The organism is Blastopirellula marina (assembly GCF_002967765.1).
In the GTDB taxonomy this organism is placed as follows: domain Bacteria; phylum Planctomycetota; class Planctomycetia; order Pirellulales; family Pirellulaceae; genus Bremerella; species Bremerella marina_A.
This window is the reverse complement of sequence record NZ_PUHY01000005.1, coordinates 345,330-403,000: the sequence shown is the minus strand read 5'-3', so window position 1 is coordinate 403,000 and position 57,671 is coordinate 345,330. Positions and strand designations below refer to the sequence as shown.

Here is a 57,671-nt window from a genome sequence, read left to right as displayed (position 1 = left end):
CGATAGACGTACGCGTGCGGACGATCCTTGTCGGCCTCCTGACCATCGCTATCAGCGTAGCGGGCGACATCCAACCAATGCCGCCCCCAACGTTCGCCATAGCGCGGAGAGGCCAGAAGCTGATCGACCAGATGCGCGACTGCTTCGTCTGGATCGGCCTTGTATGCGGTGAGAAACTCTGCCGTTTGCTGCGGTGTCGGTGGTAGCCCGATCAAATCGAAATACAACCGGCGGACCAACGTGCGGGCAGCGGCGGGCTTCGAAGGATGTAGACCTGCCTCGTTCAACCGGGCGAAAACAAATCGATCGATCGGCCCCTTCGACCACGAATCGTTGGCGAGAGATGGTGGCGGTTCAACAGACTTCAAACGCTGGAAGGCCCAATGCTTCTTCGCGCGATCCAGCTTCGGGTCGATCACGTCGGCGTCGGCAGGCCAGGTGGCACCTTGATCGATCCAGGTACGAAGTAGCGTGATCTGTTCTTTGGTGAGAGGCGAATTCCCTTCGGGCGGCATCAAGCGACCTTCTTCCGCGCCTGATACCAATTGAAGAAGTAAGCTCTCTTGGCTCTTGCCGGGCAGAATCACCTCGCCGCTGTCACCTCCCTCCATCGCTCGGGCGTGGATGCCGAGATTTAAGCTCCCTTCTTCCGTGCTACCGGCGTGACACTCGTAACAGTTGTCGCGCAGGATCGGTTGGATATCGCGGACAAAGTCAACCTTCTCGATAGGGACCTTCTTCGGCTGGGAATCTTGGGCCGAGGTAGCTTGGGTGAAAGCGACCACGCCAAACAAGCCAAATATGAGGGCAAAAATTGGAAGACGACGATCGAACGGAAACGTCATGGGGCATGACCTTCGTGCTTACAGTCGGACGGGAGGCTCCAAGGGAATATCGCATCGTCATCACGCGATGTTCGATCGCGGATGGCGGGTAACAACCTTGGTGGGCAGTGGGTGCCTCTGAAGCAGCTCCGAGTGATGAGTCAGTGGGGCGGGAGCCAACGGCTGGATTTCAGGGCAAATATGACTATTCAGCATACGCGATTTGCGCAGGAGATCCAATTCGCAAATGCGCATTCTGATTTCGATTTTCCCTCGGTCCGATTTTGAGCGTTCGCCCCCAGTATCCGCTCAGGCAGCATGTTTGCTCGTCCCGGGTGGAACGCACAAGCACCACAATTGCAACCTTAACGCTAAGCATTCACGTCCTACCGGGGGCACCGTCAACCCACCTCTGAAGAGCTATTCGTTACAGATGGTCCTCGGAACAGTGCGGAAGGGGGTTTCCCGCAGGGTCGCCGGCAGAAAACGAACATCTGACAGAATTCTGACCTAAGCTTCCCCTGAATTATCGCTAGGCGCAAGCCGCGCAAACTGATTGGCGTTTGATTGAGAAGACGAGGCCACCGTGATTGCAGATACCCCAACAACGGAATCCGAAGCCCAAGTTTCGACTGAGGAAGCCTCGATTACGGTTCCTGCGGCGGCCTGGGAAGATCTTCAGAGGCGTTTGGCCTCGCTCGAAAATAGCCAACAGGCCAACACGGCCGACCCGAATCGCTTGAACCTGGTGGTGTTTGAATCGCACCGCGATCGTTTGCTGGCCGCTTTCGTGATGGCAACCGGAGCAGCAGCCGTGGGGATGGAAGTCACTATGTTCTTCACCTTTTGGGGAACAGCCACGCTACGCAAACGGGCATTCATCGGTGGAAAGAAGTCGCTCGTCGAACGTGCGTTCGGTTGGATGCTCCCGGCGAAGAATTCGACCAAGCTCTCGCGGATGGATATGTGCGGCATGGGACGCATGTTGATGGATCGCGAGATGAAAAAGAAGAACATCGCCGACCTCGATAAGTTGATCGAAACGGCCGCAGATCTCGGCGTCAAAATCCAGGTTTGCGAGATGTCGATGCAGCTGATGGGGATCAAGCGGGAAGAACTGATCGACTATCCGCAGCTCGATTACTGTGGTGTCGCTTGTTTCGCCGAGAACGCCGCGAACGCCAATACAACCTTGTTTATTTAAATCCAAATCAGGTTTCAGGATGATTGCTACCGCTTCGCTCTCGGTTGCCACATATCTCGAGCCTAACACTGGGCGATCCAATTTACCGAGTGCGTGGGAACGTTTGGTATGAGTACGTCTCAACTACCTTACAATCAATCGAATACTCCGCCGGAAGCTAATTCGACTTCGCTCCCGGTCGAGCCACTTCTTGAGCGGGTGGATAGTCTGTTAGGGACGCTGGCCGATGCCTTCGACGAACGGTCGCCTCAAGAAGAATTGTTAGCTACGCTGCAACAGTCCTTGGTTGAGATGCGTGAGACGGTTCTCGAGCAGAGCCAGAAGATCACGCAGATGCAGGCTCAGTCCGACGCGATGGCCCGAGCGCAAGCGGATGCCATCGTGCACTCCGTTGAAATCATTGACGAACTAGAACAAACCCGTCAGCATCTGTCCGACGCCCGGTTGGCTGCGGAACAAGCGGCAGGCGATACACGGCGACTGGCCGATACCATTTTCGAACGGACCCACGACGGCGTGCTGGTGTTCGACAATCAGCAGTGTATCGCGTGTAACGATAATTCGCTTCGATTGCTAGGCTATCAGCGAGAAGCAATGCTAGGAGGCTGGCCCGCTGCGTTCGAAACCGCTGTGCACGAAGACAACTCGTCAGCTCACCAAGACCTGTGCGCGATGTACGCCAAGGCGGCTGATCACACGGTCGAGATGATCGAGATCAAACTCGAACGTGCCAATGGTGAACGCTTTTGGGCGGAGATCACCATGAGCTTCTTCGAGATGCAAGACTCGGGACATGTGTTGGTGGTCGTGCGTGATATCTCATCACGAAAGAACTTCGAGACCGAACTTCGCCGGCATCGCGATTTCCTCGACAATATCATCAATGCGGTCCCAGACCAGCTTTCGGTGAAGTGCTCCGATCACAAGTTGGTGGTCGCCAATGAAGCGTTCTGCAATGCCCATGGTTTTCGCCGGGAAGAAGTGGTGGGGCAAGACATTTCCGCGCGACTGGCGCATGGATTGGGCGAGCAACTTCGCGAGATTGAATCGCGATTGCTTTCGACTGGCATCTCGCCGCCCACCGAACACTTGTTGATTCAGCCCGATGGGTCGCATTCGATTGTTTCTGTGAAGCGATCGATCTTCCAAGACGAAGCGTCAGGCGATCAATACATTGTTGAGGCTTCGCGCGATATTACCGAAGATCGCCTTCGCGAAGATCGCTTACGACTGTTGGCCAGCGTGTTTAATGGGGCCTCGGAAGGGGTCGCCATCTTGTCGTTGACCGGCATGGTACACGAAGCCAATCCAGCATTTACGCAAGTGGTGCACGCAGGAGAATCGCCGGTCGGCAAAGCTTTCACCGAGACATTGACGATCGAAGTGGAAGACTTCGACAACATCTTGCAAAGGGTCGCCGCCGGGGAAACCTGGTCAGGCAAAGCAACCCATCGCAATGACGATCTACAGGAGCGGTCGTACTGGCTATCGCTCAGCCCTTCAACCGAAACCGATCAAGGTGCGCGGCGTATCATCGCTTTGGTGTCGGACATTACCGAACGAGAAAAGGCCCAGGCCAAGCTTCGCCATCAAGCGATGTACGACACACTGACCGGTCTGCCAAATCGCCGCTACTATCGCGAGCGACTACAAGAGCTGATCGAAGCTTACACGACCAGCAACGAGCGAATCGCGATCTGCTTCCTCGACCTCGACGACTTCAAACATGTGAACGATTCAGCTGGTCACTCGACCGGAGATATGCTGCTGAAATTGGCTAGTAAGCGTTTGCAAGCTGCTGTCGGTTCGCATGCGTTTGTGGCTCGGTTTGGAGGGGACGAATTCGCAATCCTGCTGACCGGCAACGATGCTCAGCCACAGGAAGTCGATCGCATCTTAGAGGAACTGCTCGTTTCGTTTCGCGAACCATTCTATCTGGAGAGTACCGAAGCGGTCATCGGCTTGAGCCTCGGCACGACGCATTTCCCCAAAGATGGTACCGATGCAGACATACTGATGAGCAATGCGGACATCGCAATGTACGCAGCAAAGTCGGCCGGCAAGAACCGGATGCGATCGTTCACGCCTGGGTTGCAAGATGTCGTTCAACTGCGACACCACGTGCAATCGAAGCTGCGTCGCGCGATGGCTGACGGCGAGATCCAACTCAACTATCAACCGAAGGTCGACAGCATCACCCGCCTACCGGTGGGCAGCGAGGCCTTAGTTCGTTGGCAGACTAGCACCGGCGAGTTCATCCCGCCTTGCAACTTCATTCCGGTGGCGGAACAAACTGGCTTGATCTTACCACTTGGCGAAATCGTGTTCGAGCAAGCGGTCTTACAAGCATGCCAGTGGAACGGTCAAGGCAATTCGCCCCTGATCGCGATCAACATCTCGGCGCATCAACTACGCCATCCGCGTTTCGTCGAACAGGTGTTGGCTACCTTGGAACGAACCAACAGTCAGGCCGATTGGTTCGAGTTGGAAATCACCGAATACGCGGTGATGGAAGACGTGAGCTACGCCGTGTCGGTGATCAATCAGCTGAAACAACTGGGCTTCCGCGTAGCGATCGATGACTTTGGTACCGGCTATTCCTCGCTCAGTTATTTGAAGAGTTTCCCAATCGACACGCTGAAGATCGACTTGTCGTTCGTGCGTGATGTGATCTGGGATTCCCAGTCGCGAGCCATTGTTCGCTCCATTGCCGCCTTAGGGAAAGGACTTGGCTTGAACGTGGTTGCAGAAGGGGTCGAATGCGAGGAGCAAGCTGACATCCTTACCGAAGCAGGCTGCGATCAATTGCAGGGCTACTACTTCGGCAAGCCAATGAACGCGGCCGCTTACGAGCAATGGCTCGGCACTTACCGTCCCATCCGGTAACGCGTCGTCTTGAGGCAACATGCTAGAAGGTGATCGACGTTCCATTGACGGCCAGTTCGATGATCGTGGCGAATCCGCCCACTTCAGTGCCAGGTAACTTCTCGCTGGTCGGCATGTCTTCGGGACTGCCGATGCTGCATGTGCGATGGCAAACCGAGCACAGGATGATCCGTCCGCCGTCTTCTTGGAATTGTTGGATCAAATCGGTCAAAGGTGGAAATGCCTGGACCGTAATCCCTGCGGCGCTACCGCGGTAACCCCACACAGCCCCGTCGCTTGTCAGAAACACACTGGCCGAATAGCCCATCGCTAACGCCGAGAGTCCACACGAGAACGCCAATGTTGCGTTCTTGCCGTTGTCCGATTTTCCGACCGTGAGGATCACGACTACGTTCTGCGCAGCGTCTGACATCTTATATCCTTTGCCCCTGAAGGATTGATTTATCCCAACACAATGATCGCGCGTTGGATTCCGTCTTCTTCCTCGAAACTCTCGATGGTGTGCCCCATCCGCCGGGCCCAGGCTTCCACGTCAGGACGAAACGCCAAATCGGTGGCGGTCACTTCAATCGTCTGCCCAGAAGAATGAGCGCGGGAAGCCCGAGTCAGCTCGACAATCGGCATCGGGCAATTCATACCTTCGCAGTTCAGTTGAAAATCCGCCATGCAACCGTTCCCTTCCGCACCAACTCCCTAACCCGTCAGGTCGACCATTGTGCCCAATATGTGTCTCGGCTTGCAGAGCAAAGACACTGGGCGACTGTTAACTATCTATCGTCTCGGCCAAGCGTCGTGAAAAGAAAATAGGGTGAATTCTCAGGCGATGCCGACCTGGTTTGCCAGAGAACAAGCAATTATCGGAACAAATTGAAATCCCTGGCATTGGATCGTTCGTCTCAGGTTTTGTCCCAACCATCAAACGACCAGGGAGTTCACCCATGATTCGTCCAATAACCACTTCGCTCGTTCTATTTCTTATGTGTAGCAGCACCCTTTTCGCCACCAGCCCACCGGTGCCAGCCAAATCGATCGAGCCGATCGAGACGTGGCGTGGGGTTCAGCGGACCGCTAACCGTCACCGAGAGTTGATTCCTCCCTCGCGGGCTATCATCGACCGCGACGCCTGGGCGAACTTGTGGCAGGCGTGGCGTCCGACGGAAGAAGTACCAGAGATCGACTTCGATAAGCACATCGTCCTGGTGGCAAGCGTCTCAGGTCCTAACTCGCTCGGTATCGCTCGACTGGAGCTCGATGCCAAGGGGGATGTCCGTATGATGCTGAACTGCACCCAAACATTTGGCCCCGGCTTTGGCTACCTTTTGATCCAGATCGATCGAGAAGGAGTGAAATCGGCCAATCGAATTGCGCTGGATGCAACCGAGTATCCAAAATCTTCCCCGCGATCGGAAAGACGTACGAACATCGGTTTGCCATCCTTCCGTTGAAAGTTGACAAGCCATTCTTCAATGAACGCTTTGTTGTAAGAAACGCGAGGGGCCTCGTTCCACTTCGCTTTCAATGGGCCCTTCGCGTACCGCGGACGAAGACTTAGATCTCCCATCGCAGCGCAATCCGTCCGCAAGCAAGCTGACACCTTGCGGACCTAGAGAAGAGTACAGAAAAGTAGAAAGCTTAGCAGAGACACCTCTTGTCGGAGGTTTGCTCCCCTGCTGACGAAGCGTCGGCAGCGGAGCTGGGCTCGGGTGCTGAGGGATTTGGACCAGGAAAAGGCCAGTCCCCTAGTCAATTCCGCTTGGTTACTTCACCGAAGCCGCCGTGGTGCTGGCGGTCGTGGTTGGGGTGATCTCTTTCACATCGAAGTCGTACGTGAACTTGTCGTAGTACAAATTCGTGTTGCCCACCTCGTATTCCCCCCGCTGGAAGTCGATCGTATCGGATGGCGGAGCAAGCTTGGCCGGCGTGTGCTTTTGCGAGTGATCGCTGTTGGCGGCCATACGGTATGGTTCGAGGCCGCCAAAATAGAAGTCAGCCACTTCCTGCCGCTCGCTATCGCTAAGGTAGTTCATCGATTGCAGAGCCGTGATCCCGTAGCAGACGTCCACCGGAACCCAGCCGTACGGGGCCAGGTAAATCTCGGACCAGTCGTGAATGTTGAGCCGCCCCGGGAATAAATTCCAGCCAGACTGCCACCGTGCCGGAATCCCATTCACGCGACACAAAGCAATGTAAAGCATCGCTTCCTGACCACAATCACCGTAGCGATTCGCTCGGCAGTAGTCACTCAAGTTGCGAATCGTCGAATACTCGATCGCCAGGCTGTACTGGATGTTGACCGAGATCCAATCGTAAATCTTCTTGGCAATGATCGCCTTATTGGTCTCGTCGCCGACGATTTCTTTCGATAAGGCGATCAGCTCGGGTGTGAACTCGATATGCGGCCCCTCTTGCACGAAGCGAGCGATCTCGGCATCGGCCCCATCAAACGGCGTTACGGCCTTCGGATCGATCTCAAAGCGGATTGCGTCGTGCTGAAAGGTGAAGTGCAGCTTGAACTTGGTCGGCTCGCCGGCGGTCGCTTTCTGCTCGAAATAGGCCGAGCGCAGCGGGCTATCGGCCGGAGCGATTTCGACTGGCTGTGGCGAACTGGAGATCAACTGAAAGCCACGCTGAAAAGGAAAGCTGCGTGGGATCGGCAACCAGGCCTTGATCGTGCTGCCAGCGGGCACAGCGTCGGCGTAGACGGTTCCGGTGAATTCGATATCAAACTGCTTGGTCATCACATAGGGTGACTTCGCCGCTTTGGTGGCGGCCCGAATCTGCCGCGTCAGGTTCAGCCGCAACCGTTGAACGTCCGCTTCGTCAGCAGGAATTTTGCGGCGATGTTCCAGCTTTGGATCGCGATAGAAGAGATTCCGCACGCTCGATCCCATGTACAGCCGTTTGCCGTCGATGTCGCGGTAATCGAACCGACCTTCATCGACCCAGGTGGCAAACTCGTCCGAGGTAGCATCCTTCACGCCTGCCAAGATCTTTTCCTGCAGCTGGTCGCGGGTCAGAGCAAAGTCGCGACGAATTCGGAACAGGCGATCCTTTTCGTAGATCAACTCGTAACGTTCTTCGGACGAAAGATCGGACTGAGCCAGCGCTGCGTCGAGAACCGCTTCGGCCTGTTGAAAGTCGCCGGTCAGTTCCAACTGCTGAGCCTTATCCAACGGCGCCTCCTCGGCAAAACAAGTCTGCCATGTCGTCAGCATGCCAAGGGTAACCAACGCAATCCGAAACCAGGCAAAGGCCATGAGCAAGCTCTCCCAGGGGAAGTCAGAGGGGGTCAGTCGCAGCAGCATGATGGGGAGCGGGGATAGCCGCAGTCTACCTGAGCAACAAACGCCAGAAAACTCTCGATTGCGCAGAATTGTGTCGGTTTCGCGCCGGGGGTGGTGATTGGGTACTGAGACCGGGGGATTGAGCGATCCATTTCGAGGACTCGCCTACCTGGCGGAATGAATTCACCCAATTACGAAGCATTCGCATCGACCCGCGATCTGCTCATTGGTTGTCCGACAACTGCTGAGACCACTCTCGTCGTTTCCTATGAAACCCGTCAATCACGGTTGCAATTGCGAGGACTCCTCGATCAGGCGGAGGGTACTTTTACCTTCGGCGGAACGTTCTCCGACGTCGTCGATGTTATCTTGCAGCACCAGGAGTCTGGTTCGACGATCGGAGTGCGGAATCGCGTAGATGTCCATCACGATGGGGTTGCCAACAATACTCGCATGGAGCGTGATGCCAGACAGTTGTTTGCTGCCGAAGGGCAGAGGAGACGCCTTTTCCACGGTGCAGTTCTCTTCGCCAAACTCGCTCACCAGATTTTCGGAAAACGCTTCTGGTGTAAGCGGATCCTCCATCACAAAATACATGATCTTGAAATCGTTTCCGGACAAGGTCCAGTTCTTATACGTTTCATCACCCAGATCGGCCTCGAAGGTAAACGCGCGCGGATATTTGAAGGAGATTCCCTGGTAAGGAAACACGCGATGTGGTTCCGCTGTTAACGTGATCTCGGGATCAGTAAACGTCCCTTCAAGTTGAACCGCTTTCCCTTCCTGAATTGCGATCTCCTGATCCCCCATCTTCAACACGTACTTCACCGGCGGTTCTTTCGACTCGTTCGCCAGGGCAGCTTTGTCCTGCGCCGAGTTGAAGTTCGATCGACCGCAAGCAACGGCAATCAGCACCGTAAACAACGGAATCAAGATGAGTTTTCTTAGCATGGTCGTTTAGGCCTGATGGTGAAGATCATGAGCAGACGGAACACGGTTTCATAGTGGTGGCAATCTTACGCGACTGCAAGGGAACATACAGATTCTTTGAGCTTCCCAAATCTTCGTAATACTTTACAAACTCGGCGTCCTAAGCCTTTTGATACATCAGCGTATTGCGGAAAGCCAATCGTCGAGAAGTTGTTCAAGCGATTCGTATTCATCATAATCACCCGTCTCGGAGTCAAATTCGTAAATGCGTCCCGAACGAGAATCTACTGCATAGTAGCCGATCCCGGCCTGGTACATAAACGGAACAGATGTTCTTGGAAACTTACAGCCAATCGACTCGACTTCCCTTATGAGTTGGCCGAGAGTAAACGTCATTGTCACGCCGCCCTTGACGCGAGGCACAGAGGACGAGGCAAACTTGAACGTACTCGAAAACAAGTCGGCACCATCAAAGCGAGAGTATACGCTACCTAGAGCTCTTAGCTGTTGAATCCCAGCTTCGTCATTGCAACACCAAAGCGTCGAGTGATCGCCGTTATCATGAAATACCTCTATTCGATCAGCTAGGGTTTCCACCCTTCCAGGACAGTTACGAAGTATCCAATCGAGAATATCCATTGGTCATTTATCTTCAATCAAGTACTTGCACTTCGATAATCCGTCACGAAAGCTTTAATAGAATCTGGCGTTCCCTAAGTCGGATGCAGAGCCCCCTCCTCGTCTGACTAACGGATGCATCATGGCAATATTACGTTGCTACTGCACAGAGCGAGAAGCAACGCACACATCACATTGAATCGTGTTATTTAGGCCGCCTCACTCCAAAACATTCTGACCGGTAAGACAAGGCCCCGTTGGCAATGGTCCTTACGATGATCAAACGCTCGTAGTCGAACAGATCGAAGTTTAACGATAGACTGCTTCACTGTCACCTTGCCAGCAGGAGAGTTTACGCGTGAAACCATTTCACCTCTCATTTCTGGACAACTAGATTTCGTTCTCAGCCACTGTACGATAGGACGGTGAAAAGTAATACCATTCAAACGTAACACGGCATATCTCATGAAATACGACGATGCGAGTTGGCATTACGGCGGAGAAGGGTTTCCAGAGGACTCACCGGAAGAATATGGTGGTGTCCATATCGGATTGTTTCTCCGTTTCTGTTTTGTTATAGGTTGGGCAGGCGAATTGCATACGTCGGAAGAGCCAGAAGAGGTGGAGGATGTGATTTCAGGAAAGACGTCCGGAACGGACTTTCTTTTTAAGAATTGCGACGGCAAATTGACCGACGAAGATTTTAACGACGAGGGTAATTCGTTCGCTTCCGCATACTATGGCGACGATGGCAACTACCTTGCAGATCTCGATGCCAGCTTCGGCCGTCTTATCTATAACTCGCCTGAGTCGGGATTTGATTTCAATGCCTATTCCAAGATGATCGAGTCCCGGATTGCCAGCGGAACACTCACCAACTAAGCAGAAGCGTTGGAAGCAAAGTGTTCGATAATTCTACGAATGCGTGACACACTGTGAAATCACAACTTTGCAAAACGCCGGAGGGACGCGAGCGGCTTGAGGGGTGGTATGCTCGCTTTTTGGCGAAGGTCGACCGCCCGGTAGAAGCCATTTCGGTGCCGACTCGGTTTGGTGAAAACCACGTTTTGATCACCGGACCGGAAGATGGCCCGCCGCTTGTGGTGCTGCATGCGATGCGGACCGGAGCCGCGTTTCTTCTGGCCGAGCTTCAGCCGCTGTTAAGTCGTTATCGCGTCTACGCGCCCGATCTGCCTGGGCAATCGATTCGAGGCTTGGACGTACGTCTGCCGTTCAAAGGGGATGCGTGGCGCGGTTGGATTGGCGACGTTTTCGACGGACTGCGTCTCGACAAGGCCAACTTGTTCGGCGTCAGTTGGGGAGCCTATGTCGCTCGCGTGGCCGCCTCGAGCATGCCCTCACGTGTCGAGCGATTGGCCCTGTTAGTGCCGGCCGGAATCGCCAACGGTTCGCACTTAACCGGTCTGATGAAAATGGCCTTTCCGATGCTTCGCTATCAGTTTCGACCGACGCAAAAGAATCTCCGTCAATTGCTGGCGCCAATCGTTTCGACCTGGGATGACAATTGGGGCGGGTACATCGAGTGCTCGCTGAAAGATTTGAAGATGGACCCGCGCATTCCGCCTGTTGCCACCGTCGCCGAGTTGAAGCAGCTAACAATGCCCGTCCTGGCGATCACCGGGGAGGATGACATTTCGTTCCCTGGCCAGTTGATCGCGCGACGACTGAAAGCAGAAGTCCCTCAAGCCGAGGTGGAAGTCTTGCCGCAGTGCAAACATTGCCCGCCAACCACGCCTGAGTTTCGTGAATGGATCGCAAACCGACTCATGAACTTCTTTGGATGATGTGATGACCAGTATGGTCGCTATGCCGCGCCGCACCGTGCGTTCGGGAGCTCTCAAGACGGCGATCTTAATTTGGTGTCGTCGGGTCGCGGAATGCTTTTCACGTGCGTCCAGAAGTCGTTGTCCATGTCATCGCAAAACTGTTTCAGCAAACGCCGCATGTAAAACATCTTAGCGGCCAGTAACGCTTCGGTTTCCGCTCGTTGGTCCAGGTAACGGGGATGCAGCAGCATGTGGGCGAATGTCTCGGCCTTGTCTTCTTCGATCCCGGTCGTGGCATACTTGCTCAGAAAGCCCGCAACCTTATCTGTCAGGTGAGACATGGTTCGATCCCCTTGAGCATTCCGCCCACCGGTTCCGTACTGAAACGAATCGGGCAACAAGCGGGCCCAGGCATCGTCCTGATAGATGCGTCCGTCATCGTGGACGTCGATCATGTGGAACAACTCATGATGGATCACTAGCTGCTTGTAAGAGGTCGTCGCCCACGAGACGACATCGTAATACATCGTCTCGTTTTCCCAACTCGGAATCGCACTCCGCTTCTGCCCAGCAAAATGGAGATCGCAGCACAACACAATGCGCCGCACCTTCGCCTTTTCGACCAGTTTCGGCGGGTAGAGCTTAATCTCTGGCAGGAACACTTTCAGATAGTTATCTAACTGCTTCTGCGAAACGGCCTGGCCACGAATCTTACCGTACCGACAGTCTTCCTCCAGCAAACCACGGGCGACTTGCAGGTCGAAAGTATAGGCGTCGCGTAGTTCGACCAGGTCGAGTTGCTCCAGCTCGTCACTCCACGCCAGCGAACTGCTTGCGAGTAGCATCAGAATGACCGCGGGGACGATCTGTCGGGAGCCAAGAAGTGCCATCTCAAATGCCTCCGAGGACAAAGCGGGCGGCCATGCAAGTCGGGCCATCGGTTATCGGGTAGATGCAGGCATCATCGGCCCAAAATCCCCACAACCTGCGGCATAAACGTATTTTTAGCAACGTGAGAACCGTTTCCCGGTATGATTCGTCTAATTAGCAACCATCCCTAGAAACTCCATGGAGATTGCCAATGATCCTCCGAATATCTGTAACACTGGCGGTTTTCGCTATCTTAATCTGCCCAACACTTGCCGCCGATCCGCCGTCCGAAGAAAAACCGCCCCAGGTCTGGTCGGGTAAGCAGCAAGACGAATCGTTGCTGAAAAAGTTTACCCCAAAAACCGAGTTTATCGCCGATGCTGACGCCTGGGAGAAGCTATGGAAAGCATGGCGACCAGGGGAAGAACTACCCAAGATCGATTTCTCCAAATCGCTTGTCCTGGTCGGCACGGCATATGGACCCAATCGGGCGAACATGCGGCCCATGACCGACGACGATGGGAATTTGAAATTCGTCGTCTTCAGCACGAAGATCGGCGGGCCAGGGTTTGGGTATACATTGATGGTCGTCGATCGCGACGGAATCAAGACCGTCAACGGACATGCAGTGCCGGCCGTAGACGAAGACAGTTCGCCCGCCAAGGTCGCTGACTCCATCAAGGTGACCGTTGTCGGCACGCTTCGCACCGGACTAGTTGCTATCGGCGGTGAGACAACCGGAACCACCATTACTTCGAATGGAGTTACCTGGGAACTCGACTTCGGCAAACATACCGAGATGCGCGATCAGGCTGAAAAGCTAGATGGCAATCAGGTAGTTGTTACCGGAACGCTCCAGCGCCGCGCGGGGGTCGAAGTGGCAGAACGCTGGATCGTGACGGTCAGCAAATTGAAGCGGGCAGGGGAGGAGAACACATCCGCCGTCCCCGCCACAAACGATTCGTTGATGGCAAGTGTCGCTCAACCAGGAACCGAGATTCGATTCCTCACGGAGGACGCAACAACCGTGATCGACATCACGAGTGAGTCAGGCCTCGGTAAATTATCGATCGATCGGAAGTCCAAGGATTGGCCAAAACAAATTCATGTGCGGCTACATCTTCACGGGCTCGAATCGTTTCAGGCAGCGAGAAATGACGGCGTGTTCGAGTGGTCGATTGCTAGTGGCGGCGACCACGGCCAACGTATGACCTGGCGTTCCGGTCGCGAACACTCGAAGCTGGTACCATCAAGCTCGTCTTATACCGAAGTAAAAATGGTCGGAGGCGATTCCATCCCTTTAAAAAACGGATACTTTGAAGTCCCCTTGCCAGAAGCACTTTTTGCCACGAACCCAGACCAAATCAGCCTCCGATGGATTGATTTTTACCGGAATTAGCCGCTTCGAAAAAAGTCGGCCCCGCAAGCCTAGCCTGGGCAGCAATTGGCCAGACCCGCGGGGCGACGAAGCCTTCTAGATGGTGACGCGATCGACTTACATCAGGGTCGACGAGAACCCCAACGAGCGAGTCAGCGTGAGGTAAAGGGCGATCTTCACACCCATCTCTAGTCCAACGTCTTGTGTTTGGTAACCGAGTTGCGAGGCGATGTTGCCGAACTCGTTGACAAACTGTTGCGCGGAGGTGCTGTCCATTCCCAACGCATATTGGGCATATGCTTGCACGATCGTTTCCACGTTGTTGATCGACGTAAGCGGATCGGTTGTGGTATCCTCCTCGTCCGAGTCATCGGCGTAGGGATCATCACTTGACTGCCCGTCCTCCTGACCAAAGTCGGGCGGAACGGTATCAGGCAGCGGGATATATTCAGGTGGTGTTGTCGTGTACTGGGGCGGCGTGGTTGTGTATTCAGCCGGGGTCGTGACGTATTCTGGTGGCGGATCGGTTCGACTAAGTTCCTGGGCTGATGCGGAATACGCGATTCCCAACAACAATACGATCGCGTGTATGGTAACGATGGATGGCATAACCGTGTTCTCCTTTTGATACACGTAGTCATGTCGACGAGACGAAGCTTGGTTGTTGGGGCGTCTTGCCTCGTATCTCTCGGGTTGGGTCTACCGCGGACTCCCCCGCGACTCAAAATGGGCTTGGCCAGAGTCATCGCAAACGACGTGCGCAAAGTCGAAGAAAAATCGCATTCCCGCTTTGTCACATACAAAGTTGGAAATCTACGAACTTTAGGTACAGATCGATCCCCTAATCTAAAAGCCGACTCACCAACACATGGTCGCAAGCAATACACGCTGGAGCGAATCGAGTCATTCGCGTCAGAAGGCGATACCATGCATGGCTAAACCGACCAGACCTCGGATAGGTAACTGCACACAGTACAAAGAAAGCCCACGCGGGCGTGGGCCCATGTTTTCGTTCAATCGTGAAATGCTAACCGATTATCGGCGTGCAAGGCGTCGATAAATGGTCGCATAGAAAGCCTCGCAAGGCAGAGGCTCTTCCCCCGAAATTGCAAGCAAATCCGAGAGCTCGGTCGATCCAAGCTTGGTGACTTCGTCCGCTGAGATTTGCTGGTCGCGGTTCGCGTCGAGATCCGCAAACTCCAAGCAGTAGCCCAACGCGAGAACGCGACGACCGGTTTGTTGCAGAACTTGTTGCTTGATTTCTTCTTCCGTGATCGCGCCATCCTGATCGGTATCTTCACGGTTGAACATCATCCGTGTGCGGCGATCAAAGCCATCTTCATCCAGCGTTGCCGGATCGTCGGATTCGACTTGGGCGGCGAACTCGGATTTGCTGATCGCGCCATCTTGATCTTTGTCGAGCGTCATTCGCGCTTGGGTCAGGCGTTCGACTTCCTGGGACAAAGCCAATTTGATCTCCGGCAGTTCAATCACCCGATCACGATTTTGATCAAACGAGACCAACAACGCCGCGTCTTCGGATGTGGTCGCAGTCGGAGCACCACGATTACCACCTCGCTGTCCTCCTGGTCCCTGTCCACCTCCTCCATGGCCTCCGCCGCCATGGTTGTGGCCACCACCGGCGGACATTGAAGCACGCATCTCTTCAAAGGCTGCTTGGAACTCCTCTAGGCTGACTTCGCCATCTTCCGCGTACTTCGACCCGGTCAGACGAGCATTGATCTCGTCTCCCTTCAGCAAGCCATCGCCGTCTTGATCAAACGATTTGAATCGTTCCACGGGATCGAAACCGCCACGACCACCTCGCCCACTTGTGGGTGACGCCGCCTGTCCTTGTGAAGCTTCTCCTCCGCGACCACGACGTCCACCTCGCGATTGCCCGCCTGCTTCCGATCCACTGGCATCGCGCGACATGCCTCGCCCACCGCGATTACCTTGTCCTCTTCCTCGACCAGTAGAGACCGACGATTCCGAGTTCGACTGCGCACCGAAGCCGAGTGGTCGGACCGCACGAATCACGTTCAACAAGGGAACCTTGCCGTCGTTGTCGTCGTCGATCGCCGTCAAGCTTTTCTCGAGCAAAGCGGACATGCCGTCGAGTGTTGGCTGTTCAGCTTCCGCCGCAATTGCCGGCGCGGACCAGCTTAATCCGAGGAAAAGGGTAAAAAGGTAAGCATTTCGCATCCGAGGAATCCTGTTGGCCTGAAGTGTGAGTGGAGTTGTGTTACGAGCGTTTTTGTGACGGAACCGACGCGACCTCATCGACGTCCGCTTCAGCTTCGACTTGAGCCGCTGGCGGGCGTCCACCTTGCGGTCGACCACCACCGCCGCCCCCTCGACCACGCCCTGAAGTCGCCAAGCTATCGTGCATGCCAACCATCAAAAGTGTGGCGCAGATAACGCTTGCCACCAGGAAGCCACCACCCCACAAACGGGTTCGCTTGATCTGCCACCACATCAAGATGCCAGACACGCCCCAGAAGACCATCGAAAGGAACATCAAATCGACCATCAACGCCCAGAACCAGCGAACATTCCAATGAGGCGAATACATGCGGGCTAAGTGCAACCGTTGCAGAAAGCTCTTCGTTTCGATCTCTGGCTTAGCATCTTCCCGCAGCGCGGTAACGCTTCCGTTACCCAAGTTGCACGTCACGATGCACGGGACTCCATCCACTTCGGCGGAGAAGGTTAGGTTGGCCGATCGTCGCCCTGGAGAAGCGGTGCCTGAGGGAAGCCCCAGGTCGGTGAGTACTTGTGGGGTGACCTCTTGTGCTTTGGTCATCGCATTTTCAGGAACGATAACCGAAGCCACATTCTGCAGCGGATTGGAAGGGAGCTCGTCGGCGACCACTTCGGTTTCGCTTTCGTTACGGAACGTCGTGCGGACTTGCCCCGATCCGCTGACAGGATCAATTTCAACATCATGTTGCGCACCGTCAGCCGAGACGGAGAAGCGGAGATAGCTGGAATATTCGGCAGCACGAGCATCGGTCAGCTTGATCTCCGGACCGTCGACCAAGAAAGACTCGATATTCAGTTCGTCGACAATCTTCGATGCAATCGCGTTGGGCTGGGGCAGGGAAGCCAGCTGTCCATCGGCCACATCGGAAGCCTGAAACGTAGTGACTTGATCGCCGGTAAAGTAGCCAGGATGATTGAAGAACCAACCGGTGAATCCATAAAGCAAAACCCACGGCAACATGAAGATGCCGGAGTAAAGGTGCACGCGACGGATTAGCTTTAAACATTCATTCGATGCCTTCGACAACCAGCTTTTTGGCTTGGGAGTCGGTTTCCCCGTTTGGCCGCGCTTCACGCGAGCTGCCGCAAGGATCGAAGCCGTATCCCCTGCCGATGTTGATGAATCGGCAGGTGCCGCAGGAACTTCCGTCGTTGACATCTATCGGTCCTGTTTGGAAAAAGAGAATACCCATCAGGCGACGATCTCTTCGTATCGCTTGAGGCTCTCGAATATTGCTTAATACTCGCCGACGACCTGGCCGTCGTTGCGGGCGAACAAGCGACGCTGGGTCGCGGCATTGATCGTATCTGGCAGGAAGTGAACGCTTCCGTCAACGAAGGCAGTCATCGCCCCGCCGGGGTGATTGCTGCGTGGTCCCATGACGATGTAGGCTCGAATCGACATGTCGGGGAAGCTGCTGTTTGGCGTGATGTAGCCGTTGATCGCACCGCCGCCGCTGCCAAAGCCGCGGATCCAAGCCGTACCCCGTTGACCATCCCAGCCGGTGACTTGCCCCAAGAAGCCCGACAAGTCATTGGCATCGTAGTAAGCACGCATCGCCTGCATGTCCGAGATATTACGGCCACTGCCTCCCGCGATGTACTTTTGCATGCTTCGCGGATCTGGCGTACTAGTCGCTTCGTAGCCTGGCCCCATCAAGGTTTCCGCAAAGGCAACGGTATTGGAGGTTCCGTCAGTAACATCACGGAACTTGACCTTGGCTCCGGCCCACGAGATTCCGTCGGTCGGATCGCCGAAACTGACGTATTCGCCAGAGCCACTTCCTACGTTCACGCAGTAGTTGATGCCGGCATAATCAAAGGGACCACCGCGGGCTGTCTCAACTGTCTTCACGGCAGGCGAATCGTCGCTGGGGCAGTTGAAGAATTCGACCGGCGTTTTTGCAGGCAAAACGTGCTCGGGACTAACACCGTTACGGGGATGCCCCAGCGGGATATCAAAGTCGATCAGGTCTTGCAGATTTGCTTGCTCGCAGAATGGGAGTAGCTGCGCTTGGACAGAAAACGAATAGCTAATCGATTCCCCGATCGGCGGAAACTGCCGCATGGCACTCTCGTAATTGTGCATCGAGAGAACGATTTGCTTCAAATTGTTCGAGCACGACATCCGCCGAGCGGCTTCACGTGCTTGCTGCACTGCCGGCAGCAAAAGGGCAATCAGAACGCCAATGATGGCGATAACAACCAGCAATTCAACAAGGGTAAACCCACGGCGACCGCGCATCGCTTGGTAGTCTCCAGCTTTAGAAAAATAGGTTCAGGGAACTCGAACGATCTAAAGCTGGCTGGTCCGGGGGAGGGTTTAGCTGGCGGCTGTATCGAGAATGATTCTCAATACCATAAAACAACCTTTCTCGATTCGTCAACCACCAATGGGTGATTAGGTTCAAAAAAATTATTCCACATCGCGTCTCAGACTAAAACTAATTCGGATCCGCTGTCGTTAACCAACGAACAGTTTTCTCGGTACCTAATTTGACTCTTGGTTCCCGAGCGCGTGATAATGCGGCTCTGACGTTGAATCGTTTCCTGCCCCGAACTCTCCGAATCGAAAGGCTCATATTTATGAAAGCCCGTTTCCTCCTTTCTGGTGTCGCCTTACTTGCAGTCATGGCGCTTACGGTGGTCGCTGCCGAGATCGATCTGACTGACGTTAAATGCGTCATGAACCCCAAGGCACCTGCCAAGGCAGAAAAGTCGGTTGACTACAAAGGTGGTGAAGTCTTCTTCTGCTGCGATAACTGCCCTAAGGCTTTCGCTAAGAAGATTGAAGGTAAAGACAAGTTGGTCATGGCCAAAGCCAACCAGCAGCTAGTTGCTACCGAACAAGCCAAGCAAGCCAAGTGCCCATTCACGGGTGGCCCGCTGAAGACCGAACTGACAGTCAACGGCGCGAAGATCCAGTTCTGCTGCAACAACTGCAAAGGCAAGGCAGAGAAGCTGGAAGGTGATGAGCAACTGACCAAGCTGTTCGGCGAAGAAGCTTGGGAAAAGGCTGAATTCGAAGTTGCCGACGCGAAAAAGTAAGCAGTGTGGTAGCACCGAGATTCATTGGTGCCAAACGCTTTTGAACCCTGACCGATCACATCTCGGTCGGGGTTATTTTTTGTCCTTTCTAATCTGCTACTGACAGAAATGCTTAATGAATCGCCATTCTTGACCGTTGCCTTGTTGGAGGAAGTGTTCTCGGAATTCGTATGGCCAGAGCCGTATGTTCTGAAGGACGATGGGCCAGATGGCGTTCAAGTCGCTTTCCCCAAGACCAACTTCTATTTTCACGAGTGTCCTGAAGGAGAAGTCATTGTCCAATTCTCACCGCGAGATACGCTGGGAGAAAATGGCCTACATTTAGGACACGCCTTGCTGGTATTCGTCCCGTTAGCCGAGCGCCGCACACGGCCAATCTCGCCAGGCCTGATTACGAATGAGTCGCCTTTTCCCTCGCCGCAAAAGACTCGGGATGGTATTCATAATGCATGTATTAACATTCTGACTCATTGTCGGCATGTCATCGGTGGAGATTACTCTTGGGTGCCCAAGTATCTCGAAATGCGCCGTAGCGATGCCTGCACTTAGGTCGTCGATAATGCGGTCTGCAGTCTATGCCAAGCCGCTTGCTCCCCACTTGGTAGCAAGGTGAGACGAGAAAAGGCTGACACCGATTCGATTCCGTCGCCAAGTTCCTCCGATAACACCCTGGGCTCAGGGATTGTATTCCGTAAAATAGTGCGTCGGGAAGCGATTTCGAAACGTATTCTTTACGGTCGTCATTCCTTGACCGTCTAAGCGAGCTATCTGTGACGCAGCCACCTAGTTCCCCCATGGAAGAAGAACCGGTGCCGCCGGCATTGGCGAGCGAATCGACCGACATCGCAGCTACCCCGCAGCAGACCTGGCTCCGTTGGCTGACTGAGCATTACCACACGCTGCTTAACGTTCTCACGGTCGCCATGTTTGGCGGATCGTTATGGTTGTTGCATTACGAGTTTCGCAACATCCATCCTCATGACGTTGCGGAAAGCTTCGAATCGCTTCCGTGGCAGGTCATTGCGTTATCGCTCGGCTTCACACTGCTCAACTATGCCGTGATGATCGGTTACGACTGGCTGGCCGTCCACTTGATCGACCACGTTCTCAAGTTACGCCAAGTCGCGATCGTATCATTCCTTTACTATTCATTCAGCAACACGCTCGGTTCCGTCTTCGGAGGAACCCCGATCCGTGTGCGACTGTACGCCAGTTGGGGCATGTCGTCGCCTGAGATCGTTCGCATGATCCTGCTGATCGCGACGGCGTTTTGGATGGGGCTGTTCACGCTTGGGGGAACGTTGTTCCTGCTGACGCCGTTCGATATCCCAGCCCGTTTCAATTTACCGCTGGCCACCAGTCGCCCTCTCGGCGCAATCTTATTAAGTACGGTAGGGCTATTCTTCATCCTGTGCTGGGTACGGCAACGGCCGATCCACTGGATGAAGATCAACTTTCAGCCACCTCCGCTGCGAATTGCTTTGGCACAAACGTTTGTCTCGGCGACCGACTTCATGTGCGCCTCGGCGGCCCTGTACGTCTTGCTGCCGAAAGACGCGCAGATTAGCTTCCTTCCCTTTACCGCGATCTTCATTCTGGCCGTGATTGTGTCGCTGGTAAGTCACGTTCCGGGCGGGCTGGGGGTGTTGGAATTAGTCGTCGTGACGATGCTTCCATTTTCCAACTCGCACGGACTACTTGCTTCGCTCTTGGCGTATCGTGTCATCTATTATCTCCTGCCGCTCACGGTTGGACTTTGCATCGTCGGCGTGGCCACCTTCCGTGAACATGCCAGCACGGCAACGGCGATCGGACGCGAAGCTGTGCGGTGGACGATGGTCATCGGACCACGCGTGGTGACGGGCGGCGTGTTTGTGGCTGGACTGATCTTGTTGATCTCTGGTTCCCTACCAGCCTCGCATGGTCGCATGGCCATGTTACGCGAGTTTCTTCCGCTGCCAGTCGTCGAGGTTTCGCACTTATTAGGCAGCGTGATTGGGGCACTGTTACTTGTATTAGCTCGGTCCTTACAACGGCGCATCGATGCCGCTTGGGTGTTGACCTGTATCCTTCTGGGGCTTGGCGTGCTCGTTTCGCTGGCCAAAGGATTCGACTACGAAGAAGCGATCATCCTGTTCGTATTGCTGATGGCATTGCTCCCTTGCCGCAGTCACTTTTTCCGTAAAGGGCAACTCCTTTCTCCTAGCCTCTCGCCGACTTGGCTCTTGGCTGCCATACTATCGCTAGGATTGATGTTTTGGATTGTCATGTTTGCCTACCGACATGTTGAATACAGCAACGATCTGTGGTGGGAATTCGCGTACCGACACGATGCCCCGCGCTCGCTACGGGCTTTGCTCGCCGCTGCGGTGACGATCGCGATCTTCGCCGTCGCCAGCTTGCTGCGGGCTAAACCTGTTACGCCGACGCTGGCGACCGAGGAAGAATTGGCCGAAGTAACCGACTTGGTTGCGGCAAGCGAAGCATGTGATGCCAACCTTGCCCTGTTGGGCGATAAGCGATTTGTCTTCAGCCACGATCGCCAGGCTGCCGTAATGTTCGGTTGCCAAGGGAACTGCTGGATCGCGATGGGAGATCCCATAGGACACGCCGAATCGATGGACGATGCCGCTTGGAACTTTCGCGAAGCATGCGACGCGGCCGGTACTTGGCCCGTCTTTTACCAGGTAAGTCAATCGTCGTTGGCCCGCTACGTGGAAATGGGGCTCACGATGATCAAGCTGGGAGAAGAAGCCCGCGTTCCGCTGACTGACTTCTCATTGGCTGGCGGCAAACGTAGCGGTCTACGTCGAACACATAAAAAGGTCGAAGAAGCAGGAATCACATTCGAGATAATTCCACGAAGCAACGTCCCGCAAATTATGCCACGTTTGAAAGAGATCTCCGATGCTTGGCTCGGTGACAAAGCGACCGCCGAGAAGGGTTTTTCGCTCGGCTTCTTTAATGAAGCTTATTTATCCCGTTACGACATTGCGTTGGTACGGGATTCTCAAGGGATTGCAATCGCCTTTGCGAACATCTTGCCGGGGGCGAATCATGAGGAGCTTTCGATCGATCTCATGCGTTACGTGCCCGACTCACAGCGGAATGTGATGGAGTACCTTTTTATCGAATTGATGCTGTACGGTCACCATCAGGGATACCATTGGTTTAACCTCGGCATGGCACCTCTTTCTGGTATCGAAGCGAACCGCCTAGGCCCGCTATGGAATCGCGTTTGTAGCTTAGTCTTTCAGCATGGCGAGCACTTCTACAACTTTCAGGGACTGCGCAACTACAAAGAAAAGTTCGATCCCGTATGGTCTCCGAAATACTTGGCAAGTCCTGGCGGAATCGCCCTTCCTCAAGTCTTAACCAACGTCGCCACGTTGATTTCGGGTGGATTAGGAAAGCTGTTACACCGATAACTTCGCAACCTGTTTTTACTCCACCAAAGCAATGCACCAGCCTGCTTCACTAACCCGCAGTCATATCTGGCTTCGATCGCCTTGTGCCGCTTCGTAGGGCGTCGTACAAAGAAGGTTGACCGACCTTGGCCATGGAAACTCTGTGGCGAATTCACCTCGGACGCAACAACCGCAGCCAGCCGCATGGCACCTGTGCGGCGGGTTGAGACCTTGAGGAGCAGTACCATGAGTCGGCCTGAGACAGAGCAGTGGTATCATTTCGAAACCGACGAGATCGCCTCGCGTTGGGAAACAAGCTCTGAGCAAGGATTGCCGCTGCTGGAGGTAGCCCGGCGCCGCAATCGCTTCGGGCCGAATCAGCTAACTCAGGCCAAAGGGGAAACGAAGCTTCGCGTCTTCATCCGTCAATTTCAGCAGCCGCTCGTCTACATTTTGCTGGTCGCCACCGCACTCACCTTGGTCCTCCGCGAATGGGCCGACGCCGCCGTGATCTTCGGCGTGGTGCTAGTCAATTCCATTATTGGCTATGTTCAAGAAGCGAAAGCTTTGAAAGCTATCAGCGCGCTGAGCAAGGTTCTCAGCAGCGATGCAAACGTGGTTCGCGGTGGCCAAGTCTCGCAAATCTCGGCAGCAGATCTTGTTCCTGGCGATTGCGTGAAGTTGCAATCGGGCGATCGTGTTCCAGCCGATATTCGCCTACTCCATCAGCGCGACTTACAGATCGACGAATCGGCCTTGACTGGTGAATCGGTCCCAGTCGAAAAGAGTGTTACCGCGCTGGCCGAGGGAACGCCGCTAGCCGAACGCACCAACATGGCGTTCTCGTCGACGCTGGTCACTTACGGAACTGGTACTGGGATCGTGGTCGCGACTGGCGATCATACCGAAATCGGGCACATCAACAAACTGATCGCGACTGCCGACGTGTTGGAAACGCCCCTGGTTCGCCGAATCAACGAACTGAGTCACACGCTACTTAAAGTTATCCTCGTATTGGCCGCTTGCGTGGCGTTTTCCATCTTGCTACGTGGTGAGCCTGCGGTGGAAGTTTTACTAGCCGCCGTCGCCCTTGCCGTCGGTGCGATCCCTGAAGGTTTGCCAGCGGTGGTGACGGCAACGTTGGCACTTGGTGTTTCTCGTTTGGCCAGTCGCCGCGCGATTGTCCGCAAATTGCCGGCCGTGGAGACGCTTGGCAGCACGTCAGTGATTTGTTCCGACAAGACTGGAACGCTGACGCAAAACCAAATGACGGTCCGTCGTATTTCAACTGGTAATCAGCAATACGACGTGGACGGATCAGGCTACGAAGCTAAGGGAAGTATCACTGCCGCCACGACAAGCGATATCGCGCCGGTTGACGATCATCAACTTGTCGAGATGTTACGTGCCGGCGTGCTTTGCAATGATACACGCTTGGTATCGGTAGGGCACAGCGAATGGAAAGTCGAAGGAGATCCGACGGAAGCGGCGCTGTTGACTTCGGCCCTAAAGCTTGGCCTGGAAGGACACGTCGCCAATAGCGAATTCCCCAGACGCGACGCAATTCCTTTCGAATCGCAATACCAATACATGGCCACGCTTCATCAATCGCACGCTGATCAAAGCGTTGCCTACATCAAAGGTTCCGTCGAGCGGTTACTACCACGTTGCAAACTTTTAGCCGATGGAAGCCCTGTCGACTCAGCTGCTATCGAATCCCAAGTCGCCGAAATGGCCGCGGATGGCCTGCGTGTGTTGGCCTTTGCGAAGAAGACGTTTCCTGCCGACAAGACCAATCTCGAACACGACGATCTGACCAGTGGCTTGGAGTTGTTGGGGCTTCAAGGGATGATCGATCCTCCTCGACCGGAAGCCATCAAAGCAGTGGCCGCCTGCCAGAACGCAGGGATCAAGGTCAAGATGATCACTGGTGATCATGTCGGTACCGCGACCGCGATCGCTGGACAACTTGGGTTAGCGGGGCGTCGAAATGACGAGAACACTGGCCTGTTCGGAATCACCGGCACACAGTTGGAAGCACTATCTGATCGCGAGTTGATTGACTCCGTAGAAGAGATCGCCGTGTTCGCAAGGGTGTCGCCGGCTCAAAAGTTACGATTGGTGGAGGCTTTGCAATCGAAGGGAAACGTAGTCGCGATGACCGGCGATGGGGTCAACGATGCCCCTGCATTACGCCAAGCGAACATCGGAGTCGCCATGGGGATCACGGGGACTGAAGTGACCAAGGAAGCCGCTGATATGATCCTGACCGATGATAACTTCGCGACCATCGAAGCGGCCGTCGAAGAAGGGCGGGGCATCTATGACAACCTGAAGAAGTTCATTGCCTGGACGCTACCGACGAACCTAGGAGAAGCAGGCATCATTCTCGTCGCCGCGTTCCTTGGATTTCAATTACCGATCACTCCACTCCAGATATTGTGGATCAACATGTCAACCGCGATCTTGCTAGGGGCGACGCTCGCATTCGAGCCGAAAGAGCCTGGGTTGATGGCGCGTCCGCCCCGCGATGCCAACGAACCGATTCTCTCGGTGACGTTGATGTGGCGAACGTTATGGGTCGGGGCGCTTTTGGTTCTGGCGACTTACGGTGTCTTTGCGTTCAAGAAATATCTCGGTGTCGAACTTGAATCGGCTCGTACGGCAGCTGTGAATGTCATTGTCATGGGGCAGGCCGCTTACCTGCTGACTTGTCGCTCGCTGCGGCACTCGATGTTCCAGCTCGGCATATTTAGCAATCCACTGGTGTGGGCAGGCATCGCCGCCATGATCGGCTTACAAGTGATGCTGACTTACGTGCCTCTGTTGAATCAGATCTTCGAGACTCAACCCACCACGTGGCGACCATGGGCGTTGGCATTCGGTACCGGATTGGTCCTCTTCCTACTATCCGAAATCGATAAGGCTTGGCGAAGTGTCGGGGGTGTGAAGGAGGCCTCGTAGCGGGTATTCCTAAGTTTTCCCGCGACCTGCTTTAATTCGCCGTCGGCATGTGCGATCCTGAGAGGCATCTAATACTTGGGAGAATAACGTGCCTCGTCCGAAACGTCTAGCGATTTCATGTCGTATGATCATTGCCGCAATGGTCCTGTTTGCTGCGGCAGGCAGGTTATCAGCAGAACAAACGCTACCCAATATTCTGGTGATCTACGCCGACGATCTAGGGTACGGCGACGTCAGTGGTTACAACTCGGAAGCCAAGGTCACAACTGCCAACCTCGATCAGCTAGCGAAAGAAGGAATGCGTTTCACCGACGCCCACAGCCCTTCCACCGTCTGCACACCTTCTCGGTATGGCGTGATGACGGGGCGGATGCCATTTCGCTTGAACTACCGGGGTGTCTTCGTCGGAGTAGGCGGGCCATGTCTGATCGATAACGACCGGCTTACGTTGCCAGAGATGCTCAAACAGAGCGGGTATGCCACGGCGATGTTTGGCAAGTGGCACATTGGACTCAGCTTCTTCGACAAAGAGGGAAAGCCGATCGATCAGCGGCGCGATTTGAACGGAGTAGAAAAGGTTCGTGCGACCGACTTCACCCGCAAGATCCCCGATGGCCCGCTGGCGCATGGGTTCGACCAGTTCTTCGGGACGGCCTGCTGCCCAACGACCGATTGGCTATATGCTTGGATCGATGGAGATCAGATTCCGGTTCCGCCCACGAAAGTGCGTGCGGCCGAACCGCTGCGTGACTTCTTTCCTTATGCCGGAGACTGCCGCCCAGGGCTCGTCGCAGACGACTTTGATTTGTTTGAGGTCGACTTGGTATTCCTTGAAAAGAGCCAGGCATTTCTCAAACACCATGTCCAGAAGCATCCCAATCAGCCGTTCTTTCTCTTTCACTCGACGCAGGCCGTACACCTACCATCCCTTCCTGCGAAAGCGTTTCAAGGCAAAACGAATGCCGGCGTTCATGGTGATTTCATTTACGAATTCGACTGGGTCGTTGGCCAATTGTTGAAGACTCTCGACGAATTAAATGTCGCCGATAATACGATGGTGATTGTTACCAGTGATAATGGACCGGAGACAATCACCGTGCTCGATATGCGGAAGCGTTTCGAGCACGACGGTGCACACCCATTTCGCGGTATGAAACGAGATCAGTGGGAAGGCGGCCATCGTGTTCCGTTTATCGTCAGGTGGCCTGGTAAGGTTGCCCCTGGAATGACGTCCACGGAAACCATCTGCCAGACTGATCTGATGCGCACGATCGCTGACATGGTGGGAGTTACCATTCCACAAGGCGCCGCCGAGGATAGTTTCAGTTTCTTACCTGTGCTTAAGGGTGAAAAATACAGTAATCCCATTCGCCCCTATACCTTGCACACAACCATCAACTTGAGCATGGCAATTCGCCAAGGCGATTGGAAGTATCTAGATCACCCCGGTTCTGGCGGTAACAATTACCAGCAAGGGGCGTTGTCGATCTATAGATTGGAGGATACCGACCCGACCGCCCCGGGGCAACTTTACAATTTGAAATCTGATCCTGGCGAAACAACGAACGTTTACTCGCAGCATCCTGAAATCGTGAAACAACTAAAACAGCAGCTCGAAACCAGCAAACAGCAAGGTCGAAGTCGACCGTAGCACAACTTTTCTTAACCGATCCCACTCACTCCGCTTCTCTCTGAGGAATCTTTCATGCCACGCATCACACGTATACTTCCGGCAGTACTATTGCTGTTTAGCTTTGGAACAACCAGCTTATGGGCAGAAGATACCTATCAGGTTTTCATCCTGGCAGGTCAATCGAATATGGAAGGAAAAGCAAGCAACGAACTGCTCGAGCATCAAGCGACCGACGAGAAGACCAAGGAGTTCTATGCTGAATTTCGGAAAGATGATAAATGGATCGAGCGTGACGACGTGATGATCAAGTTTCTTAATCGCAAAGGGCCACTTACCATTGGCTACGGATCTCCCAACAAAACTGGCCTCGAACTGGCGTTTGGGTTTGCGATGGGAGAGGCCTACGACGAACCAGTCCTGTTGATTAAGACTGCCTGGGGCGGGCATTCTTTATATCAAAAGTTCCGTTCCCCCAGCGCCGGCATGCCGAGCGAAGAAGTCCTGCAGGAAGAACTCGCCCAAGCTCAGAAGCGCGTCCAGAACAATAACGAGAAGCGAAACCGCAATGATCCCCTCCCGACTATGGAGCAAATCAAATCGGAATACGGTATCTCGTATCGCGCCATGCTGGGGGAAGTCGACAACACTCTGAAGAACGCGGGCGAATTGTTTCCAGAATTGAAAGGAAAAAAGCCCCACATTGCCGGATTCGTCTGGTTTCAAGGTTTCAATGACATGTTCGGGGACTACGCCCCTAGCGAGTACGCACAGAACATGAAGCATCTGATTCACGACATTCGTAAAGCTTGGAACTCGCCGAACTTGCCAGTCGTTATTGGTGCTCTCGGTCAGAACGGCTCCGGCGAACCGCAAGCAAACATGAAGAAGATCCAAGACGCCCAGTTCGCAATGAACCAAGTTCCCGAGTTTGCCGGTAATGTGAAGACGATCGCAACCGACGAGATGGTCGACAAGACGGCCGAAGACCTATTCCCTGGTTGGCAAGATCACTTCGAAGAATGGAAGCTTGTCGGTTCGGACCGACCTTACCATTACTTGGGCAGTGGCATCTGGTATAGCCGTATCGGCAAGAAAATGGCCGAGACAATGCTCGAACTGAAGAAAGAAGCGAGTCAGAACTAAACCCTCATCAAAACCGAGAATTCCCCATGAAATCAATCCCGATCGCATTGTCCTTCATCACTATTGGGTTGCTGCTTTACCCGAACTTGGCCCAGGCCCAACCAGGTCGGCAGCGTTCTCCACGGGTTGTCTCTCCGGAAGTGCTGGAAGACGGCAAGATCGCATTTCGCATCCTGGCACCTGAAGCGAAATCGGTTCGCCTGGTCAGTTCTGACCTGGGGAACCTTAGCGAGAACGGTGCCCTGACCAAGAATGAAGAAGGGATCTGGGAAGTCGAGATCGGACCGGTGAAAACGCCAGGACCGATCCGCTATCGGTTCAACATCGATGGCGTTACCGTTGCTGACCCGGCCAATCGCGAGACGAGTGAATCGAACACCACCGTCTTCAGCCTGGCCTATGCCCCAGGTTTGGAATTCATGGAGCTTCGCGATGTGCCGCATGGCCAAGTAGCGGAAGTGACCTATCACTCGAAGACGCTCGACCGATTTCGCCGGATGCACGTCTACACACCACCGGGATACGAGAAAGGAAACGAGTCATACCCCGTCTTCTATTTGCTGCATGGGGCGTCCGATAGTGATGACTCTTGGTCGACCGTGGGGCGGGCGAATTTAATCATCGACAACATGATCGCAGCCGGTGAAGCGAAGCCGATGATTGTGGTGATGCCCGATGGTCATGTTGGTCGGATGGATCGCCAACAACGCGGCCTGCAGATGCAGGACTTCGTCAAAGAGTTCGCCGACGACATTGTGCCGACCATTGAAAAAACGTTTCGAGTGAAAGAAGGTCGCGCGAATCACGCAATCGCTGGGCTTTCGATGGGGGGCGCTCAGACATTGGACATCGCGCTGAACGACCTGGATGACTACGCCTATGTTGGCGTTTATAGCTCAGGCATCTTTGGCCTGCGCCAACGTAGCGCCGACCAGCAGAACAATGGCCCGACCTGGGAAGAACAACACATCGAAGTGCTGAAGAATCCAGATCTTAAGGATGGCTTGAAGCTGTTTTGGTTCTCGACCGGTAAAGATGACTTCCTGGTCGACGTCTCGCGGGCCTCGGTGGATCTGTTAAAGAAGCATGACTTCGACGTTGTTTACGAAGAAACTGACGGCGGTCATACCTGGATCAATTGGCGAAACTATCTGCGGAAATTTGCGGCACAGTTATTCCAAGACGAACCGGCCAATACGGAAGCGAGCGAGTAAGCCGCAGGCCAAGCCGTTCTATCGTTGACACGCTCCAGCGACGCCGCGCCTCGTCGCCGGAGCGTTTTTTGTTAAGTCATCTTCATTAGTGGTGGTGTGTGGGCAACATGATGTCGTTCCACACGATCCCGCAAGTTCAACAATTGCTTCCGCTGCATGACAATGTGAGCCGGTCCGAAGAACATGTTGGTGAGAATACGGAACCACCACGGATGAACCACACCACGTGTGCGAACGATCAGTCGCGTTCCTTCATTGGTTTCTCGTAATACAAACACCCAGGTCGAGCGAAGGTAGGCAGGTGGCGGTGGATCGTCCCACGGCAGGTTCGCGATCTGACCTGCCTTTAAATAGGCACCTAGCAGAAAGACGTGGGGACGATCCATCTGCAATACTTCGAAGCCGTAATGACTTCCTGGTCGCGAAGGGATGATATCACCGACTTGGGTCGACTGATATTCTTCGACAATCTGATTGGCACTGTGACAATCACCGTTGTCCAGCCAATCGTAGCTGTAATAGCCGCCGCGGTTGCATCCCATTTGGACGAGCCACGGCCAGACGTCACGCGTCGGGGCATGAATAGTAATTGCGTACGTCGAGCAGTTTTGGACTTCCGTTATCAATTCATCGCCCGGAAGACCTTGCTTCTGCTCCTTCTTGGTTGCGAACCAATCGAACATGATGACTACCTTCCGATAATGGGGGTTACCTAATAATTATCGATTGGAAGGACCGATTCAGGTATCGAGTCGCTTCTGGTTTTATTATGGTGGAATCCGCCATGCTGGACTTAAGTTGTTGCTGGTTGAGCAACTTACGTTGATAATGGAAGCGCCCCTCTCCTCAGTTTTCCGTCGAGGCGACGGTACCGCCCGCCCGTCTCATCCTCAATTACTACGCCGTTTTGCCCATGCCTCGACTTACCACGCTTTTTACAACCTTTTGCCTCTTGATTGCCGCCGTCGGTTCGACACTGGCTGCAGACAAACCGAATGTGCTTCTGGTGCTGACCGACGATCAAGCACCTTGGGCTTTTGCTACTGCCGTTAAAGCAGGCGAGTTCCCCGACGTGCCGGTTCCCTTCACGCCCAACTTCGACCGCCTAGCCACCGAAGGTGCGCGTTTTACGAACTTCTTTTGCACGACTCCGGTTTGCAGTCCCGCACGCGCTTCGCTGTGGACTGGCCGTTACGCGAGTGAGCTCGGCATTCCGGATTTCATCCCACAACCTGGACACAAGCTGTACGATCCTAAGTCACCCGTCGCACTTGATCCCAATGCTACGACCACCCTGGCCGAGATGATGAAGTCGGCCGGGTATCACACCGGTCTGGTGGGCAAGTGGCATCTCGGGGATTGGACAGCCGAGGGAAACGAGCATTTCCATCCGACCAAGCACGGCTTTGATTACTTTATGGGGCTGACCGGTGGTGGCACCACGCCTGACAATCCAACGCTGGAGGAAGACGGACAGATCCGTGAGTTCGAAGGACTCACCACCGACATCCTGACTGATCGAGCAGTCGATTTCATCAGGCAGAATCAGAACCAGCCGTTCTTCCTGTGCCTGGCCACCAGAGCTCCGCATGGCAGGTGGTTACCCGTCGCGGAGGAAGACTGGCAGCCGTATGCCAAGATGGATCCAACCATTCCCGCATTCCCCGGGCTGAACGTCAAGAATGTCAAAAAGATGATGCGCGAGTACTTAGCCAGCACATCGGGTGTCGACCGCAATTTAGGCCGATTGCTCGATACACTCGACGAGACTCACTTGGCAGATGAAACGATTGTCATCGTCACGTCGGACCATGGCTTCAATATGGGGCATAACGGAATCTGGCACAAAGGAAATGGAATTTGGGCCACCATCAAGCGTCCACCAGGAGAATGGCATAACGGCACACGAGTAATCTCGGACAAGTATCGCCCAAACCTTTACGACAACTCGCTTCGCGTGCCAATGGTGATTCGTTGGCCAGAGAAAGTCGCCCCTGGTTCCGTCATTACAAGGTCGGCAACAAGTTTGGATCTCTTTCCGACGTTATCGCAAATCGTCGGCTACACGCCAAAGGAAAAGCTGGCAGGAAGAAGCCTCGTGCCCCTCCTCACAGGACTGACTCCCGAAACGTGGAACGACGATGTCTATTCTGAATACGACATGATCCACTATGCGGTCGCCTCGATGCGTAGTTATCGCACGCCAAACTACAAGTTAATTCGTGATTCACACAATAAAGATCGCGATGAGTTTTACGATCTAAAGAACGATCCGGGCGAATCCAACAATTTGATTCGAAATCCTGATCCGCAGATTCAAGCCGAAATCAAACGTCTCGACGAGAAGTTACAAACTCACTTAGCCGATCGCGCAAAGAAGTAGTTTTCGCATCCCCGGGCAAATTGGCTATCATGTGCCCATGCTCCATTGTTCAACGCCACGTTAACGAAATCTGCCATGAGCCAATTGTCTTCCGAGGTCGTTCGCAGTCTTGCTGCGAGTTGGCGAACGCTTGTCGCGACCGATCTGCTTTACAAACTGCTCGCGTTCATTTTGCTGACGCCGCTCTTGGGTAGTCTATTCCGACTTATGTTGGCGTTCTTTGGGAACGATGTTCTCTCTGATACCGACATCGTTCTCTTTTTCCTAGGCCCAGCCGGATGGCTTTGCCTGCTGGTGGTGGGAACCTTGTGGCTGGCAATCGTAGTCATCGAGCAAAGCTCGCTATTAGGCGTGATCGCTGCCAAGGAAGCTGGCACCAAGCTGACACCGATCGGAGCTCTCCAATTCGCGGCTAGTCACGGCGTGTCGATACTACGTCTTACGCTGCGACTAATCATCATCATTGTGCTGGCGATCGTTCCCTTCCTGGCAATCGCCGGGGCAGTTTACTTTTCACTGCTAGGCGAATATGACATCAACTATTACTTGAAAGAGAACCCACCTGTTTTTCGCATCGCCGTAGGAATTGGAATCGTCTTAGCGGTCGGTCTAGCAGGTCTGTTATTGTGGCTTGTCGCCAGTTTTCTGTTTGCACTTCCGTTGGTCCTTTTTGAAAACGTCAGCCCGGTCGAAGCGCTCAAGCAAAGTCGAATTCGGGCCCACGGTTTCCGTAAGCCTCTGCTCGCAGCGTTAGTCCTATGGAGCGTGGCAGTCCTGGCCGTGTCGACCTTCGCGTCGACGCTTCTCGGCTGGATCTGGCACTACCTGGTACCCGACTCGACCTCGTCACTCCAGTGGCTCGTTGTTTCGATTGGGGTCGGGCTGTTATGCCTTTCGTTGATCAATCTCGCGTGTAACCTGTTCGGCACAACGACATTCGCCGCGATGCTGTTTACTTGCTATCAAAAGCTCGGGGCAGGGGACCAGCGGAATCTTGCGGAGGTCTTCTCGCATCCCCCTGGTGATGACTCGGCATTACGAATCACGCGTCTTCGGCTGGCTAGTGCAGCGATCGTTGGTGTGCTGATCGCTATCTTTATCGGAATTGGTAGCCTCGAAAGCGTTCGCCTGGAGGACGACGTTCAGATCATGGCGCATCGCGGGGCTTCAAGTGTTGCTCCCGAGAACACGATGGCAGCGTTCCGTCAGGCGATTGAAGAAGGTGCCGACTGGATTGAACTCGACGTGCAAGAAACGGCCGATGGTGAGGTCATCGTTTATCACGATAGCGACTTCATGCGATTGGCAAAGAATCCGTTGAAGGTTTGGGATGCCACAATGGAGGATCTTGCCGACATCGACATCGGTAGTTGGTATGGCCCAGAGTTCAGTGACCAACGCGTACCCACTTTGGCCGAAGTGCTCGAAGAGTGCAAAGGGAAAATCAAAGTCAATATCGAGCTGAAGTATTACGGTCACGATCAAAAATTGGAACAACGCGTGGCTGATATCGTCGACCAGCAAGACATGGCCTCGCAGGTCATGGCCATGTCACTCAAACGGGAAGGGGTCGCCAAGATGAAAGCGATTCGCCCCGACTGGAAGGTAGGGCTGCTCATGTCCGTAGCAACGGGCAATATGAAAAAACTGGAAGCCGACTTCCTGGCCGTGAATGCCAGCTTCGCCGATGCCGTGATGATTCAAAGTGCCGAAGACAACGGCAAAGACGTTTACGTCTGGACAGTCGATGATGCCCCCACGATGTCGACGATGATCAGCCGTGGCGTGAAGGGGCTACTTACTAATAAGCCGGCACTGGCACGCTCGGTTTTGAAACAGCGAGCCGAAATGAGTGCTCCGCAGCGATTACTCTTGGAGTTTACCAGCCTGCTCGGAATCCCTCCTTCGATCAAAGAGCAATAGGTTGAGCACCGGCCCTCAAACATTGGCAATCTCAATTCGCCTGAGATGCTTATTGCTGACCAAGCTTTCCCAACGGAAACCGCTTAAGTCCTGCGTTTGGCCGTCGTCAAGCGGTAGCCAAACGATGGCTGTTTCAACTATTCTTGGTGAGGTAATCGCCATCGAATGCCGTTCTCATACAGACTAATTCGTTGGCCTAGATCATCACGCCCCCACCAGGATGTTCGTTTCGATGTACTCGCGATTCTCCGCTATTTCAATATGCACTGTTCAATCGGCCGCGTTGGCCTTTTTGATGCTGGCTTCCTTAGCCATACCTGCCACGGTTCAGGCAGAAGAGCATGAGCGCACTTTTGTAAATCCCGTTTACGCCGGCCAGGATCCGTACCTGATGGTTGGTCCCGATGGTGCCTACTATCAAGCTGCCAGCCTACGTTCTGACCGCGCGCTCGCTGTTTATCGCAGTGAAAGTTTGACCGATCGTGGCATCCATCGTGTCGTATTCGAAGCTCCTGACGAAGGACCTTATCGCGACCAGTTCTGGGCGCCGGAAATTCATTACCTCGACGGGAAGTGGTGGATCTACACCTGTGCCGACGACGGCGACAACGCGAAGCATCGCGTCGTTGTTCTGGTCGCCGAAACGGATGACCCACTGGGTAAGTACAAGATCGCCGCCGAACTCGAGACACCAGCTTGGGCAATCGATGCCACCGTATCGAAATTTCCTAATGGTAAACGCTACTGCATCTGGTCAGGCTGGCCGGAAGGAACGACGCCTGATTCGACGCAGCACCTATTTATCTCGGAAATGGAATCTCCCACCAAGCTGGTCGGCCCCGCCGTCGATATTTCGACCAAGATGTACCCCTGGGAAACTTCCGGCCGTCCTGATGGTCTGAACGAAGGTGCTCAGGTCATTCACCGCAACGGCAAAACACTGGTTTTGTATGCTGCAAGTGGATCGTGGACGCCGGACTACTGCTTTGGTTTGATGACGCTGGAAGGGGACGATCCACTGGATGCTTCGGGCTGGGTAAAGCAAGAGAAGCCGTGGTTTTCAAGAACGGCGGACGTTTACGGTCCAGGGCACGGTTGCTTGATCACGTCGCCCGATGGAAGCGAGGATTGGCTTGTCTTTCACAGTTCGATCGATCCGAAGGGCTCGTGGAATCGCTGCATTAGCATGAAACAAGTTAGCTGGAATGACAATGGTTTGCCTGTAGCAGGCAAGCCAACATCATGGAACACACCAGTCCCTGTCCCAGCTGGTGAACCACCACTGCAGGCGGGCGGGAAGTTGACCAATGCCTTCGATACGCTCGATCGTTGGGAACTTTTACACTTCTACAATGGAAACACTCTCCGGCTTCGTGATAATCAACTTAGCGTGAAGGCCAGTGCCGATCGTCGCTATGGTGATAAGCTTATCCTCCGTGGGCTAGAGTACCGCGACTTGACGGTCGAGACACGTATTCGCTTTGATCGTGAAGAAGGAACGGCAGGGACAATCGTCCGCGTGACCGATGCTGGCATTGGTCGATATAACTTCCGTGGCTACAGTGCGCAACTGAGTTCGACCGGCGAACTGATTCTAGCCAAATGTGACGGCAACAAGCTCACAGTCCTCGCCAGCAAAGAAGTGTCAGTCACCAAGGGTCGCTGGTACGATCTTCGTGTCGTGGCCCAAGGAGAACTTCTGGAAGTTTACCTCGACGGAGCAAAGCAGCCGCAGCTTTCGGCGGAAGACGCGACCTATCCTAGTGGTCAAATTGGCGTGCGAGCGATCGATGCCAACGTGACGTTCGATACTTTTTCGGTAAGCACCACGGCTGAGTAATAGCAGCTTAACGTAGCGATCATCGTGCTATGAATCGATGATCGCTCCGATTTCATAACATCGCTCGTTGATCTTTCGACAACGGGCGATCGTGACTGGAAACACGCCTCTTCCGAGCATCCACAGATTCATCCGTTCGCTAGGGAACAGTTGCTCGCCATTCAAAAGGCCAACGCCGCACTTCGATACGTTCGTGATCAGGACCGAATGCAGCCCACTGGATCGCCCGATGGATGGAAACGTTTGCGAGTAGCGTAGGATGCCGCGCGTCAGATGTAGAAAACGCACGTAACGACGCTGCTCGGACATGGTGGTCTTGGTTGGGCCCGATCCCTGGTAACCTTCGAGCAGCGCGCGTGGTACCTGAATATCGAAGGGAAGAACGCTCAATGCCTTCTGGAAAGCGGCATCGTCACAGACACCCACATCTACTGAATCGTAAGTGCTTTCCAGCATTGAACCATCTCCTGATCGAGCTTGTTCGGGGTGAGTCCTTCTAATATCTCCATCGCTTCGTTCTTCGTCGCTGGATTTCGATACGGACGATTGCTTGTCAGTGCCTCAAAGATATCGACCACGGCACAGACCTTCGCGTAAAAGTGCAACTCGTTGCCGCCTATTCCGACTGGGTAGCCCGAACCGTCCAGCTTCTCGTGATGCTGATAGACCATCATCAATTGTGCCTCCGTCATGTCGTCACGCACAGCTAAATCAATGAAGCCGTCGGTCGGATGTCGCTGGATGATCGCCCATTCGGTATCGGTGAGACGTTCCTTCTTGTTCAGAATGCGTAGCGGTATGCGAAGCTTACCAAGGTCGTGCAGTAAGCCGCCCATCGAGATGTCGCGAAGCTCCTTTTCATCGGAAACACCAAGCCCTTTGGCGAGCAGAAGCGAGTAACTAGCCACGTTGTAAACGTGTGTGTAGGTGTGATAGTCGTGTCGCAAAACATCGAACAGTTCGGAAACAACTACTTCGTTTTCGGAAATGATCGTCGACATGTAGGTGCTGAGTTCACCGACTTGCTTGATCGTTTCGTCGAGCTGGCCACCCTGAAATACCTCTCGCAGCATGCTGCGTCCGGTATCCCCCAGAAATTGCAGTCGATCGGTCAGCGGCAGATCATGATTTGCGATGATGCTGACCACATTGTTTTGCAGGTGATTCTGATAGTCTTCCGCCTGCTCGCGTGGGACGTAAACGGTTTCGATCCCGCTTTCCAACAAGGTCGAAAGCTCGTCGCCGGCGATATCGATATGGCGACGTCGAAAGAGAACCGGTGCCGACTCTTTTTCTTGACCGAGATAGATGTCAACCGGCAGTGTGCCTGTTAAGCACAATGTATGCAGCGGAACAGGCAGAAAGTTCCGCCGTTGGCTCGCGACATCGGTTGCGGTCGACATTTTCTAAGACCTATTTAGGACCATGACAGCGCATTCTGTCATCAACTTATAAAGCCGTAATACGCTCACCCAAAAATAGGTCTCACAATGCATCAAAGCAAAAGAATTTCCCTTCTTCCGACGGGGTTATTGCTATCTCGCAGGTGCTTGTTTAGCTAATTCAACGTGACGTCGTTTGACATGTTTCCATTCATCCACAAGCACGCCTACAGAAGCCGTTTCCGCGACCAGAACTCGACGTATTCTCATGCGATACGCTGCACCTTTTACGCAGTCACACTCCTTACCGAACGGACGTCACTCTATTCACATATCAATGATCGAAATCGCGTAATCATTGATACCCTGGCCGAGACATATTGGGCCACGCTAGAGCAAGTTCCAGTATTTTGCAGGCGGCCAAGCCGGATGGTATCGTGAGACTTCCTACCGAATACACGCCTCTCACATTTACTCGCTCCGTCCTTCGATCCGGAACCCTCCATGGCTATCCGAGCATTGCTCCCATTCGTTCTATTGCTTGCCAGTTCGGCGTCACTATTAGCTGCCACGCCTGCTGAACGCCTTGTGCGTAGACCGTCGGATTGGTTCACCAGCGAAGAAGGGAAACAGACCCTCAATCATGTCCTTGCCTGGCAGACCAAGCATGGCGATTGGCCGAAAAACGTCGATACCACCAAGCCAGTTCCTGCCGCAGAAACGCGGCCTAATGGAACATTCGACAACGGCGCCACCGTGGGAGAACTACGCCTGTTGGCCAAAGCCTATCGAATTACCCAGGACCCGCGTTATCGAGATGCATTCCTTGCCGGCTTCGATCACATTCTGGCCGCCCAGTACGCCAACGGTGGGTGGCCTCAATACTACCCGTTGAACAACAAATACAACCGTTACGTTACCTTCAACGATTGGAGCATGATCCGCTTGATGATACTCCTGAAAGATGCGGCAACCGAAAACGACTTTGCCTGGCTTGATGAGTCCCGCAGACGCCAAGCAAGCGAGGCAGTCGCGCGCGGAATCGATTGCATCATCAAGTGTCAGGTTGTCGTCGATGGGAAACGCACTGTTTGGTGTGCTCAACATGACGAAGTGACCCTCGCTCCAGCGAAGGCACGTACTTTCGAGTTAGTCTCGCTTAGCGGAGGCGAAAGTGAAGGAATTCTGACCTTCCTGATGCGTCTCGAAGATCCATCGCCTGAAGTGATCGCCGCGGTTGAAGCGGGTGTTGCCTGGTACGAGACGTCGAAAATCACCGGCTTTCATTACCAGAAAGCAGACGGCGAGCGTCGTTTGACTGCCGACCCTATGGCAAGTCCGTTGTGGGCTCGCTTTTACGAGATCGAGACGAATCGACCTATCTTCTGTGGACGCGACGGAGTGAAAAAGTACGATGTCATGGAGATCGACGCCGAACGCCGCAACGGCTATGCCTGGTACGGGAACTGGGGCGAAGACGTGGCTGACGCTTACCGGAAGTGGCCACACAAGAACTAGTGTCTTGCGGGGCCCTAACTTACTTCGGTTGGAGTTGTATGCTGAGATGCCGCTTCACTGTCAGTGTCGCAGATCATTTTCTGTATCGAGCTGATCAATTCTGCTCGGTCAATTGGCTTAGTCGCAAACCCATCACATCCTGCCTCGATGCATTTTTCGCGATCACTAGCCATTGCGTGAGCAGTCAATGCGATAATCTTGCCTTGATATCCTTCCGAGCGTAGCAATCGGACAGTCGAATATCCGTCGAGAACCGGCATCTGCATATCGGTGAGGAAGACATCAAATGAACTTCCTTCCGCTCCAACGCGTTTGATCTCGTCGTACGCCAACTGCCCGTTTTCGACCACCTTCACGTCTGCGCCAGCCTTACGCAAAACGAACGAGATCAAGCGTTGGTTATCGATCCCATCTTCAGCCAATAAGATCTGGATGCCAGAAAGCTTCTGCCCTGTTTCCACCCTGGTGATCCTGGGAGTCTCGGATTCTTCGCTTATTTCGGGCGTGGCCTCGGGTAGGGTTTCGCGTTTCGGCTTAATCATCCTGACGCGCGTGATGTTGCCCGTTGCAACCGAGACAGTGAATGTACTTCCCATGCCTTTTTCAGACTCGATTTCAATACCGCCACCGAGTAATTGTGACAGGCAATTCGAGATTCGTAGTCCCAATCCCGTTCCGCCAAACTCCCGCGTTGTCGAAGAGTCGGCCTGACTGAACGCTTCGAAATTAGTAATCCGCTGTAGTTGGTCCGGCGTCATTCCAATTCCCGTATCTGTGACACGGAATAACATTCGTTTTCGCTCTTTGTCGAATTCCAAGCCAATTGTCACCTCTCCGATTTCGGTGAACTTGATCGCGTTTCCGACGACGTTTAGCAACACCTGTCGTAAACGAATTGGATCAGATTGAATCGTTTCAGGAAATGCACTGTTGTAACGAACCCTTAATGCGATTCCCTTGCCAACCGCGCGGACATTCATCAATGAAACCACCTCTTCCACAATACTTGCAGGGCGCGTGGGGATGATTTCCAACTTCAGTTTGCCGGCATCGATCTTCGACATATCCAGAATATCGTTCACGATCGCCAGCAAATGTTCTCCGTTGCGATGGATCGTTTCCAAGGCGTTGAACTGCTCGTCCGTTTGATCTTCGCGAGCAAGTTCGCCCAGCAAAAGTTCCGAGTAACCGAGAATTGCCGTCATCGGTGTGCGAATTTCGTGCGACATGTTCGCCAGAAATTCGCTCTTGGCAGCATTCGCTGAATTAGCAGTCTCGATTGCTTCGTGCAGTTCTTGCACATCGATGTGAACGCCGACCATTCGCTTTGGCCGGCCCTGTTCATCACGTGCCACCACCTCGCCGATATCACGAATCCATTGCCAGGATCCGTCCTTGCGTCGGGCACGCACCTGACAACAGTAGACGTTCGTCTCACCTTTGAAATGGCGACGAAGCGCCTCTTGCGACAGATTAAGGTCATCGGGGTGACATAAACGCAACCAAGTCTCAATTGTCATCGGCATCTCGCCTGGTTCGTAACCAAGCATCTGATACCAAAGGTCGTTGAAGACGACGTTACCCGTCTGGACATCCCAGTCCCACAAACCTGTACCAGAAGCACGCAAGGCAAGATCAAGCCGTTCGGTCAGGCGCAAGTTTTCGTGTTCCGCAGCCTTTCGAGCCGTAATGTCTTGCGCAACACCCATGTAGCCAACGATGTTCCCTTGCGGATCTCGCTTCGGTGTGATCACCAGTTGGACAGTCACGGTCGATCCATCCTTGCAGTTGTACGTCCACTCGTGATCCTCGTAACCACCGAGTGAGGCGTCTTTCACGAAGATGTCTAACCCTTCGATCTGCTCGTCATACTTCTCGACCAACTCCGCGCGACGGGCATTAATCTCCGATTCGATATGCAGGATCATTGGGGTTTCCTTGCCCACAAGCTCCTCCGCCGCGTAGCCTAACATCCGTTCGGCACCGGTATTAAAGGTGGTGATTATCCCCTGTTTGTCGGTCGCGATCACAGCAAAATTGGTCGCCGCATCCAGCAGCATTTCCAATTCGCGCCGTGCCGCCTCCGAGGCTGTTTCGGCTTCCTTTCGGCTAGTAATATCAAATCGAAGTGAGACATACTTCTCGATATTGCCATCGGCATCAAAGAAGGGAACGTTGGTTGAATCGACCCAGTAAAGCGATCCATCCTTGGCGCGATTGCACACTTCGTCACGCCACGTTTCTCCCCGGGCGATTGTTTTCCACATATTCACCCAAAACGATTTGGGGTGATGCCCTGAGTTTAGGATGCGGTGATCCCTTCCAATCAATTCGTCTTCTGTGTAGCCAGAAATGCGACAGAAGCCCTCATTCACCTCGATAATTTTGCCCTTCTTATCGGTGATCGAGTAGAGCGTATGTTGGTCAAGGATATGCTTCAGCGCTTCGATCTGACGATTTGATTCGACGACGACTCGCTTTGTCTCGTACAATTCCTCAATAGCCGACTCGAGCTGATGCTGCTTGCGATTAAGTGACGTCACCAAATTGTTGTAAGCGATCGCCACTTGCCCCACATCTGTATGCGAACACAAGTCAAACTCGGCATTGAACTCGCCCGTTTCGTGATGCGATTCCATCAATTGCAACAGTTCGTACAACTCGGAAGGATCGCCATGTTCGGCAACGTTCAGCCCGATCGTTTCTGACTCTGCGTCAACTCGTAGGTGATATACGAAATTGACAAACGTCAGCACGACATAGCCACCGACAAACGCCCAACCGAAACAAATGACCGCACCCAGGAACTGCGACTCCAGTTGTTCCCAACGAGTCAGTCCAGTTCCCAGTAGGGTAAGATCACCGAATATGGCCACGCAAAGCGTACCCCAGACACCCGCCAATCCATGCACGGGCACCACACTGACTGGATCATCCACTTCAAAGAATTCCATCGCTTTCACACCGATCATGGCGATAACACTAGCCACAGCTCCGATGATCATCGCGGAAGATAGCGATACCACATTGCAACAAGCGGTGATTGCAACGAGTCCAGCCAAAAAGCCATTGATAAACGTCTCGAGTTCCTTCTTACGACGGCACAGCCTAGTACAAAGGATGGCGACCGTAGCTCCGCCAATCCCTGCCATGATGGTTGTCGTCACGATGCGTGGCATTCGATCGTCTAGCTGAAAAGCACTTCCCGCGTTAAAGCCGATCCACCCAAAAATAAGCAGAAACATCCCGACCGAAGCAATCGGCAAGTTGTGTCCGTGGTAATGGACGGGCTTCTCCTTGTGGAAGCGATTCAACCGCGGGCCAATCAATAAGCAGCATGCCAGTCCGACCCACGCACCCACACCATGAACAACGCTAGCGCCCGCGAAATCAACAAAGCCAATGTTTCGTAGCCATCCACCTTGGCTCCACACCCAGTGAGCATAGAGGGGGTAGAACAATGAGGACATCACCGCCGCGACTACTAGATAGCCAGTGAATCGTAACCGTTCTGAGACCGCTCCGCCGATGATCGTCGTGGCGGTACCACAAAAGGTCAGTTCAAACAGAAAAAAAGCCAACGAGTAGCTATCACTACCATCGCCGGCAAAGGGAATACTATCGAAGCCGAATAGACCGTAATGCGATGTTCCGAAGATCAGCGAAAATCCAAACAACCAAAAGATCACCGCTGAGAGCCCAAAGTCTGCGACGTTCTTCGCGGCGACATTCGTGCTGTTCTTAGAGCGCGCTAAACCAGCCTCCAGGCAGCAAAAGCCTGCCTGCATCAGAATAACGAGTGCAGCGCATGCGATGAGCCACGCCTCGTTGATTGTATTGGCTGAAATCTCCACGAACCTACCCCGGAAACTACATTAATCGTGTGTTCCAATTCGTTTTGAAAGGTGCTGAAATATAGGAGAGCCACTTGCCAAAGGTGGCGAGTTCCTACGAGATTGTCTGCAATTGCGGGTCTCCTCATAAAAGATCCGCCGAAATGTAAGTAGCAGACAGCATCTCTGTAACGCCTGGACAAGAGATGGCGGTTGTAATGATTAAACGGAGGTCGATCGTTGTTCATCTGCTGTTGTTTTCATGAGCATACAACCCTGGTGAGCGCAGCCACGATTCTCAAGCTCTAATCGAAAACAATTCCGATCGATGATCTTGCAGAGCCCGGAAACCGCTATTTGCCGAGATCGCCGAACCGATCATAGGTTTGCTTCAGCGGGTGATTCTCGCTGCGACCTTCAATCATCGTCGAGGCCCATTCAGCCAAGCGTTGTCCTAAGCGAAGACAAGCTTTTCGTTCCTTCTCCTCACGCGGCTCGCCGGCGACAATCGCTCCGTAATGGGCTGAGAATTTGATCCCGGTATAGTCAGTCAAGCCGAAGACCAGAAAGCCGTAGTTGATCAAGATCGAAAACAACGCCATGCAAGTCCACTCTTGTCCACCGCCCCAGGCGCCTGCTGAACTGAAGACACAGGCAATCTTGCCATCGCGCTTGCCCCAGTTCTCAATCGGTTGCTCGTCCCACCACTTCTTCATCTGCCAGCTGACGCTGCCGTAGTTTGTCGGCGAGCCGACTGCGATCCCATCGCACCACTCCAGATCGGTATGATCTGCTTCCGAGATATCTCGCAGGCGAACTTCGGTCCCATCGACCAATTCTGCGCCGTCGGCTACCAATTCTGCCATTCGACGCGTGTTCCCACTGTTGGAATGATAGAGAACCAATACCTTTGTCACCGCCATCACCTCACAAACTCGAGAAGACAAAATAGAAAGCCTAATCCCACACCAATGAGAACGCCATGCCAAGAATGGCATGGCGGCGTGAAGATCTAATTATCGCGGCATATCTTCGTTAATTTGTCGATCCTTCATCGACCGGCTGAAAGACATGCTGGGCAAACCAGTAAAGGCTGCTGCTCCAATGCTGTGGATCATGTCCATGGCCGTCGACGTGCCAGGTGTGATCAACGTTGTTCTCCTTGAGGAATTTGTGCATGGCTTGCGAGATATTGATCAGACCATCCTTATTCCCACAGGTTAGAACAATCAACTTCGCTTGATTCTGCAGTGCCTCAACGTCGGGAATCAGCTCGATGGCCGGCTTCGTATTCGGCGCCGAAGAAAATGCCCCGATCCACGCAAACGTGTCTAAGTGAGACAGTCCGAAGTTAAGCGTTTGCCCTCCCCCCATCGACAACCCAGCAATCGCCCGATGCTCTCGATCAGCGGCAACAGCGTACTTCGCTTCGATCGCTGGGATGACGTCGTCCAGCAAATCGCGTTCGAAATTGGCGAAGGCCGGTGCGCTGGCAAATACGTTGCCTTCCGCTCGGTCATTCTTCTGAGCCCGTCCGTTTGGCATGACGACGATCATGGGAACCGCTTTCTTGTCTGCGATCAAGTTGTCGAGCATCACGTCGACATTCGCAAATCGCTGCCATTCGGTTTCGTCACCACCAATACCATGCAGCAAGTACAACACTGGATACTTCTGATCTGCCGAGAACCCTGGCGGTGTGTACACCTGCATCTTTCGAGTTGTTCCGACCGTCTTCGACTCGTACGAAACCATCTCGAGCTTACCGTGAGGGATGTCCTCTCGTTTGGTTTTGAACTTCTTAGGAGGCGTCTCGAAAGCAGCCACGTCATCTTCATTCAGTTGAATCGGCCCTCCAAACCCTCGCGGCCGATTTGGGCGATCCGACGCATCTTGAGCCATGACTAAAGGCAGATGCATACCGAGCAAGAGAAGAAAGACAAGCGAAATAGTAAGCGTTGATTTCATGGGGCATCCGTTGGGGTAAGAGAAAGACACTATAAACGCATCACGACCACCCTTAACCGGCATCAGGCATCGACGACTCGATTCTAACGAACCAATAGCAAGCAAACCATGTTTCGCGAATAAGCTCAAATCCTTGAGAAATATTCCCGTACATCCTCTTTCTGTGTGAGGTTCTGTATCAGAGTCGTCCCCAGAAAATACATTCGGGAGAGTTTCGGGAGAGCCTTTGGTGGCGAACTCTGACGCAGTGATGCGTGTGTTCTCGGATTCGAGTAATCCCGAGGGATTGCTGTCTTCTAGAATCCCTTCCGGCACGGCGTATCTCTCGACTATGCAGGCAGCCCACCTCTTTTCTCCTATCAGCAACCAGTCTTCATCAAGTCTTTCCTTCATCGCGAACAAGTACGTCGCTCGCTGCCTCTGTGCTTAGCAATGCATCCTCAGATAGTCATGCCTAGGTGGGCGTAACCACTAACGATACTCATCACGGAGTCATCGGGTCACGGGAATTGCCGAAGTCGGAAATTCTTCACCGAATCAATATACACCTCTGCTTCGTCATCCCAGTCCAGCGTTTCCACTGGCCATTTATCCCACTTCAGAATTATCTGCTTCGAAGTCAACTCGTAAGAACCAGAGTCGATTCCGGGTCGCATCATTCGTCCGCTTGGAAAGCAATGAAGTTCCCCTTCCCAGTCTGGGTGAACTGCGTAAAAACGAAGCATTGGCTCATTCTTCATCGAAGAATCAGATCTGAACTCCGTCATGTGTTTCCAGAAGTCACTCTGCCGGGGGTTTTTATAGTGTTCATGTCGACATGATTCGGGATGCCATTGGTGACGTAAAAAAGGTGATCTTTCTCGAACAATCCCAACGTGTTCAGCAAGCGAATTATGGAATAGATCATCTTCACCTCCCCAACTCTGGAACTCAGGCACTCTACCGGCGGCCGCGAACCAATCGCGGTGCAACGCAACCATTCCGTGACTAAGATCCTGCCAGCAGTCATGCCTTCCGTGTCGATCAAGGCTTTCATAAATGGGACACCATGCTTTACCAGAATTGACAAGATCGACGGCTCGCCGAACTGCCTCCGAACTGACGATCATGTCTGCATCACAAAGAACGATGCGATCGCTTGTCGCATTTTCGACGGCTGCATTAATTCCCTTACCTCGAGAGAACGGATCTGCCATCGTAACGACATTGACTCTTAAGTTTCCGGCTGCTTTACAAAGCCACTCTTGGAGTGGCCAATCGTCGGACTCAAAATCGGCGACAACCAACTCGATGCTGCCGAGATCGACCAGATCTTCGGCCGCCTGAGCAAGCGATCGTACGCTATTCGGAAATAATTCAATCGTTTGATCATCCACTCGAAGGCGAGAGCGGTTTTTCAATGCGACACAGACAGAAATAAGTAGGGAATCATTACCTATCAGCGAGTTGTCTTCCTTTTGACGCGTTTGAATAAGTTGGTCAACGTGTTGGCGTAGCGTGGCGTCAGCAATTGGACTTGGCTCCAATTCAAAATTGCCTGGCGCCAGATCAAGTGGACTATCACCACCGCTCATGCACATGTGCTCGTACTTGGATTTGCCGCGTAGGACAAAGAAGCGATCTTCCGAGAGTAGTGGATACGAGATGAAAGATTGCTGTAATGCCTCGTGAACACGCTGAAAAAATGCATCGTCCTCATTGAGGTGCTGTGCAGGGTAGCCACCCACGCGCCGCCATAGTGATTTAGTAAACATCACTAAGGCATGGCTCACCCATTCGCGGATTGCCTGATTGTTATGAAGCGGACCTGATCCCCAATAGGCCCAGAATTCAGCGGGACGGTAGAATTCCGTCGCTAGTCGCTTCATCTCGGCAAGCGAGAAGGAAAGACGCCATGGCAGATAAATATCGTCGTCATCCCAGACTGCCATGATGTCTCCCTGGGCCAATTCGATCGCCGCATTGCGTTTTTCTCCCAGAGTAGGATATCGCTCGTCCGCATTGAAAACATGAATGCCCGGTTGATCGCAAGCAAATCGTTGCCCAGGACAGTCGTTGAGAATCACTAATTCCTTGCGAGGATAGTCCTGGGCGAGGAACATTGCGATCGCTTCATTCACGTAGTCAGGACGCCCGTAAGTTGGCATGATGCAACTTATCAGCGGTTCCTGTACGCATTTCTCTCCTGGTAGATGCAAGCTCATCGTTAATCTTTAAATCTATCCCTGCCCGAAAGAATACGTGCGAGACATCCATTGAGAAGGCTCTGGTTGCAAGGGGCGTTCACCACAAAATATTCCCGGCTGATTACAGATTGTCTGAATCCGTCTAATAAAGTGAAGAAGTACGACCTTGGGGTTATGACGTCATCATTACGTCACAATATAGCGAGCTTGTACCTTCCTATTAGAGAGCTTCAGCGACTAGAACGGATTTCGACGAGAGATGCTGCGCTTTTGCTTTTCCTTGTCACTGGGAGGAAAACATTGAGTTCGCGTCCATCAGCGTTTTGCAATCTGCCTGAATTGCTTCGTCAAACTCTCGATTGGAAGTTCGAGATCGAATAGCGGGGAAAATCGGCGCTTCTGTATGGGCAATAGGATCTTCTAACAAATAATCCCATGCCTCTTGGCTCATGGAGCCTTGCTCAACGAAATGTTGATAGACCGGAAGAACGTCGCGATCCAGCTCTTGAAATTCCAACACGTAATTGCGAATCTTATTCCAAGCTGATACTCGATAAGGAACGCCATGGACGCGATGAAACCTATGAACCCAACGTAACCACGGCAGACATATTGCCTTTCCTCCCTGGCGGCGGACTTTTTCGTGGATGTAAAGTTCCTCGCCGCCGAAACCCCGCGCATGCTCGTTGAAACCAGGCCAAGCCTCCTTTCGACAACTGAATAGTCCCAGGCCCATTCCAGGTACTTCAAACGGCTCGTCATTGTCGTTAGCGGCGAGCTGTCGATAGCCTTTACTTTTCAATTGGCGTTCATGGCCAGGATATTCCATCTCCGGAAACTTACCTCCGCAGGTCGAACATTCTGTCAGAATATCGAATCCCATTTCGACCGACCGGTAGTCTAAGCAACCATTCTCGTTGTGGGTAGAAAACCGAAGACCTTGATCCGAGCACATACACTGCCAGGCACTGCCCCACGTTCCCCACATCTCTGCCCGCCATTGGTCATTAAAGTGGGTCACAAAGTTCTCCATGTCGTCGTAAACCAGCGGCCCACTGTAAATGTCGCGCGAGGTCGGGTATTGCTCGTACCATTCCAACAATTTACGAATCGCCGCCGGAGGGAGCAGCACATGACAATCCAGAACCAATACGTTGTCGGAGGTCGCAACGTCGAAGATCCTCTGACGCGAAATCGAGGTCCCAATCGGAGATCTCATTGGCACATATTGCGAGGTCGTCCCCGCGATTGCTATGTGCCGTTCAAAAAACTCTTTAACCGCCGCTCCCTCGGCACTGTCAGGCGAATTGTCGACAAGAATAAACTCAATTCGAGAAAGCAAGTCACGATTCTGAAGACGTAATGACTGCAACGTGAAGTAAACGCCATCGTAATCGCGAAAATGAGCCAATCCAATTGTGAGGTCAGGCTTCATAAGAAGGACTCCGGAGCAAAACAATACTCCTCAAGCTGCCAGCGTACCGTGGTTACGTCAAGTGCTCACAGTTGCCAGCACCCACCGAGTCGAACATACCTGTCGTAGCACTCAGCAACGAGATCCGAACGAGCATTAAGAGGTCGAATCAAAGACCGATGAAAGCGATTCCGTTGTCGTCGACGTCGTCGTTGAAGTAGTGGTAGATGTAGACGTCGTAGTCGAGCAATTCGTAATTGCGCATTGAGTCGACACGTACTTTGCGAATTCACCCCACAGCAGCAGTGTGCTATCACCACTAACACACGACTGGCTGACCTCAAAATGAAAGTCTCCTGCTAAACAGGGTATGAAAGTGGCCGAGGTTGGCTTGTCACTTTGGGGCGGCGACGTTCCTGGTTCAACCGCGTAATGAATCCCTCTGACTTCTTCATTTGGAAGTAGCGTCGAGATGGTTCCATCGATTGTGAGAACGCCATCGCAGCAGTGTGCATAGTTAATTCCGACCGTACCAAAATAGATCCCGGCCATGTCGACGGTTTGAGCTTTAACTGCATCCAACCCACCCGAGAGAAACGTTCGCCCCAAACTCTTCATCTGCTCAACGGATAGCTTGCACTTGGCGGCACCATCACTAAGGGAAATGTCGCCTTTCAAGATCGACAGTATGATATCCACATACACCGACGCGGCGTAGTCATTGTTTGTCATTTCCAAGCCCTGTTTTATTCTGCTAACTACTAATGACTGTCTGATCTACGGTCATCCACTTATTGCTAATGCTTTTGCAAGTCAGACTTTGTCAACACGGGACGATTTTCGTTAACCATTATGTCGAAAAATGTTGCCGAGGCCTTCGTGGCATAGATACCACACTCACTTGTTGCAACATTTTCTAAGCCAAGTGTATTGTTGTCCAAATCGACATTCCACACAATTTCCTCATTATTCCAATAAATGCCGAGGTACAGTGATGGATCTATTCCTGTCTCTATGCGAAGGGAATTACTCCCATCAGCATGCGGTACAACCGGCGCCCATGCGATTTGCGTGTAGGATTGCGAATAGGGATCGTATCGCCAATATCGACATCGATTGAACTCGAGTTTGTGAATTCCGTCGTCGGTTTCTCGAATTCCTATACAGTAGAATTCTACCCTTTCCCGGGCGCCCAACCATTCTGTGTGGTAGTTAAAGAAAAGCCCAACGCCTCCATTATCGCCGGGTTGTTTGATATGTGCTTCCAGGCTCGAAAACGCACCTGGATCATCTCCCAAAGCCAGAAGAGCAATGGAATCACAGTTCACACGTATAGCATCCTTAGATGGTAGCACTTCCCACGTCGAGAACGCGTCGCCTTGAGGAAATAGCAATTCCCTTACAACGGTATGTCTATCATCTGCCGGAAGGTCCCCCTGTGGATGCGCATCCAATAGGGTGTTAACCCCCATATTACTGGCCGGAGGATTTTGCAAGACTTTCGCAATCAGTACGATGAGACCAATAACGAATACTATTGTTACAGCGACTCCGATTAGTCGTCTTGGTATTCTCTTGCGTAGCGAGAAAATGCCTGCTGGCGAGTTCTGCCGAAGCGTGGATGGAACCGCGTTGGAATACGTCTCAGAATCTGGCACGCCTGACATCACTTGCAGTTGATCTAGTTGATGCCCGTTACAGAATTCGGTGAGATGTTCTGCTAATTCCTTAGCGGATGACAAGCGATCTTCCGGGCGTTTCGCAAGCAACTTGTCGACCAGCGTAGCAACGACGTCTGGCACGTCTTCGCGTAGGTCCTTCAATCGTGGTGGAGCAGTCCGCCGATGAGCGAGTACTTTGTCGGCCGCGGTCGGAAATTCGTTACTGGAAAAGGGGGGCCGTCCAGCCAACAACGTAAATAGCGTGCAGCCGAGCGAGTAGAGATCCGCCGTTACGTCTAAGGATATCGAGGAACCGGCTTGTTCTGGGGCCATGTAGTCAAGCGTACCAACGACAAGTCCGCTATTGGTGAGTTCGTCCTCTGCTGTCGAAATAGAAGTTAGCTTTGCCAGTCCCAAGTCGAGTATTTTGACAATTCCATTAGACTGAACAAAAAGATTCGATGGCTTTATATCCCGGTGAAAAAAGCCGGCATCATGAATCGCATGCAGGCCACAAGCCGCTTGACGTACGACTTCACAGGCATCAGCGACACTTAACATGCCGAACCGTCGGCTCAATTTACCAGCGTCCGTCCCCTCCAGAAATTCCATGACGAGAAACAGATGATCCCGCGAGACTCGAGCGTCGATCGCTGTGACTACATTTCGATGTTCGATCGAAGCAAGTGCCGCTATTTCTCGCAAGAATCGTTGTACGAATTGTTCGTCATAAAGCCGTTGGTCACCTAACACCTTGATCGCTCGTAAGCGTTTCAGGTAGATGTGTTCTGCTTTGTAGACGACCCCCATGCCTCCTCGTCCCACGCGTTCGATGATTCGATACTCGTTCCCGAAAAACTCCGGCAGTTCGTTGAGCGTCATCGAGGCAGTTGGCGCGTTCTCTCCTTTACTAGTTGTCGGCACGAAAGGAATTATTGTATTTTCTGCCCAGTCTCGAATTCGTAGAGCATCCACGTCCTCAAGAGACTGAGTCAACCGAAGTTCGTTCAGATGGAGGAGTAGCGGATCCTTGCAATCCATTCCGGCCAGCAGGTCTTGGCATATTTCGCAGTCCTCGATGTGAAGAGCAATGGCTTCGAATGAATCGTCGTCGATCGCCCCGACGGCAAATTCTCGCAAGTCATGTTCGGAAGGACAGGGTAGGCTCACGATCCAGATTCCGCGATAATCGCAATTAGGCTTTATATCTCGTCGAAGCTCAAGTCTTCCCTAAGCTTCTTCAGAACTCGACTCTTGGCCGTATAAACGGCTCCCCGCGAAATCCCTAAATCTGCCGCCACATGGCTTGGATCGCGTCCGTCAATTACAACTTGCCAGAATGCAGTCCAGGTTTGATCGCTAAAGTGATGGCGGATGTTTTCGATCAACCCAGAATACAGAAGAGAATTCTCCTGTTCTATTTCAATGGTGCTGGGTTTATCATCACCCTCGTCTATTTCCGATGAAGGGATTTCATTCAGCAACACCTTCGCTGCACTTCCGCCACGTGCCCGCGGCTCATCCTGCTCTCGTCGCCAATGATTCGCAACTTGGCGATATGTGATTGTTCTTAGCCAGTTTCGAAAAGCCTTCGAATTGCCATCGAAATTGTTGATTCCTACGGCAGCGGCCAGAAACACATCCTGGGCAACACCTTCGACATCAGCCGATTGCGGGAGCTTCTTGCGACACCAAAAACAGACGAGTCGCGAGTAAGTAGTAACCAATCGACGCCAAGCGTCGTTGTCGAGTCGCTTGGCCCGGGCTACGAGGCTGGTTGTTACATGATCAACCGTTGAAACGAAAGATGCTTCCGAGTGTTCTGTCACAGATGCCCTAGTTCAACGTATGAAACTTGGATTTTCCGCTGGAAGGCCAGTTCGTCTCGTTTCAACTCTTAAAGATTCCAGCGTTCATTGGAAATTACCCCCCATGAATCGCGAAGTCAAGTTTCCTCGAGTCAAATGATTTCGCCACCGCAAAGGATCTAAGACCATCAAATTGATACTCATCCCAGGTCCTCCCGTTAAGAATGATCTTTTTCGTGACAGACTACCACGACTTTTTCATTAGAAAAAAGGACGCATTCTTCTCCAGAACCCTATCCCCCAGTGTTCTTCTACTTAATCCGTTTGGAATCAGGGGTAGTCATACAGTCAGCCTTTTCGCCTTGCGAGGTTACGGGATCGCACTCCCTTTTTATCCCGTATCACAATTTCACTCACGTCGCTCCACATCATGAGTGCCGATAAAAGGCACCCTCGAATTGTTGCCCCGTGCGGACAATCGTTGACCTTGTTCTCGCTGCCGAAGATACTGGGGATGCCTATCACACATCCCACCGAACACAGAATCTCATGGAGCCGCTTACACTATGCATGGCTTGTTCAATCTGACCAGCGATAACTCCAGCCGCTATTTATTACACAGATTCGCTACACTTTTCTTTGTCCTGACTCTTCTTTCGGCCTCAATATTCCCGATCGATCACGCATATTCAGCAGAACAAGATCGTGTACCCAACATCGTACTCATCTTCATCGATGATATGGGTTACGGCGATGTTGAGTTCAACGGGGCGGAGGGGCCGCGGACGCCGAATTTGAATCAGATGGCGGCAGAGGGGATGAAGTTCACCGACTTCTATGTGGGCTGTGCGGTCTGTTCTGGATCACGGACGGCACTGATGACAGGGACTCATTATCAACGATTAAGTATGCCTCCAGTTCTCTTTCCGAACAGCAATGTCGGATTGCATCCAGACGAGCAAACGATGGCGGAAATGTTGAGGGACGCCGGTTATCGCACGGCGTGCATCGGTAAATGGCACTTGGGGCACCTACCTCCCTGCCTTCCGACCTATCAAGGGTTTCAAAGCTACTACGGTATTCCTTACAGCAACGACATGTGGATCGACCCGGCCAACAAGCGTTCGGACGACATCCTGCTTCGTGAAGGCGTGACGCAACAGGAGTTGGAGGAAGGCTACACCCGCAAGGATCGCGTACCTCTATTCCGTGACGAAGAAATCATCGAATACCCGGTCGATCAAAACACGATCACCAAACGTTATACCGAAGAAGCGATTCGCGTCATTCAGGACAGCAAGGACAAGCCGTTCTTCATCTACCTACCTCATACGATGGTCCACCTGCCACTCCATGTCAGCGATCGCTTTCGGGGACGAACGGATAAATTAATCTGGGATGCCATCGAAGAGGTTGATTGGTCGGTCGGTGAAATCTTGAAAACGCTGAAACAGGAGGGCTTGGCCGAAAACACCCTAGTCATTTTTACCAGTGATAACGGAGCGGCCGTCGGTTCCTCGCTGCCCCTGCGGGCCCAAAAAGGAAGTGTCTACGATGGAGGCATCCGTGAGCCAACGCTCATGTGGTGGCCAGGCAAAATTCCTGCCGGCAGCGTTTATCGTGAGGTAACCGCGTCGATTGATATCCTGCCAACGCTCGCCAAGTTGTGTGGAGGGAAGCTCTCCGGTCGCCGGATCGATGGACTTGATATCAGCGAAGTAATGTTCACCGAAAACGCGAAGGGTCCGCACGAATCGTACGTGCTGATGCACGGCCCAGGTACCGTACGTTCCGGAAAGTGGAAGTACTATCCTTGGAAAGAACGGAAGACAGGCCGGGAAGCCCCCAAGGGTCGCGCGCCATCCGATGAACCGGTTCAGCTATACGACATCGCCGCCGACATCTCCGAGACGACCAACTTGGCGGAAGCGCATCCAGAAGTTTGCCAACGTCTTCAAATGCTGTACGACCAACATGTAGCCGACATCCAGGCCAGCAGGCGTCCGACGGCGCAACTCGTCCGCCCCGAAGGCGCACCTCCGCCGCTTCATCCCAACCAGTGGAAAAAGAAAGAAGCAGAGAACAAAAAGTAACTTCTCTGCTGAGTTAAACGCTACTTCAAGTACTGGTCAAACCACTTGATCGCTTCGCCGACCGCCTGGGGAAGGTTCTTCTCCAGGCCGTGGCCGGAGTTCTCATAAACAATGAACTTGTTCTCGACGCCGGCGTCATCGAACTTCTCATGAATCCAGCGCCCTTGCTCAGGTAAGACCAAGGTATCTTTCCCACCGGACATCATCAGGCACGGCGCGTCATCCTCGGACACGAAGAACAAGGGGGAAACGGCTTTCGCAGCTTCCTTCGAAATATCGAGCCCGGGGAATCTGCGGTACTTGTCCTCCAGCCCCGGTGTGCTCCAAACGTACGACGTGATGTCGCTCGGCGGTACGAAAGCCACACCCGCCGTGATCCGGCTGCTGACGCGTTCTAATGGATCGGACGCAGTAGGATTGGCGTCTTGGCCAGTGGTTGCCAGCATCAAGGTCAGATGCCCGCCAGCACTCATGCCGTAGACACCGATTCGGTTGGGATCGATGCCGTACTGCTCGGCATCGCGACGAATCGTTCGAATGGCCTGTCGCACATCGGATACTGCCTCCGAGATCGAATACTTGGGACTACTTCCATGACGGACGGCGAACCCCGTATAACCCTTCGCCAGGAAAGGGCTCATCAGTGCCCGCGTTTGCAGGGGGGGCGACCATTTCGAGAACCAGCCACCGCTGACAATAAAGACCACCGCCGCCCCGTTCGGTTCTTCATCAGGCCGAAACACATCGAACGTCATCGCCAAGCCATCTTTGTGCCCATAGATCACTTCCTGGTGAACAGGCAAACGGGCGTCATCTGCCAATATTGTTCCGCTTAGCACCAACATGAGAAACCAAGCCGCTAGTTGACGCGTTGTTCTTTGAATCATGACGTTCCTGATTAAAGCAAAGGGAAGGGCCTCAGCAATTGACACTCTTTGCATGGCATTTCTAGCCGCGAGCGGGGGTGCTGGAACCATGCCAATTGAATCGTGCCAATCGCTTGGTAAAATCCGACTGATGAGTTGGGCCTATTCTATGCCGCTTGCTCACCTTGCTGCCACGTTCCCTGATCTCTTCCCCCACCTTCGAACGAAAAGCAACGCATGATTTTCCCTTTCCCCGCCAAGTCCTTTACCTTGTTCGGTTTGATTCTCACCTTTCTATTATTCTCTACTTCCGCAATCGTAGCGGAAGATTTAGTCGAATTCCTCAATGGGACGGAAGTCAAAGGTGAGATCTTGGAGATCCGCAAGGGAACCAAAGAGTTTGATTTCAAATTTAAAATCGCTGGCAGCGAGGTGACGCAGACCATTCCTTACACCCGCGTGCATGCCGTGACGCTGAAAGGAAAGCGCTTCGTTCTAACCGCGAAAGATACGCCTCAGGACGGTCCGAACGTAGATGCCAACGATCGACCGGTCCGTACACCGCAAGAGGTGCAGCAATTGATCGACACCGTCGGCGCGAGCGATCCTGACTGGTTGGCCCAAACCGACATGAACCATCCACCTACGCTCGACATGGCCTGGCCCAAGAATCCTGGTGGTGCCTGGGATGAATCGAAGAACATCGGCCAATACATCTGGGGCCGCGTCAATCCGAACGTCTCTCGCTGGAAGTCAGGGATTAAGCTGGTAGACCACTGTGTCGATCTACATAAAGGTCAAGCCGACCTGGTCAAGCGTGACCAGGAAAAGCTGGGGGCAATGTACTTCCAATTGCTGCAAGACTATCCTCGGGCCGCCTATTGGCTGCAACAAGCCGATGCCCAGCCAACCACAGAATCAGGAATTCATTTGTGCGAATGTTATTGGCGATTAGGCAGTAAGTCGATGGCCATGAAAGCTCTCGCCGGCAATCGTTTGCATATCAGCGCGATCAAGCTGTACGGCGACATGGGAGAAGTTGACAAAGCCCTCTCGGTCACGAAGGCGTTCGAGCGAACCAATCTGTTCAACGAAGCCTGGTTACACGCAGGGGACGCCCTGCGTTCTGCGGGCCGCTTGAACGAAGCGATCGCGTACTACCAAAAGGTGCTCGACAAGAACCAAGCCCGTAATGCCGAATATCTCAATCGATACAAGGGTCGCGCGGCGGAAGCGATCGAAGCGATTCGCTTGTTCGATAAGGCAGACGTGAGTAAGGTCGCTGATGGCAAGTACAAGCAATCCGCAACCGGCTATAACGGGCCGCTGGAAGTCGAGGTCACCGTCGCCGGTGCCAAGATCACCCAGGTCAACGTCACCAAGCATCGTGAGAAGCAGTTCTACGCCGCATTGACCGACACGCCTCAGCAAATCATCGACAAGCAAAGTTATCGAAATATCGACGGAACCAGCGGGGCAACGATTACGTCCCAAGCTATCGTCAATGCGACCGCCAAAGCCTTGGCCCAAGGGGCGAAATAGTCGTCGCAATTTCTGGCTCTTGATCGATCGCCCACCCATACTCCGCTTTAGCATCACGCCACGCGGGAAACCGGCATGAATAAGTACGCTGTCCGCTGGAAGTCGATTGCCTTAGCCGCTGCTTTCGGTGCATTGGCAATCGCCCTCGTGCTAGTTCTTACGCAATCATACGACCTTCAATCAGCAAGCTGGCTAGGCTGGGCGCTGCAGCATCCGGCGTTCTGCTGGACGATCGTGGGAACACTGTCCGCGGCGGCTTTAATCGCCTTTTTCACCGCTTTCGACCAACGTCCGGTCGCCTTCTTGCGATTGGACTGGTTCGTACCGATGATTCGCCGTCGCTCAGCCGACGCTCCCAGTTCCCCCTCGCTACTGGGCAAGCTCTATCGCGGACTCGCTCCTACCTCCTGGCAGTCCGACTGGACGAAGAAGAAACGGGGGCCGCTACGGCGTTTCCTTCGTTTCTTAGGACCTTCTTGGCTGGCTTCCCCAGTCCGGCGTGTCGTCCAGGGCATCTGTCTCGTCACTTTCTGCGTTCTCTTCTTCTACACCTGCTGGCCGTACGATGCTCGGCCGAAAAACACCCAGCCTATCAGCGAAGGGTGGCGGTTCGTTGGCTTCGATCAGGACAAAAACCAATTTACATGGCAGTCTTCCGCAGCGCAATCTTCTTCTACTCTACTTGGCGACAAACTCTTCGTCGGTCGCCAAGATGCCCAACCGTTTGTCACGGATGCCGATCGAATTCTGGGTGAGTTTCAAATCGTAGAAGTGCGTAAAGAAGCCTTAGATCTGACCACGCTGCAGCTAACTCCGCTAGGTGAACCAACTGCCGCGATGGTACCACTGATCCTTGGTGGCGGGGCAGGGCAATCCTTCGCGCTATATGAGAACGATCCCACCGCCTGGCCCGCTCACTATGCTGACAACCTTCAGGCCAAACAGTGGTTGCCGGCCGAGACGTTTCTCATGATCGATCCACTGGTCAGCCTCTCCACAGCGATTGCGTCCCGCAGCTGGGTTTGGTCATTGGTGAGCATGGCTGCCATTTTGCTAGTGTGCGTTCTGATTCCCCGCGGCTTTTGTGGCTATTTGTGTCCGTTGGGGACAACGATCGACCTGTTCGACTGGGCGGTAACCGGACGCACGAAACGCTTTCAGGTCCCCGGCGATGGATGGTGGGTCCATATCAAATATTATCTGTTGGCGACCATCTTGATCGCGGCTTTGTTCGGCGTATTGATTTCCGGCTTCTTCTCAGCGATCCCGGTGATCACTCGCGGAATGTTGTTTCTGTTCGAACCGCTACAAACGGGCTTGGGTCGCGGCTGGCACTTGATCCCTGGTTTCAATCTCGGACATCTGTTTTCGATTGTGCTCTTCTTCGGCGTATTAAGCCTCGGCTTCATGCGGCCCCGTTTTTGGTGCAAATACGTATGCCCCAGCGGGGCGATGTTCTCGCTTGGCAACCTGTTTCGACTCACCGAAAGGAAAGTCGAGGCCAGCTGCATCAACTGCAATAAATGTGTCGAAGTCTGCCCGTTTGACGCCATCAAGCCAGACTTCACCACGCGCGAAACGGACTGCACACTTTGCCAAACCTGCGCTGGCGTTTGCCCGACACACGCAATCAAGTTTGTCGAGCGCTGGAATCTTGTCGAGTTGAAAGTCGAAAACGATCCACCGACCCACGAGACAGCCATTGGCCGACGCGGGTTTCTTTCGTTAGCGGTTGGTTCCGCTGCTGCCGCAGTAGGCGGAGCCGCAATCGCCTTGGGAACGAAGGCAACGGGTGCGCA

General features: G+C 53.4%; 41 protein-coding genes (2 of these 41 cut by a window edge). 20 read left to right on the top strand and 21 right to left on the bottom strand.

The window, feature by feature from the left end; translation table 11 throughout:
* Positions 1 to 845: the 5' portion of a PSD1 and planctomycete cytochrome C domain-containing protein gene (locus tag C5Y83_RS05755; RefSeq protein ID WP_105328697.1), read on the bottom strand. 1,495 nt of this gene lie to the left of the window's left edge; the window shows 845 of its 2,340 coding nt (coding positions 1–845); its start codon is at positions 843 to 845; its stop codon lies beyond the left edge, outside the window.
* Positions 846 to 1,410: 565 nt separating this feature from the next.
* Here C5Y83_RS05755 and C5Y83_RS05745 point away from each other — a divergent pair.
* Both C5Y83_RS05745 and C5Y83_RS05740 read left to right on the top strand, forming a co-directional pair.
* Complete coding sequence (locus tag C5Y83_RS05745; protein WP_233207119.1) at positions 1,411 to 2,028, top strand: DsrE/DsrF/DrsH-like family protein; 618 nt, start codon at positions 1,411 to 1,413, stop codon at positions 2,026 to 2,028.
* A 108-nt stretch (positions 2,029 to 2,136) separates the two neighbouring features.
* The gene (locus tag C5Y83_RS05740; protein WP_105328695.1) at positions 2,137 to 4,914 is read left to right on the top strand and encodes a bifunctional diguanylate cyclase/phosphodiesterase; all 2,778 of its coding nucleotides are present in this window, start codon (positions 2,137 to 2,139) and stop codon (positions 4,912 to 4,914) included.
* A gap of 22 nt (positions 4,915 to 4,936) precedes the next feature.
* Here C5Y83_RS05740 and C5Y83_RS05735 read toward each other — a convergent pair whose 3' ends face one another.
* Both C5Y83_RS05735 and C5Y83_RS05730 read right to left on the bottom strand, forming a co-directional pair.
* Positions 4,937 to 5,326, bottom strand: a complete 390-nt coding sequence (locus tag C5Y83_RS05735; protein WP_105328694.1) for a DsrE family protein — start codon at positions 5,324 to 5,326, stop codon at positions 4,937 to 4,939.
* 29 nt (positions 5,327 to 5,355) lie between these two features.
* A complete protein-coding gene (locus C5Y83_RS05730) occupies positions 5,356 to 5,580 on the bottom strand; it encodes a sulfurtransferase TusA family protein (protein ID WP_105328693.1) in 225 nt (74 codons plus the stop codon).
* Between the two features lie 272 nt (positions 5,581 to 5,852).
* Between C5Y83_RS05730 and C5Y83_RS05725 the strand changes: the two genes are divergently transcribed.
* Positions 5,853 to 6,359 carry a hypothetical protein gene (locus C5Y83_RS05725; RefSeq protein WP_146117650.1) on the top strand — a complete coding sequence of 169 codons (507 nt, stop codon included), beginning with the start codon at positions 5,853 to 5,855 and terminating at the stop codon, positions 6,357 to 6,359.
* 312 nt (positions 6,360 to 6,671) lie between these two features.
* On the opposite strand, the gene C5Y83_RS05720 is transcribed toward C5Y83_RS05725, so the two are convergent.
* Complete coding sequence (locus C5Y83_RS05720; RefSeq protein ID WP_158262247.1) at positions 6,672 to 8,171, bottom strand: transglutaminase-like domain-containing protein; 1,500 nt, start codon at positions 8,169 to 8,171, stop codon at positions 6,672 to 6,674.
* Between the two features lie 309 nt (positions 8,172 to 8,480).
* Complete coding sequence (locus C5Y83_RS05715) at positions 8,481 to 9,131, bottom strand: hypothetical protein (RefSeq protein WP_105328690.1); 651 nt, start codon at positions 9,129 to 9,131, stop codon at positions 8,481 to 8,483.
* 1,080 nt (positions 9,132 to 10,211) lie between these two features.
* Here C5Y83_RS05715 and C5Y83_RS05705 point away from each other — a divergent pair.
* Complete coding sequence (locus C5Y83_RS05705; RefSeq protein WP_105328688.1) at positions 10,212 to 10,628, top strand: hypothetical protein; 417 nt, start codon at positions 10,212 to 10,214, stop codon at positions 10,626 to 10,628.
* Between the two features lie 53 nt (positions 10,629 to 10,681).
* Positions 10,682 to 11,551, top strand: coding sequence for an alpha/beta fold hydrolase (locus tag C5Y83_RS05700; protein WP_105328687.1), 870 nt, complete (start codon positions 10,682 to 10,684; stop codon positions 11,549 to 11,551).
* A 53-nt stretch (positions 11,552 to 11,604) separates the two neighbouring features.
* Here the strand turns inward: C5Y83_RS05700 and C5Y83_RS05695 are convergent, their stop codons facing one another.
* The gene (locus C5Y83_RS05695; RefSeq protein WP_105328686.1) at positions 11,605 to 12,423 is read right to left on the bottom strand and encodes a hypothetical protein; all 819 of its coding nucleotides are present in this window, start codon (positions 12,421 to 12,423) and stop codon (positions 11,605 to 11,607) included.
* 191 nt (positions 12,424 to 12,614) lie between these two features.
* Between C5Y83_RS05695 and C5Y83_RS05690 the strand changes: the two genes are divergently transcribed.
* On the top strand, positions 12,615 to 13,802 hold the full coding sequence (locus C5Y83_RS05690; RefSeq protein ID WP_105328685.1) for a hypothetical protein: 1,188 nt from the start codon (positions 12,615 to 12,617) through the stop codon (positions 13,800 to 13,802).
* Positions 13,803 to 13,898: 96 nt separating this feature from the next.
* Here C5Y83_RS05690 and C5Y83_RS05685 read toward each other — a convergent pair whose 3' ends face one another.
* From C5Y83_RS05685 to C5Y83_RS05665, 4 genes are all read right to left on the bottom strand, one after another.
* Entirely contained in the window at positions 13,899 to 14,390 is a 492-nt protein-coding gene (locus C5Y83_RS05685; protein WP_105328684.1) for a hypothetical protein, read from the bottom strand.
* A 426-nt stretch (positions 14,391 to 14,816) separates the two neighbouring features.
* Complete coding sequence (locus tag C5Y83_RS05675; RefSeq protein ID WP_105328682.1) at positions 14,817 to 15,986, bottom strand: EF-hand domain-containing protein; 1,170 nt, start codon at positions 15,984 to 15,986, stop codon at positions 14,817 to 14,819.
* A gap of 40 nt (positions 15,987 to 16,026) precedes the next feature.
* Positions 16,027 to 17,205 (bottom strand): PepSY domain-containing protein, encoded by a 1,179-nt coding sequence (locus C5Y83_RS05670; protein ID WP_105328681.1) that lies wholly within the window; start codon positions 17,203 to 17,205, stop codon positions 16,027 to 16,029.
* Positions 17,206 to 17,283: 78 nt separating this feature from the next.
* Positions 17,284 to 18,291, bottom strand: coding sequence for a DUF1559 domain-containing protein (locus C5Y83_RS05665; protein WP_105328680.1), 1,008 nt, complete (start codon positions 18,289 to 18,291; stop codon positions 17,284 to 17,286).
* 341 nt (positions 18,292 to 18,632) lie between these two features.
* Between C5Y83_RS05665 and C5Y83_RS05660 the strand changes: the two genes are divergently transcribed.
* The 7 genes from C5Y83_RS05660 to C5Y83_RS05630 all read left to right on the top strand — a co-directional run bounded on the left by C5Y83_RS05660 (position 18,633) and on the right by C5Y83_RS05630 (position 29,455).
* Positions 18,633 to 19,094 carry a hypothetical protein gene (locus C5Y83_RS05660; RefSeq protein WP_105328679.1) on the top strand — a complete coding sequence of 154 codons (462 nt, stop codon included), beginning with the start codon at positions 18,633 to 18,635 and terminating at the stop codon, positions 19,092 to 19,094.
* Between the two features lie 129 nt (positions 19,095 to 19,223).
* Entirely contained in the window at positions 19,224 to 19,643 is a 420-nt protein-coding gene (locus C5Y83_RS05655; RefSeq protein WP_146117648.1) for a hypothetical protein, read from the top strand.
* Positions 19,644 to 19,864: 221 nt separating this feature from the next.
* Positions 19,865 to 22,522: a bifunctional lysylphosphatidylglycerol flippase/synthetase MprF gene (gene mprF / locus C5Y83_RS05650; protein WP_146117647.1), complete on the top strand. Its 2,658-nt coding sequence runs from the start codon at positions 19,865 to 19,867 to the stop codon at positions 22,520 to 22,522.
* A 225-nt stretch (positions 22,523 to 22,747) separates the two neighbouring features.
* On the top strand, positions 22,748 to 25,465 hold the full coding sequence (locus C5Y83_RS05645; protein ID WP_105328676.1) for a cation-transporting P-type ATPase: 2,718 nt from the start codon (positions 22,748 to 22,750) through the stop codon (positions 25,463 to 25,465).
* A gap of 88 nt (positions 25,466 to 25,553) precedes the next feature.
* Positions 25,554 to 27,116 (top strand): sulfatase-like hydrolase/transferase, encoded by a 1,563-nt coding sequence (locus C5Y83_RS05640; protein WP_233207117.1) that lies wholly within the window; start codon positions 25,554 to 25,556, stop codon positions 27,114 to 27,116.
* Between the two features lie 54 nt (positions 27,117 to 27,170).
* Positions 27,171 to 28,241: a sialate O-acetylesterase gene (locus C5Y83_RS05635; protein WP_105328675.1), complete on the top strand. Its 1,071-nt coding sequence runs from the start codon at positions 27,171 to 27,173 to the stop codon at positions 28,239 to 28,241.
* A gap of 26 nt (positions 28,242 to 28,267) precedes the next feature.
* Positions 28,268 to 29,455 (top strand): esterase, encoded by a 1,188-nt coding sequence (locus tag C5Y83_RS05630; RefSeq protein ID WP_105328674.1) that lies wholly within the window; start codon positions 28,268 to 28,270, stop codon positions 29,453 to 29,455.
* 71 nt (positions 29,456 to 29,526) lie between these two features.
* Here the strand turns inward: C5Y83_RS05630 and C5Y83_RS05625 are convergent, their stop codons facing one another.
* Positions 29,527 to 30,138, bottom strand: a complete 612-nt coding sequence (locus C5Y83_RS05625) for a hypothetical protein (protein WP_105328673.1) — start codon at positions 30,136 to 30,138, stop codon at positions 29,527 to 29,529.
* A 230-nt stretch (positions 30,139 to 30,368) separates the two neighbouring features.
* On the opposite strand from C5Y83_RS05625, the gene C5Y83_RS05620 reads away from it, so the two are divergent.
* From C5Y83_RS05620 to C5Y83_RS05610, 3 genes are all read left to right on the top strand, one after another.
* Positions 30,369 to 31,838: a sulfatase gene (locus tag C5Y83_RS05620; protein WP_105328672.1), complete on the top strand. Its 1,470-nt coding sequence runs from the start codon at positions 30,369 to 30,371 to the stop codon at positions 31,836 to 31,838.
* 75 nt (positions 31,839 to 31,913) lie between these two features.
* The gene (locus C5Y83_RS05615; protein WP_105328671.1) at positions 31,914 to 33,761 is read left to right on the top strand and encodes a glycerophosphodiester phosphodiesterase; all 1,848 of its coding nucleotides are present in this window, start codon (positions 31,914 to 31,916) and stop codon (positions 33,759 to 33,761) included.
* A 232-nt stretch (positions 33,762 to 33,993) separates the two neighbouring features.
* Complete coding sequence (locus C5Y83_RS05610; protein ID WP_158262246.1) at positions 33,994 to 35,601, top strand: family 43 glycosylhydrolase; 1,608 nt, start codon at positions 33,994 to 33,996, stop codon at positions 35,599 to 35,601.
* Between the two features lie 27 nt (positions 35,602 to 35,628).
* On the opposite strand, the gene C5Y83_RS05605 is transcribed toward C5Y83_RS05610, so the two are convergent.
* Both C5Y83_RS05605 and C5Y83_RS05600 read right to left on the bottom strand, forming a co-directional pair.
* Positions 35,629 to 36,057 carry a hypothetical protein gene (locus C5Y83_RS05605; protein WP_105328669.1) on the bottom strand — a complete coding sequence of 143 codons (429 nt, stop codon included), beginning with the start codon at positions 36,055 to 36,057 and terminating at the stop codon, positions 35,629 to 35,631.
* Positions 36,030 to 37,004, bottom strand: coding sequence for an HD-GYP domain-containing protein (locus C5Y83_RS05600; RefSeq protein ID WP_105328668.1), 975 nt, complete (start codon positions 37,002 to 37,004; stop codon positions 36,030 to 36,032). Before C5Y83_RS05600 ends, C5Y83_RS05605 begins: the two co-directional genes overlap by 28 nt.
* Positions 37,005 to 37,487: 483 nt before the next feature.
* On the opposite strand from C5Y83_RS05600, the gene pelA reads away from it, so the two are divergent.
* Positions 37,488 to 38,501 carry a pectate lyase gene (gene pelA, locus C5Y83_RS05595; protein WP_105328667.1) on the top strand — a complete coding sequence of 338 codons (1,014 nt, stop codon included), beginning with the start codon at positions 37,488 to 37,490 and terminating at the stop codon, positions 38,499 to 38,501.
* A 14-nt stretch (positions 38,502 to 38,515) separates the two neighbouring features.
* Here pelA and amt read toward each other — a convergent pair whose 3' ends face one another.
* The 7 genes from amt to C5Y83_RS05560 form a co-directional block, all read right to left on the bottom strand.
* The gene (gene amt / locus C5Y83_RS05590) at positions 38,516 to 42,355 is read right to left on the bottom strand and encodes an ammonium transporter (RefSeq protein ID WP_105328666.1); all 3,840 of its coding nucleotides are present in this window, start codon (positions 42,353 to 42,355) and stop codon (positions 38,516 to 38,518) included.
* Positions 42,356 to 42,687: 332 nt separating this feature from the next.
* Complete coding sequence (locus C5Y83_RS05585) at positions 42,688 to 43,257, bottom strand: flavodoxin family protein (protein WP_261341458.1); 570 nt, start codon at positions 43,255 to 43,257, stop codon at positions 42,688 to 42,690.
* Between the two features lie 112 nt (positions 43,258 to 43,369).
* The gene (locus tag C5Y83_RS05580; RefSeq protein ID WP_233207115.1) at positions 43,370 to 44,302 is read right to left on the bottom strand and encodes an alpha/beta hydrolase; all 933 of its coding nucleotides are present in this window, start codon (positions 44,300 to 44,302) and stop codon (positions 43,370 to 43,372) included.
* A 500-nt stretch (positions 44,303 to 44,802) separates the two neighbouring features.
* Positions 44,803 to 46,506 carry a glycosyltransferase family 2 protein gene (locus tag C5Y83_RS05575; RefSeq protein ID WP_105328665.1) on the bottom strand — a complete coding sequence of 568 codons (1,704 nt, stop codon included), beginning with the start codon at positions 46,504 to 46,506 and terminating at the stop codon, positions 44,803 to 44,805.
* Between the two features lie 265 nt (positions 46,507 to 46,771).
* Positions 46,772 to 47,923: a glycosyltransferase gene (locus tag C5Y83_RS05570; RefSeq protein ID WP_105328664.1), complete on the bottom strand. Its 1,152-nt coding sequence runs from the start codon at positions 47,921 to 47,923 to the stop codon at positions 46,772 to 46,774.
* A gap of 776 nt (positions 47,924 to 48,699) precedes the next feature.
* Positions 48,700 to 50,445: a serine/threonine protein kinase gene (locus C5Y83_RS05565; RefSeq protein ID WP_261341457.1), complete on the bottom strand. Its 1,746-nt coding sequence runs from the start codon at positions 50,443 to 50,445 to the stop codon at positions 48,700 to 48,702.
* Between the two features lie 320 nt (positions 50,446 to 50,765).
* The gene (locus C5Y83_RS05560; RefSeq protein ID WP_105328662.1) at positions 50,766 to 51,392 is read right to left on the bottom strand and encodes an RNA polymerase sigma factor; all 627 of its coding nucleotides are present in this window, start codon (positions 51,390 to 51,392) and stop codon (positions 50,766 to 50,768) included.
* 545 nt (positions 51,393 to 51,937) lie between these two features.
* On the opposite strand from C5Y83_RS05560, the gene C5Y83_RS05555 reads away from it, so the two are divergent.
* Positions 51,938 to 53,464, top strand: coding sequence for a sulfatase (locus C5Y83_RS05555; protein ID WP_105328661.1), 1,527 nt, complete (start codon positions 51,938 to 51,940; stop codon positions 53,462 to 53,464).
* A gap of 20 nt (positions 53,465 to 53,484) precedes the next feature.
* Here C5Y83_RS05555 and C5Y83_RS05550 read toward each other — a convergent pair whose 3' ends face one another.
* On the bottom strand, positions 53,485 to 54,351 hold the full coding sequence (locus C5Y83_RS05550) for an alpha/beta hydrolase family protein (RefSeq protein WP_158262245.1): 867 nt from the start codon (positions 54,349 to 54,351) through the stop codon (positions 53,485 to 53,487).
* A 216-nt stretch (positions 54,352 to 54,567) separates the two neighbouring features.
* On the opposite strand from C5Y83_RS05550, the gene C5Y83_RS05545 reads away from it, so the two are divergent.
* Both C5Y83_RS05545 and C5Y83_RS05540 read left to right on the top strand, forming a co-directional pair.
* Positions 54,568 to 55,872, top strand: a complete 1,305-nt coding sequence (locus C5Y83_RS05545) for an FMN-binding protein (RefSeq protein ID WP_105328659.1) — start codon at positions 54,568 to 54,570, stop codon at positions 55,870 to 55,872.
* A 75-nt stretch (positions 55,873 to 55,947) separates the two neighbouring features.
* On the top strand, positions 55,948 to 57,671 hold the 5' portion of the coding sequence (locus C5Y83_RS05540; protein ID WP_105328658.1) for a 4Fe-4S binding protein. The gene runs 829 nt beyond the window's last position; the window shows 1,724 of its 2,553 coding nt (coding positions 1–1,724); its start codon is at positions 55,948 to 55,950; its stop codon lies beyond the right edge, outside the window.

Coding starts and splice junctions, on each gene's coding strand:
- C5Y83_RS05740 (WP_105328695.1), top strand. CDS start 2,137: ATGAGTACGTCTCAACTACCTTACAATCAATCGAATACTCCGCCGGAA.
- C5Y83_RS05615 (WP_105328671.1), top strand. CDS start 31,914: ATGAGCCAATTGTCTTCCGAGGTCGTTCGCAGTCTTGCTGCGAGTTGG.
- C5Y83_RS05555 (WP_105328661.1), top strand. CDS start 51,938: ATGCATGGCTTGTTCAATCTGACCAGCGATAACTCCAGCCGCTATTTA.
- C5Y83_RS05575 (WP_105328665.1), bottom strand. CDS start 46,506: ATGAGCTTGCATCTACCAGGAGAGAAATGCGTACAGGAACCGCTGATA.
- C5Y83_RS05675 (WP_105328682.1), bottom strand. CDS start 15,986: ATGCGAAATGCTTACCTTTTTACCCTTTTCCTCGGATTAAGCTGGTCC.
- C5Y83_RS05720 (WP_158262247.1), bottom strand. CDS start 8,171: ATGGCCTTTGCCTGGTTTCGGATTGCGTTGGTTACCCTTGGCATGCTG.
- C5Y83_RS05690 (WP_105328685.1), top strand. CDS start 12,615: ATGATCCTCCGAATATCTGTAACACTGGCGGTTTTCGCTATCTTAATC.
- C5Y83_RS05630 (WP_105328674.1), top strand. CDS start 28,268: ATGAAATCAATCCCGATCGCATTGTCCTTCATCACTATTGGGTTGCTG.
- C5Y83_RS05660 (WP_105328679.1), top strand. CDS start 18,633: ATGAAAGCCCGTTTCCTCCTTTCTGGTGTCGCCTTACTTGCAGTCATG.
- C5Y83_RS05570 (WP_105328664.1), bottom strand. CDS start 47,923: ATGAAGCCTGACCTCACAATTGGATTGGCTCATTTTCGCGATTACGAT.
- C5Y83_RS05725 (WP_146117650.1), top strand. CDS start 5,853: ATGATTCGTCCAATAACCACTTCGCTCGTTCTATTTCTTATGTGTAGC.
- pelA (WP_105328667.1), top strand. CDS start 37,488: ATGGCTATCCGAGCATTGCTCCCATTCGTTCTATTGCTTGCCAGTTCG.
- C5Y83_RS05645 (WP_105328676.1), top strand. CDS start 22,748: ATGAGTCGGCCTGAGACAGAGCAGTGGTATCATTTCGAAACCGACGAG.
- C5Y83_RS05605 (WP_105328669.1), bottom strand. CDS start 36,057: ATGCTGGAAAGCACTTACGATTCAGTAGATGTGGGTGTCTGTGACGAT.
- C5Y83_RS05580 (WP_233207115.1), bottom strand. CDS start 44,302: ATGAAATCAACGCTTACTATTTCGCTTGTCTTTCTTCTCTTGCTCGGT.
- C5Y83_RS05600 (WP_105328668.1), bottom strand. CDS start 37,004: ATGTCGACCGCAACCGATGTCGCGAGCCAACGGCGGAACTTTCTGCCT.
- C5Y83_RS05585 (WP_261341458.1), bottom strand. CDS start 43,257: ATGGCGGTGACAAAGGTATTGGTTCTCTATCATTCCAACAGTGGGAAC.
- C5Y83_RS05625 (WP_105328673.1), bottom strand. CDS start 30,138: ATGTTCGATTGGTTCGCAACCAAGAAGGAGCAGAAGCAAGGTCTTCCG.
- C5Y83_RS05705 (WP_105328688.1), top strand. CDS start 10,212: ATGAAATACGACGATGCGAGTTGGCATTACGGCGGAGAAGGGTTTCCA.
- C5Y83_RS05620 (WP_105328672.1), top strand. CDS start 30,369: ATGCCTCGACTTACCACGCTTTTTACAACCTTTTGCCTCTTGATTGCC.
- C5Y83_RS05730 (WP_105328693.1), bottom strand. CDS start 5,580: ATGGCGGATTTTCAACTGAACTGCGAAGGTATGAATTGCCCGATGCCG.
- C5Y83_RS05565 (WP_261341457.1), bottom strand. CDS start 50,445: ATGACGCTCAACGAACTGCCGGAGTTTTTCGGGAACGAGTATCGAATC.
- C5Y83_RS05685 (WP_105328684.1), bottom strand. CDS start 14,390: ATGCCATCCATCGTTACCATACACGCGATCGTATTGTTGTTGGGAATC.
- C5Y83_RS05545 (WP_105328659.1), top strand. CDS start 54,568: ATGATTTTCCCTTTCCCCGCCAAGTCCTTTACCTTGTTCGGTTTGATT.
- C5Y83_RS05610 (WP_158262246.1), top strand. CDS start 33,994: ATGTACTCGCGATTCTCCGCTATTTCAATATGCACTGTTCAATCGGCC.
- C5Y83_RS05550 (WP_158262245.1), bottom strand. CDS start 54,351: ATGATTCAAAGAACAACGCGTCAACTAGCGGCTTGGTTTCTCATGTTG.
- C5Y83_RS05635 (WP_105328675.1), top strand. CDS start 27,171: ATGCCACGCATCACACGTATACTTCCGGCAGTACTATTGCTGTTTAGC.
- C5Y83_RS05665 (WP_105328680.1), bottom strand. CDS start 18,291: ATGCGCGGTCGCCGTGGGTTTACCCTTGTTGAATTGCTGGTTGTTATC.
- C5Y83_RS05670 (WP_105328681.1), bottom strand. CDS start 17,205: ATGTCAACGACGGAAGTTCCTGCGGCACCTGCCGATTCATCAACATCG.
- C5Y83_RS05735 (WP_105328694.1), bottom strand. CDS start 5,326: ATGTCAGACGCTGCGCAGAACGTAGTCGTGATCCTCACGGTCGGAAAA.
- C5Y83_RS05695 (WP_105328686.1), bottom strand. CDS start 12,423: ATGGCACTTCTTGGCTCCCGACAGATCGTCCCCGCGGTCATTCTGATG.